Origin of the sequence: Streptomyces sp. CB02261 (assembly GCF_001905665.1) — a bacterium.
GTDB lineage: Bacteria > Actinomycetota > Actinomycetes > Streptomycetales > Streptomycetaceae > Streptomyces.
Genome location: NZ_LIVX01000005.1, coordinates 1 through 56,605, shown reverse-complemented (window position 1 = coordinate 56,605; position 56,605 = coordinate 1). Strand labels below are relative to the sequence as shown.

Here is a 56,605-nt window from a genome sequence, read left to right as displayed (position 1 = left end):
GACGGTGGAGAGCCTGCGCGAGCGGGGCCTGGTGCGCGAGGAGCAGCACCGGGTGCTGGGCCTCTTCCCCGTCACCCGCTACCCGGAGGCGGACGGCTCCGTCGAGCGCGAGCTGCGGGCCAGGCTGAGTGCGGTGGTCCTGGAAGGCCCCACGCATCACGCCCGCACCACCGGCCTCCTCGCCCTGATCCATGGCGCGAAGCTGCACCGTCTCGCCTTCCCCGACGTGCCGCGCAAGGAGATCGCGCCGCGTCTGGAGGAGCTGACGGCCGGCGAGTGGGCGGCGGAGGGCGTGCGCCGGGCGATCCGTGACATGCAGGCCGCGATGGTCGCGGTCACGGCCGCCACGGTGATGACGGTCACCAGCTGAGGGCGCCGGGGCCGCGTCTCGCGGCCGGGTCCGGGGCGCTCACCGCCGGGCGGAGAGGGCTCGGGCTCCGCGGTCCGGGGATGACTTCCCGGTCGCTCCCGGCACGACGGGGGGGCCGGGCGCGGCGTGGTCCCGGGGTGTTCCCGGGGCACTCCTGGCACGACGGGGAAGGCCGGGCGTGGCGTGGTCCCGGTATGTTCCCGGGCGCTCCCGGTCCGACGGGAAAGGCCCGGCGCCGCCTGGTCCGGGGCCAGGGTGCGGGTCTTCGCGTTCGCCCGGTGCGCCGTTGGGGCGCGCGGTAATCTGCTCGCCGTTCCGGACGCGCACCCGATCTCCCCAGTGAAGCGAGCGACGCCGATGACCGAGCTGAGCCGGACCTACGTGGACGCGTGCCTGCGCGGGGACGGCGGGCTCGCCCGGGCCGTTTCCCGGGCCGAACTGCCCCCGGCCTTCGAGGAGGCCTGGCGCTCGCGACTGCTGCCCCGGCCGTGGTTCGTGGCGGCCTCGGAGACGGCCGCCTTCGCGCGGGACCTGGAGGGCCTCTTCGACCTCCTGGTGTCGCTGCCGGCGCGGCTCTTCGACGGCGACCGCGACCGGTACGCGGCGGAGATCGGGATCGGGCCCGAGCTCGCGGCGGTGCTCCGCAGGGGCGGTTCCGGTGTCCCCACCGCGTTCGGGCGCGCCGACGCGTACCACGACGGCTCCTCGTACAAGGTCCTGGAGTTCAACCTCGGCAGCGAGGTCGGCGGCGTCGACATGGCCGTGTTCAACCAGGGCCTGCTCCGGGTCCCCGAGTTCGCCGCCTTCGCGCGCGAGCACCGGCTCGACCACGTGGACATCGCCGCGCGCATGGCGGCCGTCCTGCGGGCACGGGCCGCACCTGCGCTGTCCGGTGCGGCGGAGCCGGTGATCGGGCTCATCGAGGGGCGCGGCGGGATCGGCCCGTACGGGCGGCTGATGCGGGCCACCGTGGAGGCCATGGCCGAGCAGGGGCTCGACCTGCGGATCGGCGAGATCGGCGACGTACGCGCCCGGCCCGACGGCAAGCTCACCCTGGACGGCACGCCGCTCGACCTGGTGCTGCGGAACTTCGGGGCGAGTCAGCTGCTCGACGACCCCGGGGGACCTGACGTGGCGGAACCTTTCCTCCGCGCGCACGACGCCGGCAGGACCGTGCTGTTCACCTCTCTGGAGAGCGGCCTCTACGCGAACAAGAGCGCCCTCGCGCTGCTCACCGACCCACGGTGGAGCGGCGCCTTCGACGCCGGGGAACGGGCCCTGGTCGACCGGGTCCTGCCGTGGAGCCGGACGCTCCACCCCTCGGGTCCCGCCGGCCTCGTCGACCTCTGCCGGGAGCGCAGGGAACGGCTGATCCTCAAGCCCGGCGCCGGGTACGGCGGTCTCGACACGTTCGTCGGCTGGGAGTGCACGGACGCGCGGTGGAGCGAGGCGCTGGGCGTCGCCGCAGAGCGCGGCGGCTACGTGGCCCAGGAGCGGGTGGTGCCCCGGCCCGAGCCGGTGTACGACCCGGCGACCGGTTCGGTCGACGACTGGATCGCGGCCGTGGGGATCTTCCTCACGGACGACGGGTACGCGGGCGCGCACGCGCGTGCCAACCGCGCCGACGGGGGCGCGATCGTCGGGATGAGCAGCAATCCGGACACCCGGATGGTGGGTGTGTTCGCGCATCCCTGAGGTCAAGGGTGTGTTCGCGCGCCGAGGTCGGAGGTCCGGCGGCCCGAGGTATCCGCATGGTGGGCGGCTGATGTCCACCTGGTGGGCGGCGGGGTGGCGTATCTCGGCTCCGTCGCCACATCGTTGCAGTTCAGAGAGGTGCGTACACCGTGTCAGGTGGCGCAATACTGCCGCAACACCATCGAGGGCGGCCCGCCGCTACGTTCCTTCCCATGCCCGCCGAACCCGCTTCCGCCGCCCGCCCCGTCGCCGCCGCCCGCCGTCGGCGGCTGCGCGCGGACCGGGCGCGGCAGCTCGCCGACCTGCTGCGCCACCAGATCCTGGCGGGCGGCTTCCCGGGCGGGGTGCTGCCGCTGGAGGACGTGATCGCGGCCGACTACCGGGCCAGCCGGAACACCGTCCGGCAGGCCCTGGACCTGCTGCGCGGCGAGCGGCTCGTCGAGCGGCAGCCGGGCGTCGGCACGGTGGTGGTGTGCGAGAAGTACCCGCACGGCCTGGACCGGCTGCAGGGGCTCGCCGAGACCCTGCGCGAACACGGGCGGGTCACCAACGAGGTCCGGACCGTCGGTCCGGTCTCCGCCCCCGGGCCGGTGGCCCACCGGCTCGGGGTTCCGGCGCACGCCGACGTGCTGTGCGTGGAGCGGCTGCGGCGGCTCGACGGGCTGCCGCTCTCCCTCGACCTGTCGTACCTCCCGATGGACATCGGGGCTGAACTCCTCGGCTGCGACCTGGAGAACACCGATGTGTTCCGCCTCCTCGAAGAGCTGACCGGCGGTCCGCTCGGACACGCCGAGATCACCCTGGAGGCCGTCAACGCCGACGCGCACTCCGCCGCCGTCCTCCAGGCGCCCCGCGGGGCCGCCGTCCTGATGCTGGAGCGGCTGACCTGTCTGCCCGACGGGCGCCCGGTGGACCTGGAGTTCATCCGGTTCCGCGGCGACCGCATCACCATGAGCGGCATCCTGCACCGCTCCCTCTGACACCTCCCTACACCGACACACCCCCTCTTCCGCCCCTTCCTGGAGACAGCCATGCCTCTGGTCCCCCAGCGCACCGACGTGCCCGTGACCATCGACGAGTCCAAGTGCATCGACGGATGCACGCTCTGCGTCGACATGTGCCCGCTGGACTCGCTCGCGATCCGGCAGGAGGACGGCAAGGCGTACATGCACGTCGACGAGTGCTGGTACTGCGGCCCGTGCGCCGCCCGCTGCCCGACCGGCGCGGTCACCGTCAACATGCCCTACCTGCTCCGGTGAAAGGCCGAACTCCCATGTTCCGAGCAAGACGTCCGCTGTTCCTCCCGCTCGCCCTGCTGCTGCCCCTCACCACCGCATGCGGCGGCGGTTCCGACGCGGGGGACGCGTCCGACGGGAAGACGGTCACCGTGACCGTCGGCTACCAGTCGAAGACCATCAACACCGTCACCGCCGGCACCCTGCTGCGCTCCCTCGGCTACTTCGAGGAGGAGCTCACGGCCCAGGGACGGAAGGACGGTCTCACCTACCGGGTGGCCTGGCAGGACTACGCCACCGGGGCACCGATCACCGCGCAGATGACGGCCGGGAAGATCGACATCGGCTCGATGGGCGACTTCCCGCTCCTGATCAACGCGGCACGCGGGAAGCAGCTCAAGGAGCCCACCCGGCTCGTCGCCGTCACCGGCTACAACCTCCGCGGCGGCCTCAACACCGTCGTCACCGCACCCGGTTCGCCGCTGCGGTCGCTCGCGGACCTGAAGGGCCGCAAGGTGTCCAGCAGTGTCGGCTCGGCCGCCGACGGCACGCTCGTGCGGGCCCTCAGGCGCGCCGGGATCGACCCGGCGAAGGAGGTCCGCAAGCTCAACCAGCAGCCGAGCGTGGGGGCTTCGGCCCTGGCGGCGGGCAGTGTCGACGCGCTGTCCCAGTTCGTCGCCTGGCCCGGTCTCCTCGCCTACCAGGGCAAGGCCACGGCCCTGTACGACGGCGCCGAGCTGAACCTTCCGACCTTCCACGGGGTCACCGTCCGGGAGAAGTTCGCCGAGCGGCGGCCCGCCGTCCTCGACGCCTTCCTGCGTGCCCAGCGCCGGGCGACGGACCATCTGCGGACCCGGCCGATCGCCGCGGCCGAGACGGTCGCGAAGGAGACCGGGCTGCCCGCCGAGGTGGTCCACCTCTACAACGGGGCGCAGGGCATCGCCACCTTCGACCCTGCGCTCCGCCCGGAGCTGATCGCCGCGCTCAAGGAGGACGTACCGGTCCTCAAGGAGGCCGGTCTGGTGAAGGACGTCGATGTGGACGCCTTCGTCGACGCGGAGCCGCTGCGGCGGGCGCTGCCGGACCTCACGTACCCGAAGGCGAGCCTCCCGAAGCCCGAGCTCTGGCTGAAGGGACAGGCCTCGACCCGTACCTTCGACAGCCCCGCCCAGCTCCTCAAGGCCGTCAAGGGCGCCCCGGTGCGGGCGGCCTACGTGCCGGACGCGGTGACCGGGACGCCGTGGTTCGCGGACCGGGCCGTGTGGGTCGCGGACGGTTCCCGCTGGCTCGCCTTCATGACCCGGTCCGGGGCCGAACGGTACGTCGCCGGGCACGCCGGCTCCCGGACCTTCCCGTACGCGGACGCGGTGAGGCTCGCCTCATGACGGCCGTGCGCCGGCTGGTCCGGGTCGCCTCCCCGCTCGCGGCCCTCGGCCTCTGGCAGCTGGTGACCTCGCTCGACGTCAACCTGTGGCTGCGGTTCGAGCAGTTCCCCACGGTCGTCGAGGTCGCCTCCGCCCTCGCCGACCGGGTCGGCACCGAGGCATACTGGCAGGACCTCGGACACAGTCTGCGGCGGATCGCGGTCGGCTTCCTCCTCGCCGCCGTCCTCGGGGTGGCGGCCGGGACGGCCGTCGCCCGGTCCCGGTGGGCCTCCGACCTCCTGGACCCGCTGGTGGAGGTGGTGCGCCCGATCCCCGCCATCGCCCTGGTGCCGGTCGCGATCCTGCTGCTGCCCACCAACGAGCAGGGCATCGTCTTCATCACCTGCGCCGCGGCCCTCTTCCCGGTGCTCGTGTCCACCCGGCACGCCGTGCGCGCCCTGGACCCGGTGTGGGAGGAGGCCGTCCTCACCCTCGGCGGGGGCCGGGCGCGGGTCCTGTTCTCGGTGGTGCTGCCGGGCGCGCTGCCGGGGATCTTCGGCGGTCTCTCGGTGGGCATCGGCGTCGCGTGGATCTGTGTGATCTCGGCCGAGATGATCTCCGGCGAGTACGGGGTGGGCTACCGCACCTGGCAGGACTACACGGTGGTCGACTACCCGGGGGTCTTCGTCGGCATGGCCACCATCGGCGTCCTGGGGCGGCTCACCTCCACGGCGGTCGAGTCGCTCGGCCGCCGGGTCACCGCCTGGCTGCCGAGCCCGGTCGACCGGGGGACGCCCGGTCCCGACCGCGCCACCGGCGGCACCACGGCCCCGCCGCCGGTCCCCTCCCCCGCCCCCGTACCCCTGCCCGAGAAGGAGCCGGTGCCATGAGGACCGTGAACCGATCCGCCCCGTCCGGTGAACCGTCCGCCGTGTCCTCGGCCCCGGTCGGCTCCGCGGACCCGGCCGCCGTGTCGGGGGCTCCGGCGTCCGGCGTGCCGGACGAGCCGGCCGCCCCCGCGGGCGCCGAACTCGCTCTGGACGGCGTGCGGCTCGGGCACCACGGCGGGGTCGCCGTGCCCGGCCCCGTCGGGCTGCGGATCGCGCCCGGCGAGCTGCTGACCGTCGTCGGCCCCTCCGGCTGCGGCAAGACCACTCTGCTGCGCACCCTCGCCGGGCTGCTGCCCCCGCTGGAGGGCCGGGTCACCCAGGACGGGCGGCCGGTCCGCCGCCCCGGCGCCGACCGGGCCGTGGTCTTCCAGCACGACGCCCTTCTCCCCTGGCGCATGGTCCGCGCCAATGTGGAACTGCCGCTGGCGATCCGCCGGGTGCCCCGGGCCGAGCGGCGCCGCACCGCCCAGGAGTGGCTGGAGCGGGTGGGTCTCGGCGACCACGCCCACAAGCTGCCGCACCGCTTGTCCGGCGGGCAGCGGCAGCGGGTGCAGCTGGCCCGAGCCCTCGCCGGGCGGCCCCGCGCGGTCCTGATGGACGAGCCGTTCGGCGCGCTCGACGCCCACACCCGCGCCGGGATGCAGGACCTGCTCGTGGAGATACTGCGCGGCACCGGCGCGACCGTCGTCTTCGTCACGCACGACGTCGACGAGGCGCTCCATCTCGGCGACCGGATCGTCCTGTTCGCGTCCGGGGAGGTCCTGGACGTGCCGCACCCGCGCTCACGGGACGCCCGCGACGCGCCGGCCACGGCCGCGCTGCGCCGCCGCGTCCTCGACTCCCTCTGACTCCCTCCGCGAGTCCGCCGGAACACCCGACACACCCGAACGCTCCGAAAGGTTCCCCCGTGGACACCCCCCTGACCGTGCCCGATCCCGCCGACGCGACCGAACTCTCCTGCGACGTCCTCGTCATCGGCGGCGGCACCGCCGGCACCATGGCCGCGCTGACCGCGGCCGAGCGCGGGGCGAGCGTCCTGCTCCTGGAGAAGGCGCACGTCAGGCACTCCGGTGCCCTCGCCATGGGCATGGACGGCGTCAACAACGCGGTCGTGCCGGGCCGCGCCGAACCCGACGACTACGTCGCCGAGATCACCCGCGCCAACGACGGACTCGTGGACCAGTCGACGGTCCGGCAGACGGCGACCCGCGGCTTCGGCATGGTCCAGCGCCTGGAGTCGTACGGGGTGAAGTTCGAGAAGGACGAGCACGGGGAGTACGCCGTCCGCCAGGTCCACCGGTCCGGCTCGTACGTGCTGCCCATGCCCGAGGGCAAGGACGTGAAGAAGGTCCTGTACCGGCAGCTGCGACGGCGCGAGATGCGGGAGCGGATCCGGATCGAGAACCGGGTCATGCCGGTCCGGATCCTCACCCACCCGGAGGACGGGCGGGCGGTCGGCGCGGCCGGCTTCCACACCCGTACCGGAAAATTCGTCGTGGTCAGGGCGGGCGCCGTGATCCTGGCCACCGGCCCCTGCGGGCGCCTGGGCCTGCCCGCCTCCGGCTATCTGTACGGCACGTACGAGAACCCGACGAACGCGGGCGACGGGTACGCGATGGCGTACCACGCGGGGGCGGCGCTCACCGGCATCGAGTGCTTCCAGATCAACCCGCTGATCAAGGACTACAACGGTCCCGCCTGCGCCTACGTCGCCAACCCGTTCGGCGGCTACCAGGTGAACCGGCACGGTGAGCGGTTCGTCGAGTCCGACTACTGGTCGGGGCAGATGATGGCCGAGTTCGCGGCCGAACTCGCCTCGGACCGGGCCCCGGTCTATCTGAAGCTGAGCCACCTCCCCGAGGAGACCATCGGCGCCGTCGAGTCGATCCTGCACACGACGGAGCGCCCGACCCGGGGCACCTTCCACGAGGGCCGGGGGCACGACTACCGGACCCATGACATCGAGATGCACATCTCCGAGATCGGCCTGTGCGGCGGGCACTCCGCCTCGGGGGTACGGGTGGACGCCCACGCCCGGACGACGGTGCCCCGGCTGTACGCGGCCGGCGACCTGGCCTCCGTACCGCACAACTACATGATCGGCGCGTTCGTCTTCGGTGACCTGGCGGGTGAGGACGCCGCACAGTACCGGGCCTACGAAGGGGAGTTGGATCCCGGGCAGATCGCGGCCGCCCATGAGCTCGTCTACCGTCCGCTCCGGCACCCCGACGGTCCCCCGCAGCCTCAGGTCGAGTACAAGCTGCGCCGGTTCGTGAACGACTACGTGGCGCCGCCGAAGACGGGCGCGAAGCTCTCCCTGGCGGTCGAGGCGTTCACGCGGATGTCGGAGGAGATCGCCGGGATGGGGGCGCGCACGGCGCACGAGCTGATGCGCTGCGCGGAGGTGTCGTTCATCCGGGACTGCGCCGAGATGGCGGCGCGGGCCTCGCTCGCCCGCACCGAGTCGCGCTGGGGCCTCTACCACGAGCGCCTCGATCACCCCGAGCGGGACGACACGGACTGGCTGCACCACCTCGATCTGCGCAAGTCCCCCTCCGGGGCGATGGAGTTCACGGCGCGTCCGGTCGAGCCGTACGTGGTTCCGGTGCCGGAGTTCGCACCGCCGGGCGGTCCGGAGCGCCACCTCGGGGAGGTGGCTTTGGTGCCGGTCGCCACGGCCGGTCCACGGGAGTCGGTCCCCGCGGCGCGTCCGGGCACGGAGCAGCGGGGCCCGGTCGAGTACCCGGCGGTCGCGGCGCCGCATCCGCGGCTGCTGCGGCTGCTCTCGCTCGTCGAGGACTCCCCCGACGTCGACGCGCTCGCGCCCTACCTGGACGACGCCGATCCCGCCGTGCGGGCTGCCGCCGTCACCGCCGTCGGTGAGACCGCGCCCGCCGGTGCGGGCCCGGTGCTCGCGGCGCGGCTGCGGGACGACGCCCCCGGGGTCAGGGCCGCCGCGTCGGCCGCGCTGCGCGAGCTGGTGGAGGTGCTGCCCGCCGAGCCCGCGCTCGGGGAGGGTCTGCGGGCGGCGCTCGCCGTGCCGGACGCGACCGTGCGGTCCGCCGCCCTCGACGTCCTGCGGGCGCTGCGGCTCGGGGACGCCTCCCTCTACGCGGAAGCGCTCGGGGACGCCGTCGTGGAGGTGCGGGTGCAGGCGGTGCGGGCGCTGGTGTCGGTGGACGCGGTCGCGGAGCTGTCGGCGGCCGCCACCGACCCGGCCCGCGAGGTAAGGGTCGCGGTGGCCCGGGGCCTCGCCGCCGTGCGGGACCCCGAGCCGGAGCCGCTCGGCCGGCTGCTCGACGACCCGGACCCGCTGGTGCGGGGCGCGGCCCTGGGCGCCCTGGCCGGCACCGGCTGCCCGCCCGGGTACGCGGCGAGGGCCGGGGCGGCGCTGCGCGATCCCGCCTGGCAGGTCAGGGCGGGCGCCGCGACGGCGCTCCGAGCGGCCGCCGCGGCCGTCGCCGTCCCCGGCCTCGCGGGCGCCCTCGCCGACCCGAACGCGGACGTCCGCAAGGCGGCCGTGCTCTCGCTCCTGGACCACCGCGCCGAGCCCTCGGCCCGTACGGCGCTCGCGGGGGCGGCCGACGACCCGGACGCGGACGTCCGCGCCTACGCCGCTCGCGCCGCGCGCTGAGCACGCGCCGGACATCCGGGTTCCGGGGCCGGACGAAGGTCCCGGCGCCGGCCCGCCCCCGGGCGGGTGGTGATCGGCGGCACCTGGGTGAACGCGCGCATGGGCGGTGGCGTATCGGGGAAGGGGCGCACGGCGCACGCAGCGCGGGAGGACGACGAGGAGGTGGTGCCGGTGTCGGGGCCGACGACCGGAGAGGAGGTGGGAGCACCGTGCTGGCTGAGTCTGAACGCGCACGATCTGGACGCGGCGGAGCGCTTCTACGGGGCCGTGCTGGGCTGGACGTTCCGGCGGGGCGGCGGGGAGCGGGAGTACGCGATCGGTCAGCTGGGCGAGGTGCCCGTGGCCGGGATCGCGGCCGTGGCCGCCGAGCTCTCCGTACCGGTGTCCTGGACGGCGTTCTTCGCCGTGGACGACGCCGACACGGCCGTGGCGCGGATCCGGGAGCGCGGCGGCACCGTCGGGGTGGGCCCGGTGGCCTATCCGCCCCAGGGGCGTGCGGCGCTCGCGACCGACCGGGAGGGCGCGGCGTTCGGCGTGTGGCAGGGGCGGACGGAGTCCCGCTGGCACATCGGGGAGCACTCGGCTCCGGCCTGGCTGGAACTGCACACGCGGGACGCCTTCGAGGCGGCCGTGTTCTACGGCGAGGTGCTCCGCTGGGCGGACGAGGGCCCCGGCCGGTACGAGGTGTCGTACGAGCAGGACAAGGTGGTGCTGCGGCGTGAGGGCGAGGCGGTCGCCCGGCTGAACAGCGGCCCGGTCGAGTCGGGCTCGCCCCGGCCGCAGCTGCGGCCGCGCTGGCTGGTGCGGTTCCGGGTTCCCGATCCCGACGCGGCGACGGCCGCGGTCCTGGCGCACGGCGGTTCGGTGGTGCCGGGCGACGACTGGGGCGGGGTGCGCGGCCCCGAGGACGAGGCACGCCGGTCGGTGGTGGTGCGGGACCCGGACGGGGCACTCTTCACACTTGAGGCGATGGAGGACGGCAAGGGCTGAACGCGGGCGGGTCCGGGCCGCGGCCCCGGCGGCGAGGTCCGGAGCGGCCGAGTCCGGCCCGGCCATCGGTCCGGGCTCGGGCCGAGGGCAGCCGGCGAGGCCGGCGCGGGCCCGCGGGCCTGGGCCTGCTGTCCCAGACGGCCCGCTCCTGGAACACAGCGGGTCTGTCGCCAGGGGCGGTGCCCGCGCCGGGCCGTGCTCCCGCACCGGCGCCAGTTTGTCGCCAGGGCGAGTGCCGGCGCCGGCCCGTTCTCCCGCGACCTCACCGGCGCCGCGGCCCGTCGCCAGGGCCGGTGCCGGCGCCGAACCGTTCTCCCGCGACCTCACCGGCCCTGGCCCGAACCGGCCACCATGGTGGGCCAGTGTCCGCTCAGGCCGTGGCCGCCGAGGGCGCCTGCGGTGCGGTGTCCGGTTCCGTGCCCGCCGGGGCGTCCGCGCGTGTGGCCGGGGTCCTGGTGGGGATGAGGGCGGCGACGACCGCGGCCAGCAGGCCGACCCCGCAGCCGATGAGCATGGCGACGCGGAAGCCGTCCTCGGACGGCAGCGCGTGCCCGCCGAGCGTGGTGGTCATCTGGGCGAGGACGACTCCGATGACGGCGGCGGAGACGGAGGTGCCGATGGAGCGCATCAGAGTGTTGAAGCTGTTGGCCGACGCGGTCTCCTGCTGCGGGACGGCGCCCATGATGAGGGCCGGCATGGCCCCGTAGGCGAGTCCGACGCCGGTGTTGCAGATGAGCGTGACGACGAGCAGGCCCCCGGTGGAGCCCATCAGGGCGAGCGAGGAGCCGTATCCGGCGGCGATGACCAGGGCACCGAGGGAGAGGGTGACCTTCGGGCCGCGGGCGGCCGACAGCTTGGCGCCGAGTGGCGCGAGGACCATCATCATCAGGCCGGCGGGGGCCATCCACAGGCCCATGGCCATCATCGACTGGCCGAGTCCGTAGCCGGTGGCCTCGGGCAGCTGGAACAGCTGGGGGACGACCAGGGACTGCGCGTACATGGCGAATCCGACCAGGATCGACGCCGTGTTGGTCAGCAGGACGACCGGGCGGGCGGTGACCCGCAGGTCGACGAGCGGCTCGCGGGTGCGCAGCTCCCACCGTCCCCAGGCGAGCAGGACGACGACGGCGACGGCGAACAGGCCGAGGGTGGTGCCGCTGTCCCAGCCCCAGGTCGCGCCCTTGGAGACGGCGAGCAGCAGCGCCACGAGTCCGACGCCGAGGCCGAGCGCGCCCGGCATGTCGAAGCGGCCGGCGGCGGAGGTGCGGTGACCGGCGGGGACGACGCGCCAGATCAGTGCGCCCACGACGACGCTCAGGCCGCCGGCGACCCAGAAGAGGACGCGCCAGCTGGCGTTCTCGGCGACGGCGGCGGAGAAGGGCAGGCCGAGGGCGCCGCCGACCCCCATGGAGGCGCTCATGAGGGCGATGGAGCCGCCCAGCTTCTCGGGCGGGAGGATGTCGCGGAGCAGGCTGATGCCGAGCGGGACGACGCCCATGCCGAGGCCCTGGAGCCCGCGTCCGACGATCATCGGGACGACGGAGGAGGCGAGGCCGCAGACCACCGAGCCGGCGATCAGGGGGATCACGGAGACGAGCAGGACGCGTCGCTTGCCGAGGGTGTCGCCGAGCCGGCCGGCCACGGGCGTGGCGACGGCGCCCGCGAGGAGGGTGGCGGTGATCACCCAGGAGGCGTCGGACGCGGTGGTCCCGAGGAGCTTCGGCAGGTCGCCGATGAGCGGCACCACGAGTGTCTGCATGAGTGCGGCCACGATGCCCGCGAGCGCGAGGACGCCGACGACGCCTCCGGGTCGGGCGTCGGGCTTGGAGCCGTCCACGTGTTCTCCCTAGGTCTTCACAACCGATCCGCGAGTCTTGTGCATCATGCACATTGATGGCCCCATACACAAGTCGTGCATGATGCACATCGACCGCCCGCGAGAGAGAATGTCCGCATGGACAAGCCCGTGGACAAGCCCCTTCGCCAGCTCGAGTTCGAGACCATGCTGCTCGGACGGCACGCTCACCTGTACGCGCCCCGATCCCGGGCCGCCGGCGGCACCCTCGACCGGAGCGCGTACGTCCTGCTGAGCCGCATCCGGATGCACGGGCCGATGTCCATCGGGCAGCTCAGCGAGGCCTTCGGGCTCGACGCCTCCACCCTCAACCGGCAGACCGCGGCGATGCTGCGGGCCGGGGTCGTGGAGCGCATCCCCGATCCGGACGGCGGGATCGCCCGCAAGTTCCGCATCACACAGGAGGGCGAGCGGCGCCTCGACGCCGACCGCGACGCGAACGTCGCGGGTCTGGACCGGGTCATGGAGCACTGGTCACCGGAGGACGTGACCCGCTTCGCGGACTACCTCGAACGCTTCAACCGGGACATCGAGCGCCTGGAGGGGCGCCCCTGGCCGCGCCCCTGACCCCTGGCGGCGCACCCGCTCCCCCGCCCCCGCGCCCACCTGCGAGGCCTCTCTCCCCACCACCTGCCGTACCCACTCGCGTACTTCGGTCAGAACTCTTTACGCGGCGGGCGGGCGGCGATACGTTCCCGCCCGACGCAAGATGTTTCAGCAAGTTTCCGACAGCGTTTCCAAAGGACTTCGACACCCGTCCGGGGCAGAGGTCTGCCCGGCGACGCTCGGTCCTGCCTGGAGTTCTGATGACACGCACCCACGGGCCGATACGCCCGCGAGGACTGACACCCGCTCAGAGACGTGCGCCACGAGGGTCGTTGGCCGTCCTGACCGTCGCCGCCGGCGTCCTCGGCCTGGTGGCCCCGCCGTCCGGCGAGCCCGCCCCGCGCACCGCCCCGGTCGCGGCCGTCGCCGAGAACACGGCCACGGTCTACTACTGGACCAAGACCCGGAACTGGGCCCGGTACAACCTCCATTACGCGCCGGACGGCGGTGCGTGGACCACCACCCCCGGCGTGGCCATGGAGGCCGCCTGTACCGACTGGGTCAAGAAGACCGTCACCCTGGGCGCGGCCACCGGCCTCCAGGCCACCTTCAACAACGGCGGCGGCACCTGGGACAACAACGGCGGCAAGAACTACGCCCTGGGCACCGGCTCCATCACCGTCAAGGACGGGGTCGTCGCCCACTCGGACCCCTGCGCGGGCACCACGCCGATCCCCTCCGCCAAGGCCACGGTGTACTACTCCACCGAGTCGCTCGGCTGGTCCACCGTCAACATCCACTACCAGCCCACCGGTGGGGCCTGGACGGCCGTGCCCGGGACGGGCATGCAGGCGGCCTGCGCAGGCTGGTGGAAGCGCGAGATCGATCTCGGGGCGGCCTCCTCCCTCAAGGCCGCCTTCAACAACGGCAACGGTGTCTGGGACAACAACGGCGGCGCCGACTACGCCCTGGGCACGGGCGTCAGCACCGTGCGGAACAACGCGGTGACGGCGAACGCGACCGACCCGTGCGCCGCCGCGACCCCCGACACCCAGGCGCCCACGGCCCCCGGCCGGGTGACCGCCGCCGCCGACGGCGTCTCGGTGCTGCTCACCTGGGACCCCGCCACCGACGACAGGGGCGTGACGAGGTACCAGGTCACGCGGGTCGGCGGCAGCGGCGGCACGGTCGTCACCGACGTCGGCTCGACCGTCTTCTCCGACACCGGTCTCGCCGGACGGACCGCCTACACCTACACGGTGAAGGCCGTGGACGCCGCGGGCAACGTCTCCCCCGCCTCGGCCCCCGCGACCGCCACCACCGGCGACAAGCCGGCGACGCCGGCCACCGGGAAGCCGCTCGGCACCGACCCGCGCAAGGACCCGATCTACTTCGTCCTCACCGCCCGCTTCAACGACGGCGACCCGTCGAACAACCGGGGCGGCAGCCAGCACACCAAGTCGGGCAACGCGGCCAACGACGACCCCATGTTCCGCGGTGACTTCAAGGGCCTCGTCCAGAAGCTCGACTACGTCAAGGGCCTCGGCTTCTCGGCGATCTGGGTGACCCCGGTGGTCCTCAACCGGTCCGACTACGACTACCACGGCTACCACGGCTGGGACTTCTACCGGGTCGACCCCCGCCTGGAGTCGGCCGGCGCCTCCTACCAGGACCTGATCGACGCCGCCCACGCCAAGGGCATGAAGATCTACCAGGACGTCGTCTACAACCACTCCTCTCGCTGGGGCGCCAAGGGCCTGTTCACACCCACCGTGTACGGCGTGCGGGACACCCAGTGGAGCTGGTACTACGACGAGCGGCAGCCCGGCTTCGAGTACGACGGCCTGACGATCGACGCGAAGTCCGGGAAGTCGTACTACAACGGCGACCTGTGGTCGACGGCCGAGCCGACCGGCAACACCTGCCTCAACTGGGGGAAGCCGACCGGCGGCAAGAGCGCCGAGGGCTACACCGTCTACAACTGCCAGTGGCCGAGCCCGACGTCCGGGATGTTCCCCAGGTCGCTGTTCCACCAGTGCTGGATCGGCAACTGGGAGGGCGAGGACTCGCGTTCGTGCTGGCTGCACGAGGACCTGGCGGACTTCAACACCGAGAACCCGGCCGTGCAGAACTATCTGATCGGCGCGTACGACAAGTACATCGACATGGGAGTCGACGGCTTCCGCGTCGACACGGCGGTGCACATCCCGCGCACCACCTGGAACCGCCGCTTCCTGCCCGCCATCCAGGAGCGGGTGACGCAGCGCCACGGCGCCGGGGCCGCGAAGAACTTCTTCGTCTTCGGCGAGGTCGCGGCCTTCGTCAACGACAAGTGGAACCGCGGCTCGGTGAACCACTCGGCGCAGTTCTTCACCTGGAAGGAGCGCAAAGAGTACGACGCCGACGACGCCAAGGCCGCCCTGGAGATGTACGACTACGAGCAGCAGCAGGGCACGGGCGCCCAGCCCACCTCCACCAACGCCTTCCTGAACGGGAACAGCTACCACACCCCCGACCACAGCCGCTTCTCCGGCATGCACGTCATCGACATGCGCATGCACATGAACTTCGGGGACGCGTCCAACGCCTTCTTCAACGGCAAGGACTCGGACGACAGTTACAACGACGCCACGTACAACGTCGTCTACGTCGACAGCCACGACTACGGTCCCAACAAGTCGAGCGAGCGGTACGCCGGGGGCACGGACGCCTGGGCCGAGAACATGTCCCTGATGTGGACCTTCCGCGGCATCCCGACGCTGTACTACGGCTCCGAGATCGAGTTCCAGAAGGGTCAGAAGATCGACTGCGGGCCGTCCTGCCCCCTCGCCACCACCGGTCGCGCGTACTTCGGCCAGCACGTCGCCGGCTCGGTCACGGCCTCCGACTTCTCCCAGGTCTCCTCGGCCTCCGGGGCGGTCGCCATCACGCTCCAGCAGCCCCTGGTGAAGCACGTCCAGCGGCTCAACCAGATCCGCCGGGCGATCCCGGCGCTGCAGACGGGCCAGTACTCCACCGAGGGCATCTCGGGCGGCATGGCCTTCAAGCGCCGCTACACCAGCGGCTCGACGGACAGCTTCGCCCTCGTCACCGTGTCGGGCGGCGCCACCTACACGGGCATCCCGAACGGCACGTACACCGACGCCGTCACCGGCGACGTGCGGACCGTCACCGGCGGGACCCTCACGGTCGCCGCGCCCGGAAAGGGCAACCTGCGGGTGTACGTCCTGAACGGCCCCGGAAAGATCGGCGCCGCTGGTCCGTACCTGAAGTAGTCCTACGAAAAGGGGCAGGGAGCGCCAAACCCTGCCCCTCCGGGCATCGTTCGGTCAACAGTGCGTAACACGAACGGGCTTCTCGGGCAGAAGCCTTCCCTCCGCTCCCCGAGTCTGGGATCTTGCGTCCACCCCACACATCACAGGGCCCGGCAGGCGCCACCCGCGCCACCGGGTCATCGGAGGACGCAATGTTTTCCCTCATATCCAGCCGCTTGAGAGCGTCGGCCATCGCCGTCGCCGCCCTCGGCACGACGGCGGCGCTCGCCGCCCCCGCCGGATTCGCCCAGGCAGCACCGTCGGACACCGCGCCCGTCGCGGCCCGTTCGGCGGGGGCGACGACGGCCACCACGACCGCGGCGGCACCCGCGGCCTGGGCCGCGGGCACGCGCGCGTACCTGGTGATCACGGCGCCCGGCGGCACGTCGGCCGTGAGCGGCTCCGTGGCGAGCAAGGGCGGTTCGGTCTTCGCGACCTACGACGCGATCGGCGTGATCGTGGCGCACTCGACCTCCACGTCGTTCGCCTCGGCGATGCGCACGGTCAGCGGCGTCCAGCAGGTCGGCGCGACCCGCACCTCCGACGTCCCCGCCGACGCCTACAACCCGGCGCTCCCGGCGAACCCGGCGCAGTCGACGACCACGCTGACCGAGTCGAACCGCTGGGACATGACCCAGATCAAGGCCGACCAGGCCTGGGCGGTCACCACGGGTTCGGCCTCGGTGAAGGTCGGCGTCCTCGACACCGGCGTGGACGACCGGCACCAGGACATCGCGCCCAACTTCAACGCCGCCGACTCGGCCTCCTGCGCCTACGGCAAGGCGGACACGCGCGCGGGTGCCTGGCGTGACGTCGGCACCCACGGCACGCACGTCGCGGGCACGATCGCGGCCGCCAAGAACGGGAAGGGCGTCATCGGCGTCGCGCCGGGCGTGAAGATATCCTCGGTCCGCATCGCGGAGCCCACCAGCAGCCTGTTCTTCGCGGAGAACACCATCTGCGGCTTCATGTGGGCCGGTGACCACGGCTTCAAGGTCACCAACAACAGCTACTACACGGACCCGTGGCAGTTCAACTGCCCGGACAACGTGGACCAGGCCGCCATCATCGAGGGTGTCCGCCGGGCCCAGGAGTACGCCGAGGGCAAGGGCTCGCTCCAGGTGGCCGCCGCCGGCAACTCCAACTACGACCTGGCGAACAAGACGACCGACTCCGAGAGCCCCAACGACTCGACGCCGGTCACCCGCACGATCACCAACGCCTGCATCGACATCCCGACGGAGCTCCCGGGCGTCGTGACGGTCGCGGCGCAGGGCAACGGCGGCGCCAAGGCCTCGTACTCGAACTTCGGCAACGGCGTCATCGACATCGCGGCCCCCGGCGGCGACGGCGCCTCCGGTGTCTACTCGACGCTCCCGGGCGGCAAGTACGGCAACATGAACGGCACGTCGATGGCCTCCCCGCACGTGGCCGGCGTCGCGGCGCTGATCGCGAGCGTGAACCCGACGTTCACCCCGGCGCAGATCCGCGACCAGCTGGGCGTCCAGGCCACCGACCGCGCGTGCCCCTCGGACACCCGCTGCAAGGGCACCACGACCAAGAACGGCTTCTTCGGTGAGGGCGCGGTCGACGCCCTGAAGGCCGTCGGCGGCACCACCCCGCCGCCCGGCGCGTACTTCGAGAACCTGACCGACGTGGCGATCGCGGACAACGCGACGGTCGAGAGCCCCATCACGGTCAGCGGGGTGACGGGCAACGCCCCCGCCACGCTCGAGGTGGGTGTGGACATCCGACACACCTACATCGGTGACCTGAAGGTCGATCTGGTGGCCCCGGACGGCAGCGTGTACACGATCCACAACCGCGCCGGCAGCGGCACGGACGACATCGTGCAGACGTTCACCGTCAACGCGTCCACGGAGGTCGCGAACGGCGTGTGGAAGCTCCGCGTGAACGACAACGCGAGCCAGGACACGGGCACGATCGCCGCCTGGAACCTGACCTTCTAGCACCACGCGTCCCCCTGACGGGGCCGGAGCCGCCCAGGCTCCGGCCCCGTCTCGCGTGCGCGGGAAAGAAATTCCGTACCGAGGGGTAGGCCCGCACGGCCCCCTTGCTATACGTTCCGTCTAACAAGCTTGCTAGACGCGACGTCTAACAAGCGCCCGAGCCGATCGCGCGATCCAAGGAGCCGCACCATGGCAAGCAGCACCGTTCGCCCGGACCATGAGGACGAGGACGTCGCCGAGCGGCTGCTCCGGTCGGCCGCGAAGCTGTCGTACGACCCCGCCGTCGAGGTCGACTGGGACACCCCCCTCGACAAGGACTTCCACGGCCAGAGCCCCGAGTGGAACTCCCTCTACGGCACGGCGTACTGGAACGAGATGACCGACGAGCAGCGCAAGGAGCTGACCCGGCAGGAGTCCGCATCGGTCGCCAGCACCGGCATCTGGTTCGAGATGATCCTGCAGCAGATGGTGCTCCGCGACATCTACCGCATGGACCACACCGACCCCCGGTTCCAGTGGGCGCTGACCGAGATCGCCGACGAGTGCCGGCACTCCATCATGTTCGCCCGCGGCTCCCAGAAGCTCGGCGCGCCCGCCTACCGGCCCAAGCGGGCCGTCATGGAACTCGGCCGCTTCATGAAGACCGTCGGCTTCGGCGAGGCCGCGTACGCCGGCATCCTCGTCGCCGAGGAGGTCCTCGACGTCATGCAGCGCGACTGGATGCGCGACGAACGCGTCGTCCCCTTCGTCCGCACCATCAACAACATCCATGTCGTCGAGGAATCCCGGCACATGAAGTTCGCCCGGGACGAGACCCGCCGCCACCTCGCCCGCGCGAGCAGGGCACGCCGCCACTTCCAGGCCCTCGTGGTCGCCATCGCCGCGTACTACATCATCACCAGCCTGGTGAACCCCGAGGTGTACGTGCGGGCCGGCCTCGACCCCGAGCGCGCCCGCCGCGAGGCGGCCGCCAACGAGCACTACAAGGCGCAGCTGCGCGCCAGTTGCTCCGGACTCATGGAGTTCCTCTCCGACGTCGGGATGCTGACCCGGCCCGCGCTCTTCTTCTACCAGCGCGCCCACCTCGTCTGACCCCTCCGAGCCGAGCAGAGCAGAGCCGACGACATGACCTACGCGATCACCCAGACCTGCTGCAACGACGCCACCTGCGTCGCCGTCTGTCCGGTCAACTGCATCCATCCGGCGCCCGGGGAAGCCGACTTCGGGACCACGGAGATGCTGTACATCGACCCCACGTCCTGCATCGACTGCGGCGCCTGCGCCGACGCCTGCCCCGTCGACGCGATCTTCCCGGCGGACCGCCTCACCGGACGGCTGCGGGAGTACGAGGCGATCAACGCGGAGTACTACGCGGACCGCGCGCCCGCACCCGCCCCCGCCTCGCCCACCTTCCACCCCTGGGGCGCGCCCTCGTTCCACCGCTCGCTGCCCGCCGACTTCGCGCCGCTGCGGGTCGCGGTCGTCGGCACCGGACCCGCGGGCATGTACGCGGCCGAGGACCTGCTCCTGCACACCAACGCCGAGGTGACGCTCATCGACCGGCTGCCGGTGGCCGGCGGGCTCGTCCGGTACGGGGTGGCGCCGGACCACCCGGCGACGAAGGGCGCGGGCGACACCTTCGCCCGATTCCACTCCCACCCCCGGGTCCGGATGCGCCTCGGCGTGGAGATCGGCACGGACGTCACCGCCGAGGAACTCGCCGCGCACCACGACGCGGTGATCTACGCGGTGGGCGCGCCCTCCGACCGGCGGCTCGGCATCCCCGGCGAGGAGCTGCCCGGCAGCGCCTCGGCGACCTCCGTCGTCTCCTGGTACAACGCGCATCCGGAGACCGGCGCGGACGCCGTCCGGCTGTCCACCGAGCGGGTCGTCGTCGTCGGCAACGGCAACGTGGCCCTCGACGTCGCCCGCGTCCTCGTCACCGACCCGGCCGACCTCGCCGGCACGGACATCGCGGACCACGCCCTCGCGGCCCTGCGCGGCACCCGGGTGCGCGAGGTGGTGCTGCTCGGCCGCCGGGGCCCCGAGCACGCGGCGTACACCACGTCCGAACTGCTCGCCCTGAAGCACCTGCCGGGCGTGGACCTGGTCGTCGACGACCACGACCCGCGCACCGGCGCGGCCGTCGACGCGGCGGCGGCCGGGGAGAAGGCCGCGCTGCTGCGGGGGGTGGCCCGGGAGGCGGTGGACTGGGCGCGGCCGCCGGCGCCGGACCGCCGCCGGATCGTGCTCCGCTTCCACTCCGCCCCGGTCGAGGCGCTCGGCACCGACGGAGTGCGGGCGGTACGGGTGACGGCGGAGGGCTCCGCGTCGGGTACGGAGATCGGGACGGGGCTCCTCGTCCGGGCGATCGGCTACCGGGGCGTGCCGCTGGCGGGGCTGCCCTTCGACGAGGCGACCGGGACGGTGCCGCACGAGGCCGGGCGCGTGACGGGGCTGCCCGGCGGGTACGTCGTCGGCTGGATCAAACGCGGGCCCTCCGGCGGCATCGGCGCCAACCGGGCCTGCGCGGAGGAGACGGTGGGGACCCTGCTCGCGGACGCGGTCGCCGGGTCGCTGCCGACGCCGACGGGTACGGAGCGGGAGTTCCGGCGGCTGGTGCGGAGCCGCAGCCGGCATCTGATCGACGCGCGCGGTCTCGCGGCGATCGACCGGACCGAGCGGGCCAGGGGCCAGGCTTCGGGGCGTCCCCGGGTCAAGCTGGCCACGGTGCCGGAGCTCGTCGCGGCCGCGCGGGGCGGGCGGCTGCGGCCGAAGGTCTGAGCGGGTCCGGCCCGGGACGGCGGGCCGGCGGTGCGGCGACGTGGGCGTCAGGCCGCGAGGCCCAGCGGCTGGCGGACCACGATGGCGTTCAGGCGCACCGCGAACGGCACGACGTCCGTCAGCTCCAGGGCGACGGTCTCGGCCTTCGGCAGCTCGACGGTCACGTCGACGCAGAAGGCCAGGGCGTACATGTGCTCCCCGGTCTCCTCGTCCTGGAGGGCGAAGAACAGGTCCCGGTAGAAACGGGTCCGCTCCGCCGACTCCTCGTAGAAGGAGAGCCCTGGCCGGCCCTCCTGCGCGGCGAGGCCGGTGAAGGCCCGGACGAGCTCCCGCTCGACGGTGGCCCAGAAACCGGCCTCCGCGCACTCCGGTGGGAGCGCCTGCCGGACGGCCTCCTTGAGGGAGAGCACCATGACGAGGACGGGGGCGTACTCCTGGAGCCCCCAGCCCCGGACCATCCGCACCACGGTGCTGTCCGGGACGGCCGCAGCGGCCTCCCGGATCGCCTCGAAGTCGAAGTTGACGGTCGCCGGCGCGATCGCCTCCTGGAACACCCGGTCGATGGACCGGGCCTGGGCGAGATGGTCCGGTCCCACCTCGACGACGGTCCTGAAACTGGCGGCCAAAGCTCCTCCTGTGTGTCTCGATGATCAGGAGGGGTCAGTATGCCGAGCGGCCGCCCGCCCCGGTGGGCGGCGTCCGCCGTACGGACGGGAGGCGGTCAGGACCTCTTGCGGGGCTTGCCGCCGGTGCGGCCCCGGCCGGAGCCGGCGCCGCCGCCGGACTTGCGGGCCGCGGGCTTGCCCGCCGTACGGGCACCGGCGCCCGGCTTCCCCGACCGGGCCGGCTTGGCGGACTTCCGGTCCTTCTGGTCCTTCGGCTGCTTCTGGCCCTTCTGGGCCTCGGCGCGGCGGCCCCGCGTGCTGTTCACCGTGCGGCCGCGCACGATGCCGATGAACTCCTCCACCAGGTCGGGGGCCTCGTCCGCGGCCGGCCACGAGAGGGCCACCCGCGACTGCGGGACCTCGGTCAGGGTCCGGTAGGTGAGGTCCTTGCGGTGGTGCAGCCGGGCCAGGGACTGGGGGACGGCGAGCACGCCGACGCCCGCCGCGACCAGCTCGATCGCGTCGGCGGTCGTCTCGGGACGCTCGTTCGCCGGGCGGCCCGGCGGCCGCTCCCAGCCGAGGGTGTCGTCGAGCGGGTGCAGGACGAGCTCGTCGGCGAGGTCCTCGGCCGACACCTCCTCGGCCGCCGCGAGCAGGTGGTCCTTGGGGACGACGACGACGGTCGTCTCCGTGTAGAGGGGAATGGCGCTGAGGTCGTCGCGGTCGACGGGCAGCCGGACCAGGCCCGCGTCGGCCGCGCCCTCCCGGAGCGCGCCGAAGGCCTCGGCGGGCGTCACGGCGAGCAGGGCCAGGGGCACGTCGGGCAGGCGCTCGTTCCAGACCCGCACCCACTTCGAGGGCGTCACTCCGGGCACGTACGCGAGCCGGAACGCCGCGGAGCCGGAGGGGGGGTCGGTGGGGGAAACCGCGGGGAAAACCGCCGGGGAGTCCGAGGGGGAAGCGTCCGAGCCTGTCACTCCGCCAGGTTACCGGTAGCTGCCGTGGTCGGAACTCGCCCGCACGCTCGATACCCTGGACCCCATGACGTCGCACCAGAACACCCAGACGATGAAGCCCGCCACCGCGGCGAAGAAGCTGGGTGTGTACCTCGAGGCCACCCCCGCCGAGTTCCAGGAGGGTGTCGTCTCTCGCTCCGAGCTGAACGAGCTCCAGGCGAACCCGCCCGCCTGGCTCCAGGAGCTCCGGAAGAACGGCCCGCACCCCCGCCCGGTGGTCGCGCAGAAGCTCGGCGTCTCCATCGCCGGTCTCGCGCGCGGCGGCATCACCGACCCGCTCACCACCGAGCAGATCGACGCGCTCAAGCAGGAGCTGCCCGAGTGGCTCCAGAAGGAGCGGGCCACCCAGGCGGAGGTCCGCAAGGAGACCGTCCGCATCAAGGAGCGCGACGCGGAGCGGGCCCGCAACCAGAACGCCTGATCGTCTCCCCGCGCCGCGGCACGCCCTGACGGGTGTGGCGCGGCGCCGGACGCGGGAGTGATTCCCGCATGAGTGCTTCCCCCCTGGGAGACGTGAGTACCGCGTCCGAGCCGCCGGTCGTCGTCGGCGTGGACGGATCCGACCACAGTCTCCGGGCCCTGGAGTGGGCCCTCAGCGCCGCCGAGCATCTGGAATCGCCGCTGGTCGTGGCCCATGTGCGGTCCGACGCCCTGCAGCTCGGCGCCGCCCGTATCGCCTCCCTGGGCCCCTCGCCGGAGCTCCCCGACACGGTCGTGGGGGCCGTACAGGCCGTGGTCGAGAAGCGGGGGCACACCCTTCCCGTGGTGTACGAGTCGCTCGACGGCTCCGTGACCGACGCCCTGCCCACGGCGGCGCGGGACGCGCGGCTCCTGGTGACCGGTTCCCGGGGGCGCGGCGGCTTCGCGAGCCTGCTGCTCGGCTCGACCAGCAGGACGCTGGCCGCGACGGCGCCCTGTCCGCTCGTCGTCGTCCCGCACGAGGCCCGCACGGCCGCTCTGGAGGACGCGGCGGGAGCGGGACGGGTGCTGCTGGGCCTGCACACGGAGGAGACTCCGGACGAGGTGGTGGCCTTCGCCTTCGAGGCGGCGCACCACCGGGGCGTGCCACTGGAGGTCCTGACGGCGTTCCGGCTGCCTCCGCAGCCGAGTGCCCTGGTCGTCGCCCCCTCCCCCGCGCTGCAGGTCCCTCCGCCGCTGCCCTTCACGGACGACATGGAGGAGCAGCTCGTCCAGGGTGTGAGGCGGGAGCAGGAGGAGCGGCTGCGGCCCTTCGCGGCGCGTCGGCCGGAGGTCTCCGTGGTGCCGGTGGTGTCACCGGGGGACGCGGCGGGGCTCCTGGTCGACGGCTCGCGGGAGGCCGGACTCCTCGTCGTGGGCCGGCATCACCGGCACCGCTTCGGGTCGCTGCTCGTCGGCTCCGTCGCCCACGCGGTCCTTCACCACGCGCACTGCCCGGTCGCGGTGGTCCCCCCGGCTGCTCCGTGACGCCGTGGCGGCCCGGGGAACGCTGCTGGTAGAAGAGGATCATGAACACCGCAGACCGGGCGGCCGCCGCCCAGCGCAACGTCCAGCCGCCCCGCGCCCAGGCCTCTCTCGGCGCGGGGGTGGTGGTCACCGACGAGGAGGGGCGGGTGCTCCTCGGCCTGCACCGCTCCGGGGTGTGGGAGCTGCCGGGCGGCCAGGTCGAGCCCGGGGAGTCCGTCGAGGACGCGGTGGCCCGTGAGCTGGCCGAGGAGACGACCTTGCTCGCGACCGCCGCCGACGTGGAGGTGATCGGGCTGATCCTGGACTCGGTCACCTCGGCACAGGTGACCCGGATGACCGCCGCCACCGTCCTGCGCGCCTTCCGTGGCGTTCCCGCCGTGGCCGAGCCGGACAAGATCGAGCGCTGGGAGTGGACGGATCCGGACCGCCTGCCGGAGGCGCTGTTCCTGCCCTCCGCCCAGGTGCTGCGGATGTGGCGCCCGGAGCTGCCGCTGCCCGGTGGGCCGTACCACCGCTATGCCCTGGGCCGGCTGCCCGCGTCACCGAGCGGGCCGGGGACCGCGTGACTAGCGTGGCTCACAGGAGTACGTCATCGAAGCGGAAGTGGGAGTCACCGTCATGGCCGCACGACCTGAAGGCACGCCGGTCTGGACCGACGCGATGTTCACCGACGTCGAAAGCGCGAAGACGTTCTACGGCGACGTGCTCGGCTGGACCTTCGGCGAGTCGTCCTCCGAGTTCGGCAATTACACGCAGGCGTACAAGAACGGCAAGGCGGTCGCTGCCGTGGTCCCGCCGATGCCGGGGCAGGACGGTGAGCCGCAGTCGGCCTGGTGTCTGTACTTCGCCTCGCCCGACGTCTCCGCGACGGCGGAGAGGATCCGCGGCGCGGGCGGCACCGTCCTGATGGAGCCGATGCGGGTCGGCGAGTTCGGTTCGATGTGCCTCGCGCAGGAGCCTTCGGGTGCCGTGTTCGGCATCTGGCAGGGGGGTACGCACGAGGGCTTCGAGCTGGAGGGGGAGACCGGCTCGTACGTCTGGGCCGAGGTCTTCACCCGGGAGCCGGGGAAGGCGGACGACTTCTTCGGCGGCGTCTTCGGCTACCGCTCCAAGACGATGCAGGACGGGGAGATGGACTACCGGACCTTCGACCTCGGTGGCGATCCGCTGCTCGGGCGGATGGTGATGACGGAGGAGTTCCCGGCGGAGGCCCCCTCGTACATCCAGGTCTACTTCGCGGTGGACAACTGCGACAAGGCCGTCGAGGCGGCCCGACGCCTTGGCGGGCAGGCGATCTTCGGTCCGATGGACAGCCCCTTCGGGCGGTACGCGGCGATCCAGGACCCGCAGGGCGCCGTGTTCGCCGTGATCGACGTCAGGACCAGGGTCGGCGAGGAACCCGAGTGGGCGTGATGGGCGGTGGAAGCCGTCCCGCGGCCCGGCCCCGGGACGGCTTCCGTGGGTGCGGCCCCGGGGCGCTCAGGGTTTGAGGCTGGAGACGACGTTGGCGGTGGCGGCGACGCCGTTGTGGATGGTGGGCGCCATGCTGGTGCCGGCGAGGAAGAAGCCGAGCAGGGCGCAGACGAGGGCGTGCGTGATCTTGAGACCCCCGTTCCGCAGGAAGATCACGGCCAGGATCAGCAGCAGCACCACGACAGAAATGGAAACGGCCATCGCTCTCACGTCCTTCTTGCGCCGCACCGGAATTGCGGCGTTCGGCGGACAGTGTGGCGGAATGGGCGGTCCGTCCGGGCGTATGGCGGGGCGGCCATACGGGTGAGGTTCGGACGGCCTCAGTCGCCGGGGGGCGCGGGCAGGCAGTCCCTCCACTCCACCGTGCGGTCGCACCAGCGGTTCAGGAGCACGCGGTCGTGGCCGACGGCGAGGAGACCGGCGCCCGTGTCGGCACGGTAGGTCTCGACGGCGGCGACCAGGGCTGCCGTGGTGGAGGCGTCGAGCATCGCGGTCATCTCGTCGCAGATCAGCCAGCGGGGGCGCAGGGTCAACGCGCGGGCGAGGCAGGCGCGTTGGAGCTGGCCGTCGCTGACCTCGTGAGGCCGGCGGCCGAGCAGGTCGCCGGTGAGCCCGACGGCCGGGACGAGTGCGGCGACCCGCTCGGCGGCCTCGGTGCGGCGGCCGGTGGCGCGCAGGGGTTCGGCGATCAGGTCGGCCAGGGTGAGCCGCGGGTCGGCGGCGGTGCGGGGCTGCTGGAAGACGACGCCGACCGCGGTGCGCAGGGCGCGCGGGGCGCGGTGGCGCCAGGCGCGGACCTCGGTGCCGTCGAGGACGAGGCGGCCCGCGTCGGGGCGGTGGAGGAGGGCGGCGACGCGGGCGAGGGTGGACTTGCCGCAGCCGCTGGGGCCGAGGAGTCCGACGGACTCGCCGGGGGCGACGGTGAGGGAGGCGCCCCGGAAGACGGAAGCACGTCGGTCGTATCCGGCGGTGACGGTGTCGAGTTCAAGCACGGGGGTGCTCCAGGTGGTGGCAGGCCACACCGGCGGTGACGGCGGGCGGGGTGGCGCAGAGTGCGGTGGCGCGGGGGCAGCGCGGGGCGAAGGCGCAGCCGTCGGGCAGCGCGGAGAGTTCCGGCGGCATGCCGGGGATCGGGGTGAACGCCCGGTCGGGCAGGGCGTCGAGGAGTCCGCGGGCGTAGGGGTGGCGGGGGCCCGTGGGGCCGAAGAAGCGGTGGGCGGGGGCGATCTCCACGATGCGGCCCGCGTACATGACGGCGACGCGGTCGGCGATGCGTTCGGCGGCTGCGAGGTCGTGGGTGATGAGGAGCAGGCCGCGGCCGTCGTCGGCGTGGCGCCGCAGTTCGTCGACGGTGCGCTCGACGAGGTCGCGGTCGAGGCCCGTGGTGGGTTCGTCGGCGAGCAGCAGGGGGGCTCCGCCGATGAGGGCGAGGGCGGTGGCGGCGCGCTGGGCGAGGCCGCCGGAGAGTTCATGGGGGTGGCGGTCGAGGTGACCGGCGGGGAAGGCGGCCCGTCCGGCGGCGTCCTCGGCGGCCTTCCGCCGTGCGCGGCGGGGGGTGCCGGTGAGGGCGCGGACGGTCTCCTCCAGGTGCGCCCGTACGGTGCGGACCGGGGTGAGGTGGGCGGCGGGGCTCTGCGGGACGAGGCCGACGCGGCGGCCCCGTACGGTCCTGGCGAGGGTCTTCTCGTCGGCGGCCAGCAGGTCGGTGCCGTCCAGCCACGCCGTGCCGGAGGTCTCGGCGTTGCCGGGGAGGAGCCCGAGGAGGGCGGAGGCGAGGACGGACTTGCCGCAGCCGCTCTCGCCGACGAGGGCGAGGCACTCCCCCGCCGCGAGGTCGAAGTCGGCGCCGGTGACGGCGGCGACGGACCGGCCGCCGCTGAGCCGGAAGCGGACGGTGAGGTCGCGGACGCTGAGGACGGCGTCCTCGGCCCGTTCGGCGGTGACCGCGTCGAGGGCGCGCAGGACCTTGTTCCGCGGAGCGTGGGGGGCGTTCACAGCATCAGCTCCGATCGGCGGCGGGGGTTGAGCCGGTCCCGCCACACGCCGGCGAGGCCCGCGATGGCGAGGGTGGGGACGATGAGGAGGAGGCCGGGGAAGAGGGTGGGCCACCAGTCCCCGGCGAGCAGGGAGGAGCGCGCGTTCTGCACGAGGTTGCCGAGGCTGGCCTGATGGCTGGGGAGTCCGAGGCCGAGGAAGGAGAGCGCGGACTCGTGCCACATGGCGTGCGGGACCATCAGGACGGCGGCGAGCCCGGCCTGCGGCAGGACGGCGGGCAGCAGATGGCGGACGGTGACGCGCCATCGCGAGGCGCCTCCGGAGACGGCGGCTTCGACGAAGGGCCGGGTGCGCAGGGAGAGGACCTCGGAGCGCACGATCCGGGCGGTGGAGAGCCAGTGGGTGACGGCGACGGAGGCGATCACGGGCCAGACGCCGGGCCGGAAGAGGGCGACGACGAAGATGCCGAGGAGCAGGTGCGGTACCGAGGAGAAGGCGTCGACGAGCCGCATGAGGCAGCGGTCGGCCCAGCCTCCGAGCGCGCCGGCGGCCGCTCCGACGGCGGTGCCGACGACGGTGGCGACCAGCGCGGCGACGAGTCCGACGAGGAGCGAGATCCGCAGGCCGTAGACGCAGCGCAGAAGGAGGTCGCGGCCGAGGTCGTCGGTGCCGAAGGGGTGGTCGGCGGAGGGCGGCAGGAGCTTGCGGGAGAGGTCCACGGCCTGTTCGTCGAGCTGGACGAGCGGGGGCACGAGCAGCACCGCGAGGAGGACGGCGCCGACGATCAGGGCGGAGCTCCAGAGCCGCAGGCGGTGGGTGCGCGGGTCAGCCATCGAAGCCCACCCGGGGGTCGGCGAGTCCGTACAGCAGGTCCGAGAGGAGGTTGCCGAGGAGGACGGCCGCGGTGGCGAGGACGGTGAGCGCGGCGAGCAGCGGGAAGTCCACCGAGGTGGCGGCCTGGACGGTGGCGGCGGCGATGCCGGGCCAGCTGAAGACGGTCTCCACGAGCAGCGCGCCGGTGATGAGTTCGGGGACGCGGGATCCGACGAGGGTGAGCATGGGGAGCATTCCGGAGCGGAGGGCGTGGCCGGTGAGGACGGTGCGTTCGCTGAGGCCGCGGGCGCGGGCGCCGCGCACGGGGTCCTCGTCGAGGGCGTCGCCGACGCCCTGGCGGACGTACAGGAAGAACCAGGGCAGCTGGGAGGCGCCGAGGACGAGGGCGGGCAGGACGAGGTGGCGGGCGACCTGGTCGAAGGTGACGGTGTCGCTCGCGGTGTCGGTGAGGCCGCCGGCCGGCAGGGCGCCGAGCTTCAGGGCGAAGAACCAGATGGTGAGGAGGCCCAGCCAGAAGGCGGGGGCGGCTTCCAGGGTGTACGCGACGGAGCTGACGGCCCGGTCGAGGAGGCCGCCGCGGCGGCGGCCGGCGAGGACGCCGAGGAGGGTGCCGAGGGCGATGGCGACGAGGAAGGCGGTGACGGCGAGGAGGACGGACCAGCCGAGGCGTTCCCCGATGACCTCGGCGACGGGCCGGCGCATGACGGAGGAGTCGCCGAGGTCGCCGCCGAGGGCGGCGGTGAGCCACTCCCACCAGCGGGTGAGGAGGGGCCGGTCGACGCCGAGGTTGGCCCGGAGCTGGTCGAGGTTCTCCTGCGAGGCGGTGAGGCCCGCGGTGCCCGCGTAGGCCTTGACGGGGTCGAAGGGGGAGGCTTCGGCGACGGCGAACACCGCGAAGGTGACCGCGAGGAGGACGGGGACGGCGGCGAGGAGCCGCCGTCCCGTCATCCGGGCCATGGCCCCCCAGGGGAGGCGGCGCTTCACTTCTGCGCCGCTCCGGTGACCTTGGGCTTCCAGCTCTCGACGTTCCACCAGGGGCCGGCGGCGAGGCCGTGGTCGTGCGGCTCGACCTGGGTGCTCGGTCCGTCCCAGGCGTCGGCGAGGACGTAGAGGTGGTCGATGTGGGTGAGGAAGGTGTAGCCGGGGTTCTTGACCAGTTCGCGCTGGACGGTGTCGTACGCGGCGCGGCGCTCGGCCGGGTCGTTCGTGCGGCGGCCTTCCTCCAGGGCGCGGTCGACGGTCTTGTTGGCGTACCAGGCCATGTTGTTGAAGCCGTCGCCGCCGAGGGAGGACTTCAGGAGCAGGTACTGGTCGAAGTCGGGGTCGCCGGGCGAGCCGCCGCCCGCGAGGACGGCGTCGGTCTTCATCCGGGGCTCGATGACCTCCCAGGTGCCGGCCTGGGCCGTGATGTCGATACCGGCCTTCTTGGCGTCGGAGACATAGGCGAGGGCGTGGTCCTGGCGGAGCTTGTCGCCGGAGAGGTACCAGAGCGGGAAGGCGGCGCGGACGCCGTTCCTGACGCGGATGCCGTCGGGGCCGGTCTTCCAGCCGGCCTCGTCGAGGATCCTGCGCGCGCCCGCGAGGTCGTGGCGGCGCTCGGTGCCCTCGGCGAACCAGGGGCTGTCGGTGGGGACGGGTCCGTAGGCGGGCTTCCCGGCCCCTTCGAGGATCTTGTCGACCATGGCCCGGCGGTCGACGGCGATGTCGAGGGCGCGGCGGACGGCCGTGTCGCCGGTGACCGCGTGGTGGGTGGGGAGGGTGACCGTGCGGTAGTCGTAGGTCGTGGCCGTCCAGGTCCTCTTCGCCTTGTCGCCCTTGAAACCGGCGGCGAGGTTGGGCGGCAGGATCGCGCCGTCGAGGTCGCCGGCGCGCAGCCGGGTGGCGCGGACGTCGTCGTCCTTGATGATCGCCATGGTGAACTTCTTCACCGCGGGCGCGCCGTTCCAGTAGCGCGGGTTGGCCGCGAAGCTGAGCTTCTCGCCCTTGGACCAGCCGGTGAGCACGTACGGGCCGGTACCGATCGGCTTGGTGGTGAAGGCGCCGGTGTTCACGTCCTGTCCGGCCGCGGCGTGTTCGGGGGCGATGGCGTGGACGGTGCGCTCGGCGAAGGGCGCGTAGGGGTACTTGAGCCGGAAGACGACGGTGTCGGCGCCGACCGCCTCGACGCTCTTGAGGGCGTCGAGCTCGGTGCGGGAGGGGTTGTTCGTCTTCGGGTCGAGGATCGTCCGGTAGGTGAAGACGACGTCCTTCGCCGTGAAGGGGGCACCGTCGCTGAAGGTGACCCCCTTGCGGAGGGTGTACGTGTAGGTGAGGCCGTGGTCGCCGACGCGGGGCAGCCGGGCGGCGAGGGCCGGCTTCAGCTTCATGTGGGCGTCGAAGGCGAGGAGCCCGTCGAAGATCTTGGAGTTGCCGTCCTTGCCGTAGCCGAGGAGGGGGCTGAGGGTCTCGGGTTCGTAGGCGATGCCGACGACCGCGGAATCCTTGGGTCCGCCGGAGCCCCCGGCGGTGGAGCCGGGGTTCGTGCAGGCCGCCGCGGTGAGGGCCACGGCCCCCGCGAGTATCGCGGCGGCCGTGCCGCGGAGGGATCGGGCGGTCATCGTGTCCACACCTCTTTGAAGATCAACTGTTATTGCGAACAGCTTGCAATTAAACAGTATGTAAAGGGGTGCGGACACAGGGGCCCCTTACAGAGGTGGCTCCAGGCCGACCAGGGCGGCGATCGCGTCCTGGTGCCGACCCGCCGACCCGAGGGCGATCTGGTCGGACTTGGCCCGCTTCAGCACCAGGTGGGCGGGGTGCTCCCAGGTCATCCCGATCCCGCCGTGCAGCTGGACGCACTCCTCCGCGGCCCGGACGGCCGCCTTGGAGCAGTACGCCTGGGCGACGGCCACGGTCAGCGGGGCGTCCGCGCTGCCGGTGGCCAGGGCGTCCGCGGCCGCCCTCGCCGCCGCCCTGGCCCCGACGAGGTCCAGCCAGAGCTGCGCCATGCGGTGCTTGAGGGCCTGGAAGGAGCCGACCGGCCGGTTGAACTGGTGCCGCTCGCGGGTGTGGCGGACGGTCTCCTCCAGGCACCACTCGGCGAGACCGAGCTGCTCGGAGGCGAGGAGGCCGGCCCCCGCGAGGAGGCCGCGCCGGACCGCCGCGCGGGTCGCCTCGGTGCCCGCGAGCAGGGTGCCGCTCCCGGCGGTGGGGGTGACCCTGGCCAGCGGCCGGGTGAGGTCGAGCGGGGTCTGCGCCTCGACCGAGGCCTCGGCCGCGGGGACGGCGTACAGCCCGTCGGCGCGGGGGACGAGGAACACGTCGGCCGCGACGGCGTCGGCGACCCCCGCCACGGAGTCGCCGACCGGCGGCTCGGCGTCCGGCGCCGTGGAGAGCGGTACGGCGAGGACCGCGACCGTCCGGCCGCTCGCGAGGTCCGCGAGCAGCCCGACCGCCTCCTCGCTCTCTCCCACGAGGGCGAGCAGCGTCTCGGTGGCCACCACCCCGCTGGTGAGGTACGGCAGCGGGGTCACCGCGCGGCCGAGCTCCTCGAGCACCACGGCGGCCTCGCGGTGGCTCGCGCCCTGCCCGCCGAGCTTCTCGGGGACGAGCAGCCCGGCGGCGCCGATGTCGGCGGCCAGGGACTTCCACAGGCCGGGGACGTACGGGCTGTCGGTCTCGATCCGGCCGAGGAGGGTCTGGTGGCCGGCCCGGTCGGTGAGCAGGGCGCGGACGGCGGCCCGCAGGTCGTCCTCAGTCTCGGAGTAGAGGAGGTCGAGCGGCTGTTCCGTCGGTTCCGTCAGGTCGGTCATCGGGCGAGGTCCTTCCAGGCGACGTCCTTGTCGTTGCGGGGTTCGGGCGGCAGACCGAGGACCCGTTCGGCGACGATGTTGAGCAGTACCTCGCTGGTGCCGCCCTCGATCGAGTTGCCCTTGGACCGCAGATAGCGGTAGCCGGCGTCCCGTCCGGTGAAGTCCACGAGCTCGGGGCGGCGCATCTCCCACTCCCCGTACAACAGGCCCTCGTCGCGGAGGAGTTCGACCTCAAGCCCGCTGATGGCCTGGTTGAGGCGGGCGAAGGCCAGCTTCATCGCGCTGCCCTCGGGGCCGGGCCGGCCCGCGACGAGCTGCTGACGGAGCCGCTCCCCGGCGAGCCTGGCCACCTCGGCGTCGACCCAGTGGTCGAGGAGGCGGCGGTGCAGGTCGTGGGTGCGCAGTTCCGGGCGCTCGCGCCAGGTCGTGGCGAGCTTCCCGATCATGCCGCCCTCGCGGGGGATGCGGGAGCCGCCGATGGAGACGCGCTCGTTCATGAGGGTGGTCTGGGCGACCCGCCAGCCGTCGCCGACCTCGCCGAGGCGGTGGGCGTCGGGGATGCGGACCCCGGTGAGGAAGACCTCGTTGAACTCGGCCTCGCCGGTGATCTGGCGCAGCGGCCTGACCTCCACGCCGGGATCGGTCATGTCGCAGACGAAGTAGGTGATGCCCCGGTGCTTGGGCGCGTCCGGGTCGGTGCGGGCGATGAGGATGGCCCAGCGGGCGGTGTGCGCGCTGGAGGTCCACACCTTCTGCCCGTCCACGATCCAGTCCCCCGCGTCGTCCCGGACGGCCCGGGTGGCGAGCGCGGCGAGGTCGGAGCCCGCGCCGGGCTCGCTGAAGAGCTGGCACCACACCTCCTCCCCCACCCAGAGGGGCCGCAGGAAGCGCTCCTTGACCTCCTCCGAGCCGTGCGCGAGGACGGTGGGAGCGGCCATGCCGAGGCCGATGCCGATCTTGCGCGGGTCGTTGTCGGGGGCGCCCGCGGCGGCGAGTTCGGCGTCGACGACGGCCTGGAGCGCGCGGGGCGCGTCGAGACCGCCGAGGCCGACCGGGTAGTGCACCCAGGCGAGCCCGGCGTCGAACCGGGCGCGCAGGAAGTCGGTGCGGTCGGTGGTGGCGGGCGGGTGCTCCTCGAGCAGCTTCCGGGTGAGCGCTCGGAGTTCGTCGGCTCGGGTCATGCGCGGACTCCTTCCGGGAGGACGACGAGGCGGCCCGTGGTGGTGCCGTCGGCGACGCGCTGGACGGCGTCGGCCGCGCCGGCGAAGGGGACGCGTTCACCGATGAGCGGCTTGATCAGGCCCTTGGCCGCGTAGGCCGTGAGGGTCTCGTGGCAGCGCCCGATCGAGGCGGGGTCCTTCACGGCGTACAGGCCCCAGTGGAGGCCGAGGACCGAGTAGTTCTTCACCAGGGCGTGGTTGAGGGCGGGTGCGGGGACGGTGCCGCTCGCGAAGCCGACGACGACGATCCGCCCCTCGAAGGCGACGCACTTCGCGGACTGCTGGTAGGCCTCGCCGCCCACCGGGTCGTAGATCACGTCGGCGCCGCGGCCGCCGGTGGCGGCCTTGACGGCGGCGACGACGTCCTCGGAACGCCGGTCGACGACGACGTCGCAGCCGAGCGCGCGGGCGACGGCGGCCTTCTCCGGCCCGCCGACGACGCCGATGACGGTGGCGCCGGCCGCCTTGCCGAGCTGGACGGCCGCGCTGCCGACGCCGCCGGCCGCCGCGTGGACGAGGAGGGTCTCGCCCTCCTGGAGGGCTGCACGGCGGTGCAGACCGAACCAGCCGGTCTGGTAGCCGATGTGGAGCGCGGCGGCCTCGGCGTCGTCGAGCGAGTCGGGGGCCGGGAGCAGTCCGGCGGCGTCGGCGAGCACGTACTCGGCGAAGCCGCCGTGCGGGAGGGCGGCGGTGGTGAGGACCCTGCGGCCGTCCTCGGTCTCGGCGCAGACCTCCACACCCGGGGTGAAGGGCAGCGGGGGGCGCACCTGGTAGTGGCCGCGGCAGAGCAGCGCGTCGGGGAAGTTGACGTTCGCGGCGCGGACCCTGAGCAGGACCTGGCCGTCGCCGGGCGTGGGCGGTGTCACCTCCTCGCGGCGCATCACCGCGCCCGGTTCCCCGTTCTCGTACACACGCCATGCCTGCATCCGGAAGCCTCCTCCGTACCGAGCGGTCGGTGGCATACTAAGCGGTCGCTTGTCCTCGGGGGAACGGGGTCAGCCGGACTTCTTCGGACGGGCCCTCACGTGCATCCGCTCCCCCTGCGGCCCGAAGAGGCTCAGGAACTCCACCGGACCGTCGTCCGTCGGCCCGAACCAGTGCGGGACGCGGGTGTCGAACTCGGCCGCCTCGCCCGCCCCGAGGACGACGTCGTGCTCGCCGAGGACGAGCCGGAGCCTGCCCGAGAGCACGTACAGCCACTCGTACCCCTCGTGGACGCGCGGCTCCGGTGGCTCCGTCGTCCTGTCCTGGATCACCTTGTACGCCTGGAGGCCGCCCGGCTGGCGGGTCAGCGGGAACATGGTCCGGCCGTGGCGCACGATCGGCTTGGCGCGGACCCGCGGGTCGCCCGTCGCCGGGGCGCCGACCAGTTCGTCCAGCGGGACCTGATGGGCGCGGGCGAGCGGCAGGAGCAGTTCGAGGCTGGGTCTGCGCCGCCCGGACTCCAGGCGGGACAGGGTGCTCACGGAGATGCCGGTGGCGGCGGAGAGCTCGGCCAGGGTCACCCCCCGGTCGCGGCGGACGCGGCGGAGGCGGGGGCCGACCTCGTTCAGGACTTCGTCGATGCGCTCGTCTTCGGTCATGCGTCCAGTGTTGCAGAAACGGCAAGTCCGCTTGCCGCTTCCGCCGGGGCCGGGCGACGCTCGTCCCATGAACGCACACCTGGACCTGGACAGCACCTACGACTACGAGGCCGTGGTGGTCGGCGGGGGCGCGGCCGGCCTCAGCGCCGCCCTGATCCTCGGCCGCTCGCTGCGGCGGACCCTGGTCGTCGACGCAGGGCAGCCGCGCAACGCCCCCGCCGCGCACATGCAGGGCGTCCTGTCGCGGGACGGCATGAGCCCGGCGGACTTCCTCGCGGCCGGACGGGCCGAGATCGCCGCCTACGGGGTCGAGTGGCGGGCCGGTGAGGTGACGGGGGCCGCGCCGGACGGGCGCGGCGGCTTCACCCTCACCCTGGCGGACGGGGACACCGTCGGGGCGCGGCGGCTCGTCGTCACCACCGGGCTCGTCGACGAGCTCCCCCGGATCGACGGACTCGCCGGGCGGTGGGGTCGGGACGTGCTGCACTGCCCGTACTGCCACGGCTGGGAGGTCCGCGGCGAGGCCTTCGGGGTGATCGCCCACCCGGCGATGCCGGCGCACCAGGCGCTGATGGTGGCGCACTGGTCGGAGGACGTGACGCTCTTCCTGCACACCGCCGGTGAGCTGTCGGAGCACGACGCCGCCCTCCTGGACGCGGCGGGCGTCCGCGTCGAGCGGGGCGAGGTGACGGGGCTCGCGGTGGAGGACGACCGGCTGACCGGGGTGCGGCTCGCCGACGGCCGGACCGTGGCCCGCTCGGTCCTCTTCGCCGGGGCGTCGCGACTCGCGGCCCGCGACGGGGTGCTGCGGCGGCTCGGCGCGGAGCTGCGCGCCACCCCCTTCGGGGAGTTCGTGGTGGTGGACGAGACGGGCCGCACCAGCGTGCCCGGCGTGTGGGCGGCCGGGAACGTGACGGGGCCGCAGGAGCAGGTGGTCAACGCGGTGAGCCGGGGATACCGGGCCGGCGCCGCTCTCAACGCCGAGCTGGTCTTCGCCGACCTGGAGGCGAAGGCGGCCGGTCGGCCGGTCGGATGAACCCCCTCGGCTGAGGCTGCGCCCGAGGGGCCGAAGGGCGAGGATCGGTCAGGGTGGCCGACCTGCCGGTGGGACCGGCGGCCCGGCTCCGACGGCTCCGACGACTCAGGACAGGACACCTCCCATGCTCGGTACGCGGTTCACCAAGGGCTCTCCCAACTGGCTCGATCTCGGCAACCCCGACACGGAGGCGGCGGCCGCGTTCTACGGCGCCGTCCTCGGCTGGGAGTTCCTCTCGGCCGGACCCGATGCCGGGGGCTACGGCTTCTTCCAGCAGGACGGGCTCACGGTCGCCGCGCTCGGCCCGCTCACCGAGGAGGGCGCGCGGAGCGCCTGGACCGTGTACTTCCAGACCCCGGACGCGGACGCCACCCAGAAGGCCGCGGAGGCGGCGGGCGGCACCGTGCGCCTCGCGGCCTTCGACGTCATGGACGCGGGGCGCATGGCCGCCCTCACCGACCCGGCCGGCGCGCGGTTCGCGATCTGGCAGCCCGGCACCGTCAAGGGTCTGGAGCGGACCTCGTCGGCCAACACCCTGGTCTGGGCGGAGCTGCACGTCCCCGACCCGGAGACCGTCCTCGGCTTCTACCGGACCCTGTTCGGCTGGCGGTGGACGGAGATGGAGGCGCCCGGCATGACGTACCGCGTCGTCTCCACCGCCGACGGGGACCAGCAGGACGCCTCCTTCGGCGGGGCCGCGGAACTCCAGGACGTGAGCGAGACCCCGCGCTGGATCCCGTACTTCGCCGTCACGGACCCCGACGCGATCACCGCCTCCACCCGGGGCAGCGGCGGCGCGGTCCTGATGCCCCCGGCCGACATCCCCGACGTCGGCCGCATCGCCTGGCTGGCCGACCCCTTCGGCGCCCTCTTCGCGGTACTGAAGCCGGCCCCGATGGGCTGAACCGCCCGCCCGGCCCGTCCGCGAACAGGGGCCGGGCGGCGGGACCCTAGCGGGCGAAGAGTTCGAACGTCACCGCCGGGCGGCCGCCGAAGCGGGAGGAGGCGCCGGCGGTCGTCGTCGTGAGGAAGTCGCGGACGTACGACTCCGGATCCTCGTCCGTCAGGGCCTCGATGTAGGCACGGTGGCAGAGGAGGGAGCGGATGGCGCGGTCCAGGCCCGGCGTCGCGTCGACGGCGTGGGTGGGGGTGCTGGAGGCCGCGACCGCCACCCAGCGGACGCCGTTCCAGGGCTCCAGGCCCTGCTCGGTGAGCTCGGGGAAGATCCAGCGGTTGCCCGCGTCGCCCGCCGCGTCGAGCGTGGCACGGCCGACGGCCAGATGGTCCGGGGTGTTCCAGGGCGCGCCGGGTCCGCCGCCCCAGGTGTCGCGGTGGTTGAGGGTGACGACGAGCTCCGGGCGGTGGCGGCGGATCGCGGCGGCGATGTCGCGGCGCAGTCCCAGGCCGTACTCGATCACCCCGTCGCGGTGGTCGAGGAACTCGACCGCGTCCACACCGACGACGGCGGCGCTGTCCCGCTGCTCCCGCTCGCGCAACGGCCCGCAGACGTCCGGCGCGAGCGTGTCGATCCCGGCCTCGCCCCGGGTGGCGAGGACGTAGACGACCTCCTTGCCGGCGTCCGTCCAGGCGGCGACGGCGGCCGCGCAGCCGTACTCGAGATCGTCGGGATGGGCGACGACGGCGAGGGCCCGCTGCCAGTCGTCGGGCATCTGGGCGAGGTCCGTGACATCGGTTCCGGTCATGATCGCAGGATACGGGCCGCCTCCGCCGCCGACGGGCGGAACGCCCCGGAGAGGATCACCGAACGTGAGACGTTCCGGGGCCGGTCGGGGTTGAGGCCGCGCCGGCCGGCGAGGGCGACCGCGAGCCGCTGGGCGCGGACGAGCGCGGCGACGGGGTCGATCGCGTCGGCGGCGAACAGGGCCCCGGTGGACTCCACTTCGTCCCTCAGGCCCGACGGCGCCGGGCCGAGGCACCAGACGAGGCTGGACCGGTCGCTGATGCTGATGGGACCGTGCCGGTACTCCATCGCCGCGTACGACTCCGTCCAGGCGCGGGCGACCTCCCGCAGTTTCAGTGCGGCCTCGTCGGCGAGGCCCACGGTCCAGCCGGCGCCGAGGAAGGTGAACTGGCCGCGTCGCTCCCAGGCGGTGGGCAGCCGTTCGTACAGGACGAGTTCGGCGTCGGCGATGGCCGGTTCCAGGTCCACGCCGAGCCCCGCGCGCAGGAGTTGGAGGGCCGTGGTCGCGAACCGGGTCTGGACGACGGAGCGCTCGTCGGCGAAGCCGAGGTCGACGGTCTCGTCGGCGAGCCGCCCCGCCGGACTTCCGGGTGCGCCGGTGACGACGAGCGTCCGGATGCCGCCCGCCGCACGGGCGAGCAGGTGCACGACCTCCGTCGTGGCACCGGAGCGGGTGAGGGCCACGATCCGGTCGTAACCGCGGCCGAGCGGTGTGGCGTCGGACGCGGGGAAGGCGTCGGTCTCCCCCGCGCCGAGGGATTCCCGCAGCGCCGCGTAGGCGCGGGCGATGAAGTACGAGGTGCCGCAGCCGACCACCGCCACGCGCTCCCCCGGCGCCGGCAGCCGGCCGGCCTGACGGGCGGCGGCCTCGGCCGCGCGGCGCCAGCAGTCGGGCTGGCCGGCGATCTCCGCGCTGACGTAGGTGCTCATGTCGGGGTCCTCTCCTCGCAGGGCCCCCTCGCGGGGTCCGCACCGAGTTCTACCGGGGCCGGCCCGGAGCACTCCATGAGCAAGGAGGGCTCAGCCCTTGGACTTTTGCGTGCTTCCCGCTCCGCGTCCGCCGCCGCAGGACGCCCGGACGACGAGCCGGGGACGCAGCTGGACCTGGTGCAGCGGGGCCGCCTCCCCCTCGGCCAGACGGCGGAGCAGGATCTGCGCGGCGAGCCGACCGAGCGGGTACTTGGGCGGGGACACGGCCGTCAGCGGGATCTCCGCGACATCGGCGAACTCGTTGTCGTAGCTGATCAGGGCGAGGTCGTCCGGGATCCGCAGCCCGGCCCGACGGGCCGCCCCGAGCATCAGCGCGGCCTCCCGGTCGCCGAAGCAGAGCGCGGCCGTCACGCCGGCGCCACGCAGCGCGGCCAGGGCGCGGTCGGCGCGCTCCGGGTCCCAGCGGGCCATCACGTCCCTCTCGTACGCCGGGTCCCCGGACAGTCCGAGATCGGTGACGGCCCTGGCGAAGCCGGACTCGACGGGCGCGGTGGTGGGGGCGTCGGTGCGGGCGACGAGCCCGAGGCGTTCGTGGCCGAGGGCGCGCAGATGGCGGACCGCGTCGTAGGCACCGCCCTCGTGGTCGGTGCAGACGTGCTCGGTGGGGTCGCCGGGGCCGTGGGCGGTGAGCCTGCGTTCGACGAGGACGGCGGGGACGGGCAGGGCGAGGAGTTCCTCGGCGCGCCGGCCCGGGTCGGTGAGGGTGTGGAGGCTGGGAACGAGGAGGAGGCCGTGGACGCCCGCCGAGAGGAGGCGTTCGACGGCGGCGTCCTCCTCGTCGGGGTCGTAGTGGGAGCAGGCGAGGACGAGCCGGGCGCCGGCCGCCGCGAGTTCCCTCTCGATGCCCTGCAGGACGCGCGGGTAGTAGAACGTGGTGTCCGGGACGAGGACGCCGACGATCCGCTGCCCGGTGGTGTCCCGTTCGGCGCGGTGGGCGGCGAAGGTGCCCGCGCCCTGGCGGCGTTCGACGAGGCCGAGGGCGACGAGGTCCTCGTAGGCACGGCGGACGGTCGTCACCGACAGGCCCGTCTCCGTGGCGAGGGCCCGCTCGGTGGGCAGCTTGCTGCCCGGCGGCCAGGTGCCGTCGAGGATGCCGCGCCGCAGCTCGGCCGTGAGGGCCCGGAACTTCAGCTCCCGGCCTGACGCCGGTGTCTCGTGTGCCGTCATCCGGGCCCCCTTCGCGCTCGCGGCGCTCCCCGGCCGGTCGAGGGCGCGCCGCATCCTATGCGGGAGTGCTCAGATCTCGCCCCGGCTGAGGGCGAGCAGCCGGTCGAGGACGCGCGGCCCGCCGGCCCGCACCCCGTCGTGCTCGAACTCGTCGGTCACCCAGGTCCGCAGGCCGCGGATCGTGCGCGCGGTCTCCAGGGAGTGGGCGGTGTCCACGTACATGTCGTCGTGGTAGACGGCCGCGGCGACCGGGACCCGGTTGCCGGCCAGGCGCTCGGGGTCGTAGAGCGGGGTCCAGTCGGTGCGGGCGGCGAGGAGTTCGGCGGTCTCGCGGAGCGGGCGCAGGGCGGGGTCGGTGGTGAAGTGCCAGGGGTGGACGGTCTCGCCGGTGAAGAGGATCGGCTCGCCCTCGGCGAGCGCGGCGCGGGCGTCGAACTCGGGGTGCTCGGCGCGGACGCGTTCCGCGGCCCAGTCGGTCGGACCCTGCCCCTGGGCGTAGATGGCCTCGTGGAGCACGGCGTACAGCGGGTGTCCGGCGTACGACAGGTGTGCCTGGACCTGCTCCAGGAAGGCGTCGGCGAGCGCGGGCCCGGCGGGGGTGGCGACGAAGGCTCCTTCGAGGAGGAGGTGGAGCTGATGGGTGCCGTCGCCGGAGCCGAGGAGAATGCCGAGGGACTGGAACGCCTCGGGGGTGAGGACGCCTCCGCCGGGGAGGGTGACCTCGTGGTCGAGGAGGTGGGCGGCGATGGCGCGGGCCCGTTCGGCGTCCTGCGGGTAGCGGGCGAAGTGGGCCTCGTTCTTGCGCCGGATGCGGGGGTAGGCGGCGCGGTAGACCTCGTCGGCGGTGGCGTACAGGGAGGGCAGTCCGCCGGTGACGAGGACCCGTTCCAGGCCTTCGGGGGCGGTGGAGAGGTAGTGGGTGGCGCAGAATCCGCCGAAGCTCTGGCCGAGGACGGTCCAGGGGGCGCCGCCGGTGAGCCGGCGCCTGATCAGTTCGCAGTCGGCGACGATGGAGTCGGCGCGGAAGTGGGTGAGGTACGCGGCCTGCTCGGCGGGGGTGCCCCGGAGCGGCAGGGTCTGGCGGTTGGCGGGGGTGGAGCGGCCGGTGCCCCGCTGGTCGAGGAGGAGGACCCGGAACTCCTTGACGGCCCGGCCGAGCCAGGCCTGCGGGCCGATGAAGCGGCGGGCGCCGAAGCCGGGCCCGCCCTCCAGGTAGACCAGCCAGGGGAGCCGCTCCCCGTTCGTGCCGGCGTTCCCGCTCGCGACGACCTCACGGCCGAAGACCTCGATGCGCTCGCCGTCGGGGCGCGAGTGGTCGAGGGGGACGGGGAAGCGGTGGTCGGTGAGGACGAGTCCCGGCTGCCGGTAGGTGGTCACGCTGTTCCTGCTCCTGTTCGGTACGCCCCCGCGAGGACAGTGGATCACACGGCGGGGGCGTACCGGGGGCGGGGCGCCTCCGGGGACCGGGAGTGTCCGGGTCCCGGGAGGGCCGGGTGCGTCAGGAGGTGGGGAAGTCGTCCGCGGTCCTGACGCGGTCCCGGATCCAGACGCCGGCGGGCTTCAGGGTGCCGGTGCCGGTCCAGGGTCCGCCCGCGGCGCAGGTGCCCGTCTTGAACACGGCGCCGCTGCGGTGGTCGTCGGAGTAGTTCCAGTTGACCCAGCTGATCTTCTTGGCGGCCATGAGGTCGAGGTACCGCTGGGTCATGGTGAAGTCGTTCGTGCCCTCACCGGCGTAGTTCTGGGTGCCGAACTCGGTGACGAAGACGGGCAGCCTGTCGGCGGCGCGGGAGAGGGTGTCCAGGTACTCGTCCCGGTGCGAGTAGGCGTAGAAGTGGAAGGTGTACATGATGTTGGCGGCGTTCACGGGGTTGGACACCACCTCGGACTCGTCCGAGCCCTCCGAGACGCCGAACGAGGACCACGCGCGCGTGCCGACGAGGACCGGGGTCTCGGCGTCCTTGGCGCGGATGACGGGGATGAGCTCCTCGGCGTAGCTCTTGATGCGGGACCAGGCGACGCCGCTGGGCTCGTTGGCGATCTCGTAGAGCAGGTTGGTCTTGGCGCCGTGGCGCTGGGCGATCTCGGTGAAGAAGGTCTTGGCGCGGGCGAGGTTGTAGTGGGGGTCGCCCGGGTCGAGCATGTGCCAGTCGACGATCACGTACATCCCGCGCGCGGTGGCCTGCTCGATGAGGGAGTGGGCGAGGTCGGTGTACTTGCGGGGGTCGGTCTCGTATCCCTCCTCCTGGACGTACGTGGAGACGCGCAGGACGTCGGCGTTCCAGTCCTTGGCCAGGGCGTCGAGCGAGCCGCCGGTCAGACACTGGCCGTACCACTGGGTGCCGTGGCTGGACATGCCGCGCAGCTGGATCGGCTTGCCGTAGCGGTTGCAGAGCTTGGTGCCGCAGACCTTCAGCTGGCCGTTGATCGCGGCGGGGGTGGTGGCGGTGGGCGGCGGGGTGGTGGCGGTGTCGACGGTGAGGTGGTCGACGTTGGGGCCGCCGTTGGCGGTGGTGGCGGTGGCGCGGACGGTGTTGGCGCCTGCCTTGAGGGTGGTGGTGACGGTGGTGGTGGCCCAGTTGCTCCAGGCGCCGGTGCCGGCGAACGCCTTGCCGGAGGCGGCGACCGCTCCGTTGACGGCGATGTCCATGGGGCGGTTGGTGGTGGTGCCGTTGGCGTAGCGCAGGGTGAGGGTCGCGGCGCCGGCCTGGGCGGCGTTGACGTTCCACTGGACGTAACCGCCGCTGACATTGTCGTAGTTGACGAAGCCGGAGCCGGTGAATCCGGTGTGGTTGGACTCGACGAGCCCGCGGGAGACGGTGGCCGTCTCGGCCTCGTGGGTGACGGGGGCGGCGCTGGCGGTGTGCGGTGTGGTGGCGAGGCCGAGCAGCAGGGCGCCGAGGGCGGTTCCGGCGACGCCGAGGCGTCGGAGGCGGGGTCGTGCGGATCGTGCCGAAGTCATGGGGGTCTCCACGGAACGACGAACGGGGGACGGAGAGTTCGGAGGTGGGACGCGGGACTGGAAGGAAACTTTCCTAACGGATGAATAGCAGGGCCGGGAACCGTCTCGCAAGGGTCATGACAAGAGACGCAGTTCAGCGGGCTGACGGCCCGCGCGCCCCGATCAGCCCGCGACCAGGCCCCGGTCGACGAGGTAGTTCCGCGCGACGTCCTCGGGGAGACGGCGCCAGCTGTCGACCTGTTCGTTGAGGTGCGCCAGATCGGCCGTGGTCAGCACCGTGTTGAGGCGGGCGAGCGCCCGCGTGACGCTCGCGTTCCCGGCGCGGGCGCGATTCACGACGGGGACGATGTGGTCGGCGTTCTGCAGGCGCTTGTCGTCGGCGAGGAGGACGAGTCCGAAGTCGTCGAGCGTGGCGTCGGTGGTCGTGGTGAGCACCAGCTGGTCCTGGCCGTTCTGGACGGCCTGCTTGGCCGGGGTGGTGCCGACGCCCTTGGGATCGACGGCCGTCACGTCGATGCCGTAGACCTTCCGCAGACCGGGCGCGCAGTACGGCCGCCGGACGCATTCGTCCCCGGCCGCGAGCCGGACGGGCAGTCCGGTGGCCCCGAGGTCGCTGAGGGTCTTCAGCCGGTGCTCGGCGGCGAACGCGGCGGTCACCGCGAAGGCGTTCTGGTCGACGGCGCGGCCCGCGTCGAGGACGGTGAGCCCGCGCGGGCCGGCGAGCCCGCGGAGGGCCGTCATCGTCGCGACCGGGTCGGGCGAGCCGACGGTCGGCGCATCCGCCCCGTTGACCTTGGCGTTCAGCCAGTCGGCGAAGGTCGCCGCGTACTCCGCCACGACGTCGATCTGACCCCGCTCCAGGGCGGGTTCGTACAGCTCACGGTTGGTGACGGAGAGGATCTTGGTGCGGTACCCGGCCTCCTGGAGCAGCAGGGCGTACATCTGGGCCAGCAGGTCGCTCTCGGTGAACCCGGCCGAGCCGACGGTCAGCCGGCGGCTGTCGCCGGGCGGTGCCGTCACCGCGTCCCGGTCCTCCAGGGACGGGCCCGCCGCGCAGCCGGTGGCGCACAGGAGGAGGCAGACGGCCGGCAGGAGGCCGCGCGGCCGGCTCACGCGCCGCTCTCCGGCGCCCCGCCGGACGCGAGGCGCCGGACGGCCTCGAAGACGCCCTCCACGAGGAGCGCGAGCACGGCGACGAGGCAGGCGCCGGCGACGACCTGCGGGGTGGAGGCGAGATTGAACCCGGCGGTGATGATCCGGCCGAGCCCGCCTCCGCCCGCGAGGGCGGCCACGGTGGCGGTGGCGACGAGCTGGACGGCGGCGATCCGTACGCCGGTGAGGATCAGCGGCAGGGCGAGCGGCAGTTCGACCCGCGCGAGGGTCTGACCGCCCGTCATGCCCATTCCCCGGGCGGCCCGTACGACATCGGCGTCGACGCCCCGGATCCCCACGTACGCGTTGGTCAGGAGTGGGGGCACGGCGAACAGCACGAGGGCGATGATCGTCGGCCAGTCGCCGTACGAGCCGATCGGGCTGAGCAGCAGCAGGACGAGGACCGCGAAGGTGGGGACGGCCCGGCCCGCGTTGGAGACGTTCACGGCGAGCGCGCCGCCCTTGCCGAGGTGGCCGAGGAGGAGGGCGACCGGCAGGGCGACGGCGCAGCTGATGACCAGGGAGACGACGGTGAGGAAGAGGTGCTCGCCGAGCCGGTGCCAGACGCCGTTCTCGCCGGACCAGTGGGCGGCGGTGGTCAGCCAGGACCAGGTGTCGGAGAGGGTGGTGGTCACGCGGCCCGCCCCCGGGTCCAGGGGGTGAGGAGGCGCTGTGCGCCGAGGAGGAGCAGGTCGGCGGCGACGGCGATGAGGACGCAGAGCACGGAGGCGGTGAGGACCTGCGCCTTGAAGTAGGTGTTCATCCCGGCGTAGATGAGGTTCCCGAGGCCGCCGTGGCCGACGATCGCGCCGATCGTGACGAGGGAGACGGCGGAGACGACGGCGATGCGCAGCCCGGCCATGGCGGCGGGCAGGGCGAGCGGCAGCTCGACGGCGAGGAGGAGCCGGATCGGCCCGTACCCGAGGCCGCGGGCCGCCTGCCGGGTCTCCTCGGGGACCGCGCGGAGCCCGGCGAGGATGTTCCGGACGAGGAGGGTCAGGGAGTACAGGACGAGCCCGGCCACGACCAGGGCGGCGGACAGGCCGTACACGGGGAGGAGCAGCGAGAACATCGCGAGCGCCGGAACCGTGTACAGCAGCGTGGTGACGCCGAGGACCGGGCCCGCCGCCCAGCGCCAGCGGCGGGCGGCGACCGCCAGGGGCAGGGCGATGAGCAGACCGAGGGCAACGGAGGCGCCGGTCAGCTGGAGGTGCTGGACGACGGCGTCGGTGAGGATGTCGCGCCGGGTGGACAGGTAGTCCCCGCAGATCCACTCGTTGCGGGCGAGGCAGTCGTCGGGCGGCGCGATCACCCTCCCATTCGAGGCCGTACGGGGCTGCCGCGCACCCGGACCGGTCCGTTCGGGGGCGGGCCGGAGCCCGATCCGGTGGGGCTCAGCCCTCCTTGAGCACCGACAGGACGTTGCCCGCCGGGTCCGTGAACCAGGCGATGGCCGGTCCGCCCTCGGCCCGCATGATGCCCTTGTCGTCGGCCTCGAAGCCGGGGTAGCGCTCCATGGTCACTCCGCGCCCGGTCAGCTCGTCGACGGCCCGGTCGATGTCGTCGACCTCGAAGTTGAGGATCGTGAAGCTCGCGGCGGTGTGGTCTTCCTTGGGATAGACGAAGATCCGGGTGCCGCCGGCCAGGGTGAGGAAGAGCATCCGCATGTCTCCCTCACCCTGTTCCTCCACCTTCAGGCCGAGGGTCTCGCCGTAGAAGCGCCGGGCGGCGTCGAGGTCGTCGACCGAGAAGCCGCTGAAAGCCGGGGTTTCGCCGAACATGACGTGCTCCTTTCCGGGGGCCTGCTCCGAGGCACCCCTTCCAGGATCCGCCGACGGGCCGCCCTCCGCCGCCCGTCGCGTCCGGGTCCCCGCCCGCCCGGCGGTCGCTCACGGGGCGATCGGCAGCTGACGCTTGTGCTCGGTGAGCTCGTATCGGCGCACGATCGCCGCGAAGGCCTCAGCGGCGACCGGCTTGCCCTCCAGGAAGTCGTCGATGTCGTCGTACGTGACCCCGAGGGCGTCCTCGTCGGGCTTGCCCGGGTCCAGGGTCTCCAGGTCTGCCGTGGGGACCTTCCACACCAGCTCGGCCGGGGCGCCGAGCTCGGCGGCGACCGCGCGGACGCGCCGCTTGGTGAGGCCGGTGAGCGGGACGACGTCGGCGGCGCCGTCGCCGAACTTGGTGAAGAAGCCGGAGACGGCCTCGGCGGCGTGGTCGGTGCCGACGACGAGACCGTCGTGGGCTCCGGCCACCGCGTACTGGGCGATCATCCGCTGGCGTGCCTTGATGTTGCCCTGCACGAAGTCCTGGTGGCCGGCGTCGCGGAAGATCGCCCCGCCGGCGAGGCAGGCCTCCAGGGCCGCGTCGCTGGCCGCCTTGACGTCCACGGTGAGGACCTGGTCGGCCTGGATGAAGCCGAGGGCGGTCTGCGCGTCCTTCTCGTCGGCCTGGACGCCGTACGGCAGGCGCATCGCGTAGAAGGTGGCGTCGTGACCGGCGGCGCGGGCCCGCTCCACGGCGAGCTGGCAGAGCCGCCCCGCGGTCGTGGAGTCGACGCCGCCGCTGATGCCGAGCACGAGGCACCTGAGACCGGTGGAGGTGAGGCGCTCGGCGAGGAAGGCCACCCGGCGCTCGATCTCCGCCCGCGGGTCGAAGGTCTCGGACACCTGGAGGTCCCGGGCGATCTGCTGCTGGAGGGCGGTGGACGCCGGGTCGGTCACGGAGGTCTCCTCGTCAGGTCGGTCGGCGGCGGCTCGGCGGTCCACGGTGCTCCGCCCGTGGATGCCGGGGCCGCGCGCCGTCGGGTCTACGGGGTCGACTCTACGCACCGACCACCGGCACCGTCGCCCTGACCTGGTGGTCCCGGGGGGGGCCGTGGGCCGGGGCGGGCCGGGCCGGGGGCGCGGGTGCGTCAGGACGGCTGGGGGGTGGTGCGGCCCGGGGGGTGCCGGCGCTTGGGGCCTTCCGTGGGCGCCGGGGCGGGCCGGGGGGCGGGCCCGTCAGGGCGGCTGGGGGGCCGTGCGGCCCGGGGGGCCGTCGCTTCACGCGCCGGTGCGGCCCGGGGGGGGTGGCGGCGCAGCAGGGCTTCAGTGGGCCGTCCGGCCCGGCGGTGCCGGCGCTTCGGGGCTGCCGTGGGCCCGTCCGGGCCGGCGGTGTGGGTGCTCAGTGCTGCCGGGGGGCGCGGAGTGCGCGGTCGAGGCCGTCCTGGGGCGGGCCGGTGAGGGCGCGGACGAAGATCTCCTCGTACGCGGGCTCGCCGATGGTGGCGCGGACGGTGTCCGTGTACTTCTCGCGCAGGGCCCGCAGGCCCGGCAGGCCGCGCCGGGGCTGGCCGGTGGAGCGCCAGTAGGCCTCCCCGGTACCGGAGACGTCGGCGGCGCGCTCGCCGTCGCCGGCCGCCGCGAGGGCCGTGGCGAGCACGTCGAGGCCGAGCGCCACGCCGAGGCTCGCGCCGAGCCGGCGGGTGCCCTCCAGCATGGCGCGGGCGTGACCCGCGGCGGTGGCCGGGTCGCCCTCCAGGAGGCCGGTGAGGGCGAGCTGGTATTCGAGGGCGGTCCGGGTCCAGTGCTCGTCGAGTTCCTCGCACAGGGCGCGCAGGGCGAGCGCACGCTCGCGGGCCTCGGCGAGCCGGCCGAGACCGGTGAGGGCGAAGACCCGCACGAGGTGGCAGCGGAGCCGGGCGGCCGAGTCCGCGGGACCGCCCTGGGCCGCGTCGAGGACGTGCCCCACGACGACGTACGCGGCCATCGGCCGACCGGTGGTCAGGGCGAGGAGCCCGGCGAGCGCCGCCGCGTCGAGGGTCAGGTCGCCGGGGCGGCCGGGACCTCCGTCCCCCGGCCGGTCGCCCTCGTCGAACCCGGGCCCCTGGGGGTGCTCCGCGTGCAGGACATCGCCTTCGGTGTCCCTCCCGTGCCGGGCCTCTCGCTCCGCGCTCTCGGTGTACTCCGCGTACCGGGCCTCGCGGGCGCAGCGCTCGCTGACCTCCTGGGCGGCGCCGAACTCGCCCTGGAGGACGAGGGTGACCCCGAGCGCCCACAGGGCGCGGGCCCGGACGCGGCCGCGGGCCTCGCTGAGGACGAGGGCCGGTTCGAGGCCGTCGCGGGCTTCGCGGAGGCGGCCGCGGCAGGACCAGGCGAAGGCGACGGAGCCGACGAGGTCGAGGGCGGCGTCGGGGTCGGTGCGCAGCAGCCGGTCCAGGGCGGTGCGCAGGTCGGTGTGGTGTGCGTCGACGGTCCGGTACCAGCGCAGCTGGCGGGCGCCGTGCCATTCGCTCTCCGCCCGGCGGGCCAGATCGCGGAAGTGGGCGGCGTGCCGGTCGGCGACGGTGCCGGTCTCCCCGGTCCGGTCCAGCCAGGTCGCCCCGTACGCGCGGATCGTGTCGAGCATCCGGTGTCTGCCGCCGGTGTCCCGGGCGCGGACGACGGAGGCGCGGACGAGTCCGGCGAGGGCGTCCGGCAGGGTCTCCCGGTCCAGCGGGCCGCCGCTGCAGACGGCGGTCGCCGACGCGAGGTCGAAGGGGCCCCGGAAGACGGAGAGACGCGCCCAGAGGAGGCGTTCGAGCGGTGCGCTGAGCTCGTGGCTCCAGCCGATGGCGGCGCGCAGGGTCTGGTGGCGGCTCGGCCACACCCGCTCGGGGTGGACGAGCAGGTCGAAGCGGGCGCCGGGCGGGGCGTCGAAGCGGGTGCCGAGCTGGTCCCGGACGGCTTCGGCGCCCTGGAGGCGGATCTGCGCGGCGGCCAGTTCGAGGGCGAGCGGGATGCCTTCGAGGCGTACGCAGATCTCACCGGCGGGGCCGACGGCGGGGAACTCCTCCCCGGCGGCCCGGCGGAGCAGGTCCAGGGCGTCCGGTCCTGTGGGGGGCAGCGGGTCGAGGTCGACGACCCGCTCCCCCTCGACTCCGAGGGGGAGCCGGCTCGTGGCGAGGACGGTGAGTCCGGGGGCGGCGGCGAGGAGTTCGGTGACCAGCCGGGCGCACGGGGCGGCCAGGTGCTCGCAGGAGTCGAGGACGAGCAGCGCACGGTCGTCGGCGAGGCGGCGGCAGAGACCGGTGGTCGCCATGCCGGGGGTGTGGTCCGAGAGGTCGACGGAGTCGGCGACGAGGGCGACGAGGAGCCGGTCGCCGTCGAGCTGGGCGAGGTCGGTCCACCAGGCGCCGTCGGGGTGGCGGTCGGCGGCGCGGTGCGCGGCGCGCAGGGCGAGCCGGGTCTTCCCGACCCCCCCGACGCCGGTCACGGTGACGAGGCGGTGCTCCGCCAACGCGGCGGAGATCCGCTCCAGTTCCGTGTGGCGTCCCACGAAACCGGGGTTCTCGTCCGGCAGATGTCCTCGCACGGGAGCAGTGTCTCTCATGAGAGCCGTGAACGGACCTCCCGGGCCGCTTCGTTACGCACCTTCGACCGTCACGACCACCGAGTGCCACCCCTGCGCCCCGTCGGGCATCGTGGCGGTGCGCCGTTCGGGCTGGGTGGCGCCGGTGCCGTCGGTGGCGCGGACGGTGAGGGTGTGCCGGCCGGGGTCGGCCGTCCAGGGGTAGGTCCACTGGCGCCAGGTGTCGCGGCTGTCCTCCGCGGCGAGCCGGGCGTCCTGCCAGGGTCCTTCGTCGACGCGTACCTCGACGCGCCGGATGCCCCGGTGCTGGGCCCAGGCGACGCCGGCGACCATGACGGTGCCGGCGGCCGGGCGGCCGAAGGGGCGGGGGGTGTCGATGCGGGCCTGGGTCTTCACGGGTGCCTGGGCGGCCCAGCCGCGCGGGACCCAGTAGGCGTCGTAGGCGTCGAAGGTGGTGAGCTCGATGGACTCGATCCACTTGCAGGCGGAGACGTAGCCGTAGAGGCCGGGGACGATCATGCGGACGGGGAAGCCGTGGGTGAAGGGCAGGGGTTCGCCGTTCATGCCGAAGGCGAGGAGGGCGTCGCGGCCGTCCATGATCTCCTCGACGGGCGTGCCGATGGTCATGCCGTCGACGGAGCGGGCGACGAGCTGGTCGGCGGGTCCGCCTTCGGACGGGGGGCGCACCCCGGCCTCGCGGAGCAGTTCGGCGAGGGGGACGCCGAGCCAACGGGCGTTTCCGACGTAGGGTCCGCCGACCTCGTTGGAGACGCAGGCGAGGGTGATGTCCCGTTCCACGGTCCTGCGGGCCATGAGCTCCGGGAGGGTGAGGGTGAGGTCCCGGCGTACGCCGTCGCCGTGGAGGCGCAGCCGCCACCGGTCGGCGTCGATCTTGGGGACGACGAGCGCGGTGTCGACGCGGTAGAAGTCGCGGTTGGGGGTGATGAAGGGGCTGATGCCGGGGACGCGCAGCTGCGCTCCGGCGGGGACCGCCGGTGCCGGGGACGCGGGGCGGGGCAGTCGTACGGCCGCGCGGGAGGCGACGGCGTCCTCCTCCGCGGGTGAGCCGACCGCTCTGCCGAGGGCGGCTGCGCCGGTCGCGGCGAGTCCGGTGGAGGCGGCGACGATCAGGAAGCGCCGCCGGTCGGGGCGGGTGGCTCCGGCCTTCGGCGGCGCGGTGACCAGGCCGGTCAGGACGTACAGCAGCACCGCGCCGGCGGCGGCGCCGACCAGGGACGGCACGGCGTCGAGGGCGGAGTCGGAGTCGGGGCGGGTGACGGCGGCGAGGGCCCCGAGGAGGCCGAAGGCGGCGACGGCGACGGCCCCGAGCAGCCGGTGGCGGAGCGCGAGCAGCCCGATCGCGAGGGCGAGGAGTGCCAGGAGGACCAGGATGCCGAGCTGGAGGACGGCCTTGTCGCTCTCGCCGAAGGTGCGGATCGCCCAGTCCTTGAGGGGCGCCGGGGTCCGGTCGACGACGGCGTCGCCGATGGCGAGGACGGGGCCCGCCTCGGGACGTACCCGGGAGGCGACGAGGTCCGCGACGGCCAGCGAGACGTACGCGGCGACGAGGCCGCCGAGCGCGGCGAGGAGGCGGTCGGTGCGGGTGGGCTCGCGGTCCGTGTCCCGTGCGGTCCCGGTGGTCCTGATGGCTTTCATGGTGGGTACTTCGGCACGCGGGGGCCGCCGGATGGGTGTGTTCACCCGCGCGGCGCAGTTTCAGCGGGTGTCGCGCGGGGTGCCGGGGGCGTCCATGTGCTCGCCGGGGGTCGCGAGTTCCTCGACGGCGCCGGCTCCGACGACCGCGCCGGTGGACTTCTTGCCGCGCCGCAGCCGTCCTTCGAGCCAGGAGGCGAAGGTGGTGAGCGCGAAGTTGAGGGCGACGAAGACGACCGCGACGACCGTGAAGCAGGCGATCGTGTTGGCGCCGTAGTTGGCGCTCAGCGGGCGGACGGAGGCGAGGAGTTCGGAGAAGCCGAGCATCGCGCCGCCGAGCGCGGTGTCCTTGACGATGACCACGAGCTGGCTGACGAGTGCGGGCAGCATGGCGGTGACGGACTGCGGGAGGAGCACGTACGCCATGGTCTGGCTCTTGCGCATGCCGATGGCCTTCGCCGCGTCGGTCTGGCCGGCGGGCAGGGCGAGGATGCCGGCCCGGACCACCTCGGCGAGGACGGAGGCGTTGTAGAGGACGAGGCCGGTGACGACGGCGTACAGCGGGCGGGTCGCGGGGCTGATGGCGGAGACCTCGGAGTAGGCGGCGTTGGCGAACAGCATGAGGATCAGCACGGGAATGGCGCGGAAGAACTCGACCACGGTGCCCGCGGCGCCCCGGACGGCACGGTGCTCGGAGAGGCGGAATATGCCGAGGAGCGCGCCGAGGGGCAGGGCGATGACCATGGCGAGCGCGGCGGCGATCACGGTGTTCTTCAGGGCGGGCAGGATGTACGTCTCCCAGACGCGCGCGTCCGTGAAGAAGGGGGCCCACTTGGACCATTCGAGCTGGTTCTTGTCGGCGAGGCTCGCGAGGACCCACCACGCCACGGCGGCGAAGGCGGCCAGGAAGAGCAGCGTCCAGAGGAGGTTGCGCCGCCGGGCGCGGGGGCCGGGGACGTCGTAGAGGACGGTGGGCCGGTCCTTCATCGTTTCACCGCCACCTTCTTGGCGACCCAGCCGAGGAAGAGTCCGGTAGGCAGGGTGAGGCAGATGAAGCCGGCCGCGAAGATCGCGGAGATCAGGATGAGCTGGGCTTCGTTCTCGATCATCTCCCGCATGAGCAGGGCGGCTTCGGCGACGCCGATGGCGGCGGCCACGGTGGTGTTCTTGGTGAGGGCGATGAGGACGTTGGCCAGGGGGCCGACGACGGAGCGGAAGGCCTGTGGGAGCACGATCTCGCGCAGGACCTGGGGGAAGCTGAGCCCGATGGCGCGGGCGGCCTCGACCTGGCCGAGGGGGACGGTGTTGATGCCGGAGCGGACCGCCTCGCAGACGAAGGCGCTGGTGTAGGCGATGAAGCCGAGAACGGCGAGCCGGAAGTTGATGGTGGTGAAGCGGTCGGCGCCCATGCTGACGCCGAGGGTCTGGAAGAGGCCGAGTGAGGTGAAGACGATGATGACGGTGAGGGGGATGTTGCGGACGATGTTGACGTAGACGGTGCCGAAGCCCCGCATGAGGGGGACGGGGCTGACGCGCATGGCGGCCAGCAGCGTCCCCCAGATCAGGGAGCCGATCGCGGAGTAGACGGTGAGCTGTACCGTCACCCAGAAGGCTCCGAGCAGGTCGTACCCCTGGAGGAAGTCGAACACGGCGACCCACTCACTTCACGACGACGCCGATCTCCGGAGCGGGCTCGTTCTGGTATCCGGCGGGGCCGAAGTTCTTCTTGACCGCCGCGTCCCAGGAGCCGTCGGCGACCATCTTCTCCAGGGCCGTGTTGATCTTGGCCTTGAGGTCGCTGCCCTTCTGCACGCCGATGCCGTAGTTCTCGTTGCTCATCTTGAAGCCGCCGAGCTTGAACTTGTCCTTGAACTGGCTCTGCGAGGCGTACCCCGCGAGGATCGAGTCGTCCGTGGTGACGGCGTCGATGACACCGTTCTCCAGGCCGGTCAGGCACTCGGAGTAGCCGCCGTACTCCTGGAGCTGGGCGTCGGGGGCGATCTTGTCCTTGACGTTCTGCGCGGACGTCGATCCGGTGACCGAGCAGAGCTTCTTGTTGTTGAGGTCGGACGGCTGCTTGATGGAGTCGTCGTCCGCGCGGACCAGGACGTCCTGGTGGGCGAGGAGGTAGGGGCCGGCGAAGTCGACCTTCTCGGCCCGTTCGTCGTTGATCGAGTACGAGGCCGCGATGAAGTCCACGTCACCGCGCTGGAGCAGCGTCTCCCGGTCCGCGCTCTTGGCCTCCTTCCACACGATGTCGGACGGGTCGTGGCCCAGTTGCTTGGCGACGTACGTGGCCACGTCCACGTCGAAGCCGGTGTACGTGCCGTCGGGGGTCTTCAGGCCGATACCGGGCTGGTCGAACTTGATGCCGACGGTGATCTCGTCGCCTCCGTGGTCGCGGGGCACGGCACCGGCCGCTCCGCTCGCGAATCCCGCCGAGGTGACGGAGAGGACCACGGCCGCGGCGACGGCCACGGCGGCCCTGCCGGTCCTGTTCGGGTTCATGATCATGAGGATCACCCCTGGGGGCTGCTGGTCGGGGGACGGCCGTGGCTCACGGCCGGCCGCGGCTAGTGATGGAGGATCTTGGACAGGAAGTCCTTGGCACGGTCGCTGCGCGGGTTGCCGAAGAACTCGTCCGGGGTCGCCTCCTCGACGATCCGTCCGTCGGACATGAAGACGACCCGGTTGGCGGCGGAGCGGGCGAAGCCCATCTCATGGGTGACGACCACCATCGTCATGCCGTCCCGGGCGAGCTGCTGCATCACCTCGAGGACCTCGTTGATCATCTCGGGGTCGAGCGCGGACGTCGGCTCGTCGAAGAGCATCACCTTCGGATCCATGGCGAGGGCGCGGGCGATCGCCACCCGCTGCTGCTGGCCACCGGAGAGCTGCGCCGGATACTTGTCCGCCTGCGAGGCGACGCCGACCCGGTCGAGCAGGGCACGGGCGCGCTGCTCGGCCTCCTTCCGGTCCTTCTTGCGGACCTTGATCATGCCCAGGGTGACGTTGTCGAGCACCGTCTTGTGCGCGAACAGGTTGAAGGACTGGAAGACCATCCCCACGTCGGCGCGCAGGGCGGCGAGCGCACGGCCCTCGGCGGGCAGGGGGCGTCCGTCGACGACGATCTCGCCGTTGTCGATGGTCTCCAGCCGGTTGATCGCACGGCACAGCGTCGACTTCCCCGAGCCCGACGGCCCGATGACGACGACGACCTCGCCGCGGTGGATCGTCAGGTCGATGGACTGGAGGACGTGCAGGGTGCCGAAGTGCTTGTCGACGGCGCGCAGCACGACGAGCGCGTCGCCGCCCTCCGGGACGGGCCCTTCCGGGACGGGCATGGCACCCTCCTGGCTCGCGCCCCCCGTCTGCCGCTCCCTCCTCACGTTCATGCTCCGCCCTCCGTCCGGACGCCGCACTCCGGAGGGGGTCCGGCCGCGGCGGGGCCCCGGGTGCCGGGCGGTCGGATGAGGCGCGTACGGGCACGGCTGGGCGGACACTGGGGGGAGGAGCCGAGTGCGCGAGGAGGGTCCGCCATGAGCAGTGCCGCACCCAAGGTCAGCACGTTGCCGCCGGAGCACCGGGAGCGGCTGATGGCCTTCGCCGAGGACGTGTACTTCGACTCCGGTCACCGGTTGTTCGAGGAGCAGCAGCACGCCGACCGGTTCTGGATCGTGAAGACGGGCGCGGTGACCCTCGACGCGAAGGTGCCGGGCCGGGGGTCGCCGGTGATCGAGACCCTGCGTCACGGGGAGCTGGTCGGCCTGTCGTGGCTCTTCCCGCCGTATCTGTGCCAGTCGGGGGCCGAGGCGATGACGCCGGTACGGGCGCACGAGTTCAACGCCCCGGCCGTCCGGTCCATGTGCCGCTCGGACCCGGAGTTCGGCGCCTCGGTCATGTTCTGGGTGGGTTCGATCATGGCTCATCGCCTCCAGGTGACCCGGGTACGGCTCCTCGACCTGTACGCCCCGCACGGCAGCGGCATCCTGACCTGAGGCGGGCCGGTACGGTGGGAGGGGCCGCCCGACGCCCCGGGGGGGGACGCCCGCCCCCTCCCCCACGCTCCGGCGACGAGCTGCGAGGCCAGGCATGAGCGCACCGACGACGGCACGCGAGGCGATCTCCCTCGTCGCCGGCGACGACTTCACGGAACTTCCTTTCTCCGAAGGCCCTTTGACGGACGACGGGCCGCTCGGCTGGCCGGGGTACTCGGCGGCCCACGCCCGCGCGTCGGCCCGTACGGGCGAGACCGAGTCGGTGGTCTGCGGGACGGGTGTGGTCGGCGGGGTGAGGGTGGTCCTGATCTCGTTCGAGTTCGGGTTCCTCGGCGGTTCCCTCGGGGAGCGGACGGGCGCGCGTGCCGCCGCGGCCCACGCGCTGGCCCGCGCCCGGCGCCTGCCCGTGGTCGTCCTGCCCGCTACCGGCGGCAGCCGGATGCACGAGGGCATGCGCGCGCTCCTCCAGCTCCAGTTCCTGGCGGGCGAGTCGGCCCTCACCCGGGCCGCGGGGCTGCCGCAGCTCGCCGTCCTGCGGGATCCGACGACGGGCGGGGGCTGGGCCACGCTGGGCGCCGGATCGGATGTCGTCCTCGCCCTGCCGGGCGCGCAGGTCGCCTTCGCCGGTTCCCGGGTGCGGCCCCCTGGCGCGGACCCCGCCGCGTACACCGCCGAGGCGCAGCTCGCCCATGGTCACATCGACGCGATCGTGACCCCCTCCGCGCTGCGCGACACCCTCGGCCGCTGGCTCTCCCTGCTCACCCGCCCCGCCGAGGGCCCCGTCCCGCCGCCGCGCGCGCTCGGAGACCCGGGTGCGCCGCCGTCCGCGAGCGGTCGGGAGGCCGTGGCACGGGCCCGGCACCCCGGGCGGCCCCGGGCCGACGCGTACCTCGACGCGGGGTTCACCGTGCGCGAGGAGATCTCGGGCGACCGCTGCGGGGGCGTCGACCCCGGGATGCGGTGCGGGTTCGGACGACTCCCCGACGGCCGCACCGTCGCCTACGCCGCCCAGTGCGGTACGGCGACCACGCCGGCCGGCTTCCGTACGGCGGCCCGGCTGATACGGCTCGCGGATCGGCTGGGCATCCCCGTCCTCACGCTGATCGACACCCCGGGGGCCGCCAACGACCCGGCGGCGGAACGCTCGGGCGCGGGCCCGGCCATCGCCGATCTCTTCGCCGCCGTGGCCTCCGCGCGCGTCCCGCTGACCTCCCTCCTCATCGGCGAGGGCGGCTCGGGAGGCGCGCTCGCGCTCGCCGCGCCGGGCAACCTCTGGGCCACACCGGACAGCTACTTCTCCGTGATCGCTCCGGAGGCGGCCTCGTCCATCCTGAAACGCCCGCCGGAGGAGGCCGCCGCGACGGCCGACCACCTACGCCTGCGCCCACGGGACCTCCTCGCCCTGGGTGTCGTCCGAGGCGTCGTCTCGTCCTAGCCGGCACCTGCGAGTCACGACCTGAGGCGCACCCCTAGGTGCGCGAAAGTGATCGCAACTTTTCATGCTTGCGTAAACATGCACTCTTTCGACAGGGCTAATGGCCAGAATTCGCCTACTGCCCACCGAACCTGCACTCGCGTCGAGCACGCAACGAAGCTACGTCCGGGTAGGGCTTGACGCTCTTACCCGGGCACTGCCACGGTTCGTTCGAAAGTGATCAGCAACGCTTTCAACTCCGCAGAATCGCGCACTGTCAGTGTCCTCGACTGCACTCCCTCATGCCGTTACCGCACCCTGACGTGATGCGGCGTGCCCGGTCGCGCCCCTGGCCGTGCGTCCCCTCCTCCAAGGAGTCATCCATGCGCTCATCGCGCCGACGAGGCAGAAATCTCGCCGCTCTCACCGCTCTCGCTCTCGCTTTCGCCGCGCTCGTGCCGGTGACGGCTTCGGCCGCCCCGGCGGCGGCGGTCGAGGCGGCCGCCGTTCCGTCCGTGGTGCCCCAGCCCGTGTCGCAGACGAACCTGACCGGCAGCGGTTTCACACTGACCGCGCAGACACCGGTGAACGTCATC

Annotated in this window: 51 protein-coding genes and 1 pseudogene (1 of these 52 cut by a window edge); 23 read left to right on the top strand and 29 right to left on the bottom strand. The window is 73.4% G+C overall.

Annotated features, from left to right (window positions below; all coding sequences use genetic code 11):
* The 9 genes from AMK29_RS17755 to AMK29_RS17715 form a co-directional block, all read left to right on the top strand.
* Positions 1-370 carry the 3' portion of a GOLPH3/VPS74 family protein gene (locus tag AMK29_RS17755; RefSeq protein ID WP_073813989.1) on the top strand. The gene continues 296 nt to the left of window position 1, outside the view, so the window shows 370 of its 666 coding nt (coding positions 297-666); its start codon lies beyond the left edge, outside the window; it ends in the stop codon at positions 368-370.
* 357 nt (positions 371-727) lie between these two features.
* Positions 728-2,065 carry a hypothetical protein gene (locus AMK29_RS17750; RefSeq protein WP_073813988.1) on the top strand — a complete coding sequence of 446 codons (1,338 nt, stop codon included), beginning with the start codon at positions 728-730 and terminating at the stop codon, positions 2,063-2,065.
* Between the two features lie 212 nt (positions 2,066-2,277).
* Entirely contained in the window at positions 2,278-3,045 is a 768-nt protein-coding gene (locus AMK29_RS17745; RefSeq protein ID WP_073813986.1) for a GntR family transcriptional regulator, read from the top strand.
* Positions 3,046-3,096: 51 nt separating this feature from the next.
* Entirely contained in the window at positions 3,097-3,324 is a 228-nt protein-coding gene (locus tag AMK29_RS17740; protein ID WP_073813985.1) for an indolepyruvate ferredoxin oxidoreductase subunit alpha, read from the top strand.
* Positions 3,325-3,338: 14 nt separating this feature from the next.
* Positions 3,339-4,685, top strand: coding sequence for an ABC transporter substrate-binding protein (locus AMK29_RS17735; protein ID WP_073813984.1), 1,347 nt, complete (start codon positions 3,339-3,341; stop codon positions 4,683-4,685).
* Entirely contained in the window at positions 4,682-5,554 is an 873-nt protein-coding gene (locus tag AMK29_RS17730) for an ABC transporter permease (RefSeq protein WP_073813982.1), read from the top strand. The genes AMK29_RS17735 and AMK29_RS17730 overlap by 4 nt, the downstream gene beginning before the upstream one ends.
* Positions 5,551-6,402, top strand: a complete 852-nt coding sequence (locus AMK29_RS17725) for an ABC transporter ATP-binding protein (RefSeq protein ID WP_079196949.1) — start codon at positions 5,551-5,553, stop codon at positions 6,400-6,402. Before AMK29_RS17730 ends, AMK29_RS17725 begins: the two co-directional genes overlap by 4 nt.
* Positions 6,403-6,461: 59 nt before the next feature.
* On the top strand, positions 6,462-9,188 hold the full coding sequence (locus tag AMK29_RS17720) for a fumarate reductase/succinate dehydrogenase flavoprotein subunit (RefSeq protein WP_241845477.1): 2,727 nt from the start codon (positions 6,462-6,464) through the stop codon (positions 9,186-9,188).
* A gap of 162 nt (positions 9,189-9,350) precedes the next feature.
* Positions 9,351-10,178 carry a VOC family protein gene (locus AMK29_RS17715; protein ID WP_073814733.1) on the top strand — a complete coding sequence of 276 codons (828 nt, stop codon included), beginning with the start codon at positions 9,351-9,353 and terminating at the stop codon, positions 10,176-10,178.
* Positions 10,179-10,548: 370 nt separating this feature from the next.
* On the opposite strand, the gene AMK29_RS17710 is transcribed toward AMK29_RS17715, so the two are convergent.
* The gene (locus AMK29_RS17710) at positions 10,549-12,015 is read right to left on the bottom strand and encodes an MFS transporter (RefSeq protein WP_073813980.1); all 1,467 of its coding nucleotides are present in this window, start codon (positions 12,013-12,015) and stop codon (positions 10,549-10,551) included.
* A 117-nt stretch (positions 12,016-12,132) separates the two neighbouring features.
* Between AMK29_RS17710 and AMK29_RS17705 the strand changes: the two genes are divergently transcribed.
* The 5 genes from AMK29_RS17705 to AMK29_RS17685 all read left to right on the top strand — a co-directional run bounded on the left by AMK29_RS17705 (position 12,133) and on the right by AMK29_RS17685 (position 20,647).
* Positions 12,133-12,600, top strand: coding sequence for a MarR family winged helix-turn-helix transcriptional regulator (locus tag AMK29_RS17705; protein WP_073813978.1), 468 nt, complete (start codon positions 12,133-12,135; stop codon positions 12,598-12,600).
* Between the two features lie 239 nt (positions 12,601-12,839).
* Positions 12,840-15,854 carry a carbohydrate binding domain-containing protein gene (locus AMK29_RS17700; RefSeq protein ID WP_241845475.1) on the top strand — a complete coding sequence of 1,005 codons (3,015 nt, stop codon included), beginning with the start codon at positions 12,840-12,842 and terminating at the stop codon, positions 15,852-15,854.
* A gap of 191 nt (positions 15,855-16,045) precedes the next feature.
* A complete protein-coding gene (locus AMK29_RS17695; protein ID WP_198942272.1) occupies positions 16,046-17,863 on the top strand; it encodes a S8 family peptidase in 1,818 nt (605 codons plus the stop codon).
* Between the two features lie 189 nt (positions 17,864-18,052).
* Entirely contained in the window at positions 18,053-18,955 is a 903-nt protein-coding gene (locus AMK29_RS17690; RefSeq protein ID WP_073813976.1) for an AurF N-oxygenase family protein, read from the top strand.
* A gap of 33 nt (positions 18,956-18,988) precedes the next feature.
* A complete protein-coding gene (locus AMK29_RS17685; protein WP_073813974.1) occupies positions 18,989-20,647 on the top strand; it encodes an FAD-dependent oxidoreductase in 1,659 nt (552 codons plus the stop codon).
* Between the two features lie 47 nt (positions 20,648-20,694).
* Here the strand turns inward: AMK29_RS17685 and AMK29_RS17680 are convergent, their stop codons facing one another.
* Together AMK29_RS17680 and AMK29_RS17675 are read right to left on the bottom strand one after the other, a co-directional pair.
* The gene (locus tag AMK29_RS17680; protein WP_073813972.1) at positions 20,695-21,273 is read right to left on the bottom strand and encodes a Type-2Aa cytolytic delta-endotoxin; all 579 of its coding nucleotides are present in this window, start codon (positions 21,271-21,273) and stop codon (positions 20,695-20,697) included.
* Positions 21,274-21,368: 95 nt separating this feature from the next.
* Positions 21,369-22,229, bottom strand: coding sequence for a LysR family substrate-binding domain-containing protein (locus tag AMK29_RS17675; protein ID WP_443334072.1), 861 nt, complete (start codon positions 22,227-22,229; stop codon positions 21,369-21,371).
* A 64-nt stretch (positions 22,230-22,293) separates the two neighbouring features.
* Here AMK29_RS17675 and AMK29_RS17670 point away from each other — a divergent pair, with 64 nt between their 5' ends.
* The 4 genes from AMK29_RS17670 to AMK29_RS17655 all read left to right on the top strand — a co-directional run bounded on the left by AMK29_RS17670 (position 22,294) and on the right by AMK29_RS17655 (position 25,127).
* Positions 22,294-22,689 carry a DUF5997 family protein gene (locus tag AMK29_RS17670; RefSeq protein WP_073813970.1) on the top strand — a complete coding sequence of 132 codons (396 nt, stop codon included), beginning with the start codon at positions 22,294-22,296 and terminating at the stop codon, positions 22,687-22,689.
* Positions 22,690-22,781: 92 nt separating this feature from the next.
* Entirely contained in the window at positions 22,782-23,714 is a 933-nt protein-coding gene (locus AMK29_RS17665; RefSeq protein ID WP_241845472.1) for a universal stress protein, read from the top strand.
* Between the two features lie 41 nt (positions 23,715-23,755).
* Complete coding sequence (locus AMK29_RS17660; RefSeq protein ID WP_073813966.1) at positions 23,756-24,280, top strand: nucleotide triphosphate diphosphatase NUDT15; 525 nt, start codon at positions 23,756-23,758, stop codon at positions 24,278-24,280.
* Positions 24,281-24,332: 52 nt separating this feature from the next.
* Positions 24,333-25,127, top strand: a complete 795-nt coding sequence (locus AMK29_RS17655) for a VOC family protein (protein ID WP_073814722.1) — start codon at positions 24,333-24,335, stop codon at positions 25,125-25,127.
* A gap of 66 nt (positions 25,128-25,193) precedes the next feature.
* On the opposite strand, the gene AMK29_RS17650 is transcribed toward AMK29_RS17655, so the two are convergent.
* From AMK29_RS17650 to AMK29_RS17605, 10 genes are all read right to left on the bottom strand, one after another.
* The gene (locus AMK29_RS17650; RefSeq protein ID WP_073813964.1) at positions 25,194-25,388 is read right to left on the bottom strand and encodes a hypothetical protein; all 195 of its coding nucleotides are present in this window, start codon (positions 25,386-25,388) and stop codon (positions 25,194-25,196) included.
* A gap of 119 nt (positions 25,389-25,507) precedes the next feature.
* Entirely contained in the window at positions 25,508-26,179 is a 672-nt protein-coding gene (locus AMK29_RS17645; protein WP_073813962.1) for an ABC transporter ATP-binding protein, read from the bottom strand.
* On the bottom strand, positions 26,172-27,182 hold the full coding sequence (locus tag AMK29_RS17640; RefSeq protein WP_198942271.1) for an ABC transporter ATP-binding protein: 1,011 nt from the start codon (positions 27,180-27,182) through the stop codon (positions 26,172-26,174). Before AMK29_RS17640 ends, AMK29_RS17645 begins: the two co-directional genes overlap by 8 nt.
* Positions 27,179-28,015: an ABC transporter permease gene (locus AMK29_RS17635; RefSeq protein ID WP_073813961.1), complete on the bottom strand. Its 837-nt coding sequence runs from the start codon at positions 28,013-28,015 to the stop codon at positions 27,179-27,181. Before AMK29_RS17635 ends, AMK29_RS17640 begins: the two co-directional genes overlap by 4 nt.
* A complete protein-coding gene (locus AMK29_RS17630; protein WP_073813960.1) occupies positions 28,008-29,000 on the bottom strand; it encodes an ABC transporter permease in 993 nt (330 codons plus the stop codon). The genes AMK29_RS17635 and AMK29_RS17630 overlap by 8 nt, the downstream gene beginning before the upstream one ends.
* Positions 28,997-30,613 carry an ABC transporter substrate-binding protein gene (locus AMK29_RS17625; protein WP_073814720.1) on the bottom strand — a complete coding sequence of 539 codons (1,617 nt, stop codon included), beginning with the start codon at positions 30,611-30,613 and terminating at the stop codon, positions 28,997-28,999. Before AMK29_RS17625 ends, AMK29_RS17630 begins: the two co-directional genes overlap by 4 nt.
* Positions 30,614-30,700: 87 nt before the next feature.
* Positions 30,701-31,807, bottom strand: a complete 1,107-nt coding sequence (locus AMK29_RS17620) for an acyl-CoA dehydrogenase family protein (RefSeq protein WP_073813958.1) — start codon at positions 31,805-31,807, stop codon at positions 30,701-30,703.
* Positions 31,804-32,988, bottom strand: a complete 1,185-nt coding sequence (locus tag AMK29_RS17615) for an acyl-CoA dehydrogenase family protein (RefSeq protein ID WP_073813956.1) — start codon at positions 32,986-32,988, stop codon at positions 31,804-31,806. The genes AMK29_RS17620 and AMK29_RS17615 overlap by 4 nt, the downstream gene beginning before the upstream one ends.
* Complete coding sequence (locus AMK29_RS17610; RefSeq protein ID WP_073813954.1) at positions 32,985-33,953, bottom strand: NADPH:quinone oxidoreductase family protein; 969 nt, start codon at positions 33,951-33,953, stop codon at positions 32,985-32,987. The genes AMK29_RS17615 and AMK29_RS17610 overlap by 4 nt, the downstream gene beginning before the upstream one ends.
* A gap of 69 nt (positions 33,954-34,022) precedes the next feature.
* Positions 34,023-34,610, bottom strand: coding sequence for a helix-turn-helix domain-containing protein (locus AMK29_RS17605; protein WP_073813952.1), 588 nt, complete (start codon positions 34,608-34,610; stop codon positions 34,023-34,025).
* Positions 34,611-34,677: 67 nt separating this feature from the next.
* Here AMK29_RS17605 and AMK29_RS17600 point away from each other — a divergent pair, with 67 nt between their 5' ends.
* Both AMK29_RS17600 and AMK29_RS17595 read left to right on the top strand, forming a co-directional pair.
* Positions 34,678-35,646 carry an NAD(P)/FAD-dependent oxidoreductase gene (locus AMK29_RS17600; RefSeq protein ID WP_073813951.1) on the top strand — a complete coding sequence of 323 codons (969 nt, stop codon included), beginning with the start codon at positions 34,678-34,680 and terminating at the stop codon, positions 35,644-35,646.
* A gap of 124 nt (positions 35,647-35,770) precedes the next feature.
* Positions 35,771-36,550, top strand: coding sequence for a VOC family protein (locus AMK29_RS17595; RefSeq protein WP_073813949.1), 780 nt, complete (start codon positions 35,771-35,773; stop codon positions 36,548-36,550).
* Between the two features lie 46 nt (positions 36,551-36,596).
* Here AMK29_RS17595 and AMK29_RS17590 read toward each other — a convergent pair whose 3' ends face one another.
* The 16 genes from AMK29_RS17590 to AMK29_RS17515 all read right to left on the bottom strand — a co-directional run bounded on the left by AMK29_RS17590 (position 36,597) and on the right by AMK29_RS17515 (position 53,941).
* Positions 36,597-37,349 (bottom strand): PIG-L deacetylase family protein, encoded by a 753-nt coding sequence (locus tag AMK29_RS17590; RefSeq protein ID WP_073813947.1) that lies wholly within the window; start codon positions 37,347-37,349, stop codon positions 36,597-36,599.
* Positions 37,346-38,278: an SIS domain-containing protein gene (locus AMK29_RS17585; RefSeq protein ID WP_073813945.1), complete on the bottom strand. Its 933-nt coding sequence runs from the start codon at positions 38,276-38,278 to the stop codon at positions 37,346-37,348. The genes AMK29_RS17590 and AMK29_RS17585 overlap by 4 nt, the downstream gene beginning before the upstream one ends.
* 90 nt (positions 38,279-38,368) lie before the next feature.
* On the bottom strand, positions 38,369-39,505 hold the full coding sequence (locus AMK29_RS17580; protein WP_079196948.1) for a GntR family transcriptional regulator: 1,137 nt from the start codon (positions 39,503-39,505) through the stop codon (positions 38,369-38,371).
* Positions 39,506-39,574: 69 nt separating this feature from the next.
* A complete protein-coding gene (locus AMK29_RS17575) occupies positions 39,575-40,882 on the bottom strand; it encodes an alpha/beta fold hydrolase (protein WP_073813943.1) in 1,308 nt (435 codons plus the stop codon).
* A 121-nt stretch (positions 40,883-41,003) separates the two neighbouring features.
* Positions 41,004-42,464 carry a cellulase family glycosylhydrolase gene (locus AMK29_RS17570; RefSeq protein WP_073813941.1) on the bottom strand — a complete coding sequence of 487 codons (1,461 nt, stop codon included), beginning with the start codon at positions 42,462-42,464 and terminating at the stop codon, positions 41,004-41,006.
* A gap of 162 nt (positions 42,465-42,626) precedes the next feature.
* Complete coding sequence (locus AMK29_RS17565; protein WP_073813939.1) at positions 42,627-43,577, bottom strand: ABC transporter substrate-binding protein; 951 nt, start codon at positions 43,575-43,577, stop codon at positions 42,627-42,629.
* The gene (locus AMK29_RS17560) at positions 43,574-44,272 is read right to left on the bottom strand and encodes an ABC transporter permease (protein ID WP_073814714.1); all 699 of its coding nucleotides are present in this window, start codon (positions 44,270-44,272) and stop codon (positions 43,574-43,576) included. Before AMK29_RS17560 ends, AMK29_RS17565 begins: the two co-directional genes overlap by 4 nt.
* Complete coding sequence (locus AMK29_RS17555; protein ID WP_073813937.1) at positions 44,248-44,928, bottom strand: ABC transporter permease; 681 nt, start codon at positions 44,926-44,928, stop codon at positions 44,248-44,250. Before AMK29_RS17555 ends, AMK29_RS17560 begins: the two co-directional genes overlap by 25 nt.
* A gap of 82 nt (positions 44,929-45,010) precedes the next feature.
* Complete coding sequence (locus AMK29_RS17550) at positions 45,011-45,397, bottom strand: VOC family protein (RefSeq protein ID WP_073813935.1); 387 nt, start codon at positions 45,395-45,397, stop codon at positions 45,011-45,013.
* A gap of 108 nt (positions 45,398-45,505) precedes the next feature.
* On the bottom strand, positions 45,506-46,336 hold the full coding sequence (nadE, locus tag AMK29_RS17545) for an ammonia-dependent NAD(+) synthetase (RefSeq protein ID WP_073814712.1): 831 nt from the start codon (positions 46,334-46,336) through the stop codon (positions 45,506-45,508).
* 442 nt (positions 46,337-46,778) lie between these two features.
* Positions 46,779-48,947 (bottom strand): ATP-binding protein, encoded by a 2,169-nt coding sequence (locus AMK29_RS17540; RefSeq protein WP_241845470.1) that lies wholly within the window; start codon positions 48,945-48,947, stop codon positions 46,779-46,781.
* 51 nt (positions 48,948-48,998) lie between these two features.
* The gene (locus tag AMK29_RS17535; protein ID WP_079196947.1) at positions 48,999-50,600 is read right to left on the bottom strand and encodes a molybdopterin-dependent oxidoreductase; all 1,602 of its coding nucleotides are present in this window, start codon (positions 50,598-50,600) and stop codon (positions 48,999-49,001) included.
* A gap of 60 nt (positions 50,601-50,660) precedes the next feature.
* The gene (locus tag AMK29_RS17530) at positions 50,661-51,584 is read right to left on the bottom strand and encodes an amino acid ABC transporter permease (RefSeq protein ID WP_073813931.1); all 924 of its coding nucleotides are present in this window, start codon (positions 51,582-51,584) and stop codon (positions 50,661-50,663) included.
* Entirely contained in the window at positions 51,581-52,246 is a 666-nt protein-coding gene (locus AMK29_RS17525) for an amino acid ABC transporter permease (protein ID WP_073813929.1), read from the bottom strand. Before AMK29_RS17525 ends, AMK29_RS17530 begins: the two co-directional genes overlap by 4 nt.
* A gap of 10 nt (positions 52,247-52,256) precedes the next feature.
* The gene (locus AMK29_RS17520) at positions 52,257-53,105 is read right to left on the bottom strand and encodes a glutamate ABC transporter substrate-binding protein (RefSeq protein ID WP_073814708.1); all 849 of its coding nucleotides are present in this window, start codon (positions 53,103-53,105) and stop codon (positions 52,257-52,259) included.
* 65 nt (positions 53,106-53,170) lie between these two features.
* Complete coding sequence (locus AMK29_RS17515; RefSeq protein ID WP_073813927.1) at positions 53,171-53,941, bottom strand: amino acid ABC transporter ATP-binding protein; 771 nt, start codon at positions 53,939-53,941, stop codon at positions 53,171-53,173.
* Between the two features lie 195 nt (positions 53,942-54,136).
* On the opposite strand from AMK29_RS17515, the gene AMK29_RS17510 reads away from it, so the two are divergent.
* From AMK29_RS17510 to AMK29_RS17500, 3 genes and pseudogenes are all read left to right on the top strand, one after another.
* The gene (locus AMK29_RS17510) at positions 54,137-54,595 is read left to right on the top strand and encodes a Crp/Fnr family transcriptional regulator (protein WP_073813925.1); all 459 of its coding nucleotides are present in this window, start codon (positions 54,137-54,139) and stop codon (positions 54,593-54,595) included.
* 94 nt (positions 54,596-54,689) lie between these two features.
* Positions 54,690-56,030, top strand: a complete 1,341-nt coding sequence (locus tag AMK29_RS17505; RefSeq protein ID WP_073813923.1) for a carboxyl transferase domain-containing protein — start codon at positions 54,690-54,692, stop codon at positions 56,028-56,030.
* Between the two features lie 362 nt (positions 56,031-56,392).
* Positions 56,393-56,605: pseudogene (locus AMK29_RS17500) on the top strand (hypothetical protein); the annotation flags it as partial.

Coding starts and splice junctions, on each gene's coding strand:
- AMK29_RS17695 (WP_198942272.1), top strand. CDS start 16,046: ATGTTTTCCCTCATATCCAGCCGCTTGAGAGCGTCGGCCATCGCCGTC.
- AMK29_RS17610 (WP_073813954.1), bottom strand. CDS start 33,953: ATGCAGGCATGGCGTGTGTACGAGAACGGGGAACCGGGCGCGGTGATG.
- AMK29_RS17620 (WP_073813958.1), bottom strand. CDS start 31,807: ATGACCGACCTGACGGAACCGACGGAACAGCCGCTCGACCTCCTCTAC.
- AMK29_RS17600 (WP_073813951.1), top strand. CDS start 34,678: ATGAACGCACACCTGGACCTGGACAGCACCTACGACTACGAGGCCGTG.
- AMK29_RS17635 (WP_073813961.1), bottom strand. CDS start 28,015: ATGGCTGACCCGCGCACCCACCGCCTGCGGCTCTGGAGCTCCGCCCTG.
- AMK29_RS17650 (WP_073813964.1), bottom strand. CDS start 25,388: ATGGCCGTTTCCATTTCTGTCGTGGTGCTGCTGCTGATCCTGGCCGTG.
- AMK29_RS17595 (WP_073813949.1), top strand. CDS start 35,771: ATGCTCGGTACGCGGTTCACCAAGGGCTCTCCCAACTGGCTCGATCTC.
- AMK29_RS17670 (WP_073813970.1), top strand. CDS start 22,294: ATGACGTCGCACCAGAACACCCAGACGATGAAGCCCGCCACCGCGGCG.
- AMK29_RS17625 (WP_073814720.1), bottom strand. CDS start 30,613: ATGACCGCCCGATCCCTCCGCGGCACGGCCGCCGCGATACTCGCGGGG.
- AMK29_RS17585 (WP_073813945.1), bottom strand. CDS start 38,278: ATGAGCACCTACGTCAGCGCGGAGATCGCCGGCCAGCCCGACTGCTGG.
- AMK29_RS17730 (WP_073813982.1), top strand. CDS start 4,682: ATGACGGCCGTGCGCCGGCTGGTCCGGGTCGCCTCCCCGCTCGCGGCC.
- AMK29_RS17590 (WP_073813947.1), bottom strand. CDS start 37,349: ATGACCGGAACCGATGTCACGGACCTCGCCCAGATGCCCGACGACTGG.
- AMK29_RS17580 (WP_079196948.1), bottom strand. CDS start 39,505: ATGACGGCACACGAGACACCGGCGTCAGGCCGGGAGCTGAAGTTCCGG.
- AMK29_RS17530 (WP_073813931.1), bottom strand. CDS start 51,584: ATGAAGGACCGGCCCACCGTCCTCTACGACGTCCCCGGCCCCCGCGCC.
- AMK29_RS17510 (WP_073813925.1), top strand. CDS start 54,137: ATGAGCAGTGCCGCACCCAAGGTCAGCACGTTGCCGCCGGAGCACCGG.
- AMK29_RS17550 (WP_073813935.1), bottom strand. CDS start 45,397: ATGTTCGGCGAAACCCCGGCTTTCAGCGGCTTCTCGGTCGACGACCTC.
- AMK29_RS17700 (WP_241845475.1), top strand. CDS start 12,840: ATGACACGCACCCACGGGCCGATACGCCCGCGAGGACTGACACCCGCT.
- AMK29_RS17705 (WP_073813978.1), top strand. CDS start 12,133: ATGGACAAGCCCGTGGACAAGCCCCTTCGCCAGCTCGAGTTCGAGACC.
- AMK29_RS17615 (WP_073813956.1), bottom strand. CDS start 32,988: ATGACCCGAGCCGACGAACTCCGAGCGCTCACCCGGAAGCTGCTCGAG.
- AMK29_RS17745 (WP_073813986.1), top strand. CDS start 2,278: ATGCCCGCCGAACCCGCTTCCGCCGCCCGCCCCGTCGCCGCCGCCCGC.
- AMK29_RS17735 (WP_073813984.1), top strand. CDS start 3,339: ATGTTCCGAGCAAGACGTCCGCTGTTCCTCCCGCTCGCCCTGCTGCTG.
- AMK29_RS17515 (WP_073813927.1), bottom strand. CDS start 53,941: ATGCCCGTCCCGGAAGGGCCCGTCCCGGAGGGCGGCGACGCGCTCGTC.
- AMK29_RS17750 (WP_073813988.1), top strand. CDS start 728: ATGACCGAGCTGAGCCGGACCTACGTGGACGCGTGCCTGCGCGGGGAC.
- AMK29_RS17740 (WP_073813985.1), top strand. CDS start 3,097: ATGCCTCTGGTCCCCCAGCGCACCGACGTGCCCGTGACCATCGACGAG.
- AMK29_RS17690 (WP_073813976.1), top strand. CDS start 18,053: ATGGCAAGCAGCACCGTTCGCCCGGACCATGAGGACGAGGACGTCGCC.
- AMK29_RS17725 (WP_079196949.1), top strand. CDS start 5,551: ATGAGGACCGTGAACCGATCCGCCCCGTCCGGTGAACCGTCCGCCGTG.
- AMK29_RS17505 (WP_073813923.1), top strand. CDS start 54,690: ATGAGCGCACCGACGACGGCACGCGAGGCGATCTCCCTCGTCGCCGGC.
- AMK29_RS17685 (WP_073813974.1), top strand. CDS start 18,989: ATGACCTACGCGATCACCCAGACCTGCTGCAACGACGCCACCTGCGTC.
- AMK29_RS17520 (WP_073814708.1), bottom strand. CDS start 53,105: ATGAACCCGAACAGGACCGGCAGGGCCGCCGTGGCCGTCGCCGCGGCC.
- AMK29_RS17570 (WP_073813941.1), bottom strand. CDS start 42,464: ATGACTTCGGCACGATCCGCACGACCCCGCCTCCGACGCCTCGGCGTC.
- AMK29_RS17655 (WP_073814722.1), top strand. CDS start 24,333: ATGGCCGCACGACCTGAAGGCACGCCGGTCTGGACCGACGCGATGTTC.
- AMK29_RS17535 (WP_079196947.1), bottom strand. CDS start 50,600: ATGAAAGCCATCAGGACCACCGGGACCGCACGGGACACGGACCGCGAG.
- AMK29_RS17660 (WP_073813966.1), top strand. CDS start 23,756: ATGAACACCGCAGACCGGGCGGCCGCCGCCCAGCGCAACGTCCAGCCG.
- AMK29_RS17605 (WP_073813952.1), bottom strand. CDS start 34,610: ATGACCGAAGACGAGCGCATCGACGAAGTCCTGAACGAGGTCGGCCCC.